This is a genomic window from Streptomyces luteolifulvus (assembly GCF_008806595.1).
Classification (GTDB): domain Bacteria; phylum Actinomycetota; class Actinomycetes; order Streptomycetales; family Streptomycetaceae; genus Streptomyces; species Streptomyces luteolifulvus.
Window position 1 is genome coordinate 114624 of the sequence record NZ_VZRB01000017.1, and the last position, 56746, is coordinate 171369.

The following is a 56746-nucleotide window of genomic DNA, read 5'->3' on the forward strand; positions in this document are numbered from 1 at the left end:
CCGCCTGCTCCTGGTTCAGACCGAAGCGCAGCCGCCACATCCGTCCCAGCAGCGCAAGGCAGCGCTGGAACTCGGGCAGCCCCGTGTTCACGAACTGCGGCGGTACGGGCACACCGCCCGGCCCCGCCTCCACGGGAACCGCCACGATGTTCGCCGTCCCGTACTGCACACAGAGCGTCTTGCCGAAATCGCTGCCCATTACGAGGTACGAGCCCGCGTCCGGCGACGGCTGCACCCCGCGCTCCTGCGCCAGCTCCGCCAGCGTCGGCACCGGCCGCCCCGGCTGCGCCTGCGCCCAGAAGAACGGGCCCATGTCCATCGGCAGCCCCGCCACCACCAGCGAGTGCGCCACGACCGGCGGCACGCCCTGCCGGGACACCGCGGCCTGCTCGAACCGGAAGATCCCCGGCCCGAACGCACCCGCAAGCTCCTGAGCGACACCCTCCGGCGGAATCGGCGGCACCGGCTGCACCGGCTGCACCGGCGCACGCACCGGCGCGGGACGCGCGGGACCGTCGGCCACCTGGTGCAACTCGCCCTGGTGCGCCAGCAACTGCTGCATGCCCTGCTGACGGCTCGCGTGATCCGTTCCGTACGGCGCGATGCTCGCGAGCCGCGCCTGCGGCCACTGCTCCCGGATCATCCGCGCACAGTACGCACCCGGCAGCTCGCACGACTCCAGCTCCGTGTGCAGTTCGAGCACCTGGTCCGGCGGCACGTTCATCGCCCGCAGCTCGTGGAAGATCTGCCACTCCGGATGCGGGGTGCCCGGCGCGGAACGCCGGATCAGCTGCTGCTCGGAACCGTCCTGCGCGCGGTAGCGCAGAACGGCCTGGTAACCCGGACCGACGGTCGGCTGACCCTGCTGCGGATACCCGTACGCGGGGGCCTGCGCGCCGGGCCCGGGGGGACCCGGGACGTACTGGGCCGGGCCCCGGTGGTGCTGGCCCGGGGGTGGCATGGTGCCGGGGGGTGGCATGGCGCCGGGCGGGGGCATCGTGCCGGGGGGCGGCATTGTGCCGGGGGGTACGGCGCCGGGGGCCATGCCGGGTGCTCCGGGTGCTCTGGGAACACCGTGGCCGGCGGGCGTGCCCGGGGCGCCCGGAACTCCGGGAGCCTGCGGTGGCGGGGGTACGCCAGGGCCGCTCACCGGGGGTGCGGCCAGCACGGTCTCCGCGTGGTGAACGGCACCACGCCCGGCCCCGGATGAATCCTGCGCACCGGGTGCTCCCGGAGGCTGCGGGGCACCCGGGGCACCGGGCGCCCTGGGAGGCTGCGGCGCACCAGGCATGCCCGGGGCACCGGGAACGCCAGGGGGACCGGGCGGATTCGGGAGGCCTGGTGCGCCAGGGGCACCCGGGGCACCCGGCGGATTCGGAGCACCCGGCGGATTCGGAGCACCAGGGGCGCCCGGAGGCTGCGGCGCGCCACCGCCCGGGCCGGCCGGTCCGGGCGCGGCGAGCACCGTTGCGGCGTGGTCGACACCGCCCGCAGGCGTACCGCCGGGCGCGCTCGGCGCACCAGGGGGCTGCGGCGCACCCGAAGGCTGCGCGGCGCCAAGCGCGTTCGGCGCCCCGGGTACGTTCGGAACTCCGGGCGGGTTCGGAGCGCCCGGAGGCTGCGGCGCACCCGGAGGCTGAGGCGTGCCAGGAGCCGGGGGAGCCCCGGGTCCGGCAGGTGTCCCGGGGCCGTCGGGGCCCAGCGCCGACACGAGCTGGGTCGGCACATAGCCGCCCGCCGGCGTACCCGGCGCCCCGGGTCCGGACGGGGGAGGCGTCGCCCCAGGCCGCTCTCCCGGGGCCCCCGGGACACCCGGCGGAGGCGGCGGGTTGGAGGCTCCGCCCCGCGACCGGCGCGGCGGAGGCGCCGCCTTGCTGGTCGCCGCATCGGCGATGTCCCCGGCATTCGGCGCGAGAGGCCGCCCCGGCGCACCGGGCCCGCCCGAAGTCTGCGGCAGGTCGCTCGCCCCCTGCGGATACCCGTAGCCCGGTGCCGGCGTGCCCTGCGGACCGCCGACGGGCGGCGCCCCCGGAACGGAACCCGCCCCGGCGGCACCCTGCGGATACCCGTACGAAGCACCACCCGGCGCAGGCGCACCCTGCGGGCCACCCGTAGGCGGCGACGCCGGAGCAGAACCCGCTCCCGCACCCTGCGGAAAACCATAGGCCGACGCCCCAGGCACAGGCGCACCCTGCGGACCACCCGCGGACGCCGCCCCCGGAACAGAACCCGCACCCGCCCCCGCACCCTGCGAACCGCCCCGCACAGCCTGCACGTTCGTGTCGTCCAGCACCGTCGGCGGGAGCTGGCTGCCGCCCTCGATCAGCGCCGTCTCTGCGTCCGGCAGCACCGCTGGCGGCGGAGTGTCGTCGTCGTCCGCACCGCTCAGCGGCGGCGCGAACACCGTCGCGGGCAGAGGTACCGAACGGTCCTCACCCGCATCGCCGTTGGTGTCGGTCCCGGCCCACGGCGTCGCCCCCACAGGCACGCCCGGCCCGCCATCGGCACCCCGCGCCGCCGGCACCCCCGCCTGCGTCTCGGGCAGCGCCCCCGCGCCCCCGGATCCGGCCGCCCCGGCACCAGAACCCGAACCCGAACCGGCGTCACCCCCACCGGCACCCGCGTCCGCCCCGGCCCCCCGACGATCCGGAATCCCCAGCCTGTCCGCCGCCTCCTGCAACCACTCCGGCGGACTCAACAAGAACGACGTCTGATTCAGATCCACCCGGGCCGAAGGCGCCGGCGCCGGCTCGTCCACGGCGTCCGGACGGCCGTACTCCTCCTCGTACCGGCGGATCACCTCGCCCACCGGCAGCGCGGGCCACAGCGTCGCCTCGCCGCTGTCCCGGGCGATCACCAGCCGCTGCGCACCCCCGTCCGAACGAGGCCCGTCCGCCCGGTCCTCGGCCCACACCACGAACCCGAGCCCGAACTCCCGCACCCGCACCTCACGATGCTGGTACGCGGGCACATCCCCGTTCACCCACTCCTCGGCGCGCTCCTGCGCCTGCGCGAACGTCACCACCGGTCAGCTCACTCCCCCACCGAAGAGACGGGAACGGCCTGCGCGAAACCGCCGTCCACCATCAGGTTCGCCACGGTCTCCAACTCCGGCGGAGAACCCGCCAACCGCGACAGGAACACATCGAAGTCCTCACCGCACGGCAGCAACAGCCGCTCCACCCGCTCCGCGGGCGCCCACGAAGGATCGACGTCCCGGGCATCGTCGTACGCGCAGAACCACACCGAACCGACCCGCTCGCCCTTCACCTTCACCGCGAGCAGCCCGCCCTGCACGAACCCGACACCCAGGTAGTCCTTGGTCAGATGGTCACGCAGGCACTTGTTGACGTACACCAGGTCATTGACCGCCGCCTCGTCCCGCACCGTGAAGAACGGCTGGTCGATCAGCAGGCCCAACTCCGCGTCCAGCGCCGTACCCACCGGAGCACACCCGCCCGCCGCCTTCAAGAAGGACCGATACGCCCCCGGCAGCCGGTAGCCGAGGTCCTCCTCGACCCCCTGCACCTGCGACTCCGTCACCGCCACACCCGACTTCGGCAGCCCGAAGTGCGCCGGCCGCGTCTCCTGCAACGGCCGCGTACCCCGCTTGTTCTGGTCGACGTTCGACGTCGCCACCCCGCCGTGATGCCGCAGCAGCGCCTTCACCTCGACCGGAACCAGCTCCAGCCGTCTGCCGCCCGCCACGTGATGCCACGTCCAGCCGTGCGGCGTCGCCACCGACGACACCGTGTCCCACAACTCGTGCCCCGTCGCCGCCAACGCCGCGTTCGCCGACACATAGTCCGTCAGCCGCAACTCGTCGACCCCGAAACCCTCCGGCGGCTCCGCGATCTCCGCCGCCGCCCGCGCATAGGGCGAGAAGTCGGGGTAGCCGTGCTCGTCCACCGGCACCCCCCTCGGGTGACGGGCCGCCCGGACCGGATCCGGGAAATGCACGACCTGCCCGGCATAGGCCGCGTTCGGCGGCGCGGCTTGCTGCCCGAGCCGACCTGTCGTCATGGCGGTTGCCCCCTGCGGCACTCTGTACGACCCGTAGCCACCGACTCCGGCAACTACGCCCCGTAACCCCTGTCTCGTCCGTCTCGACTTCCGTTTCGACCGTCTCCACCGTCTCCGCGCGTCAACCCCGCCGACCGCATGGAGCGCGGTGCGGACAGCCTATGCGGTACGACGACGCCGGTCACCGGGCCCCGGTAACCGTCGCTCCGCTTCCGTGACCAGCCGTCACCCCGCCGTGACAGCCCGCCCAAACCCTGGCGTGTCGCGCCGCCCCAGCTTCCGTACCAGCCACGGCATTTGGCACTCTGTGACGTCCGGCGCATGCTCGGGAGGGGATGACGATCATGAACGCGACGCAGACGGGACCACAGACAGGGCCGCACCCAGGCACCTCCGGCGACCCCCGGGTCGGCTGGAGCAACACCCATGCCCCGGACGCCCCCACGCTCCGTCACCGCCGCGACGGCATACTGCCCACCGTCGCCGCCGCCCTCTCCGTACGCGGCGCCACCCTCACCGGCACCGCCGCCCGCGGCGACCAGACCCCCGCCCTGCACCCCCTCGTCCAGGACTTCCTCGACACCCTCACCAGCGCCCAGCGCGACCGCTTCACCGGCCGCTGCGCCGAAACCATCCTCATCTCCCGCCACATCGCCGCCGCCGACGCCGCCCGCAGCAAGCGCGCCGCCCGCAAGCCCATGACCAACGGCGAGGCCCGCAAAGCCCTCAAGCAGGCCAAACTCACCGCCCGCCGCATCCGCGAGGACGGCGACCCCCTCCACGGCAGCTTCGCCACCCCCTGCCGCGCCTGCACAGCCCTCAGCGCCCACTTCGGTGTCCGCGTCGTCGACCCCACCACGACACAGGACTGACCCGCCCCCCACACAGCCCTCACAAACCACGCCCCACACCGCGCACCGCCCCACACCGCACCGCACCGCAGCACGACGGCCACCACAGCGCCGACCCCTGCCCCGGCTCCGGCCCCGACGCCCCGACGCCCCGACGCCCCGACGCCCCGACGAACGAAGAGCAGATGCAACCCGACCGTTCCTCCACCACCCGCTTCCCCGTACCCGTCGACGCCGCCCTGCGCGCCGCCGGCTGGCAACCCGGACGCTGGGACATAAGACAAGCCGAGATCTGGGCCGACACCCTGCGCGAACACACCTCACCCGCCGGACACCGGCACACCGTCTTCCCCGCCGCCGTCGAAGCCTGGGCCGAATTCGGCGGACTCCGCATCACCCCCACCGGCCCCGGCCGCCAGGTCGCCCCCGCCGCCCTCCACCTCGACCCCCTGCACGGCCTCCACCTCGCCCGCACCCTCGGCGACCTCGGCCGCGCCCTCGACACCGAGGTCTGCCCCCTCGGCACCGAAACCGACACCGAGGCCCTCCTCGCCATCGACACCGAAGGCCGCGTCTACGCCCTCGACCACACCGGCGACTGGTACCTCGGCCCCGACATCGACCAAGCCCTCGCCGGACTCGTCGCCGGCACCGAACCTGTACGCCTCACAGCCGACTGAACCAACCGGCAGCGCACAGACACCACAGGGCGGCTACGACGCCGGAATCACCGCCGACACCCGGAAACCACCTGCATCCGTCGGCCCCGACACGAACACCCCGCCGAGCGCCACGACCCGCTCCTTCATCCCCAGCAGACCGTTGCCCCCCGACGGCAACCGCGCCGACGAAGCCGATGACACCTCCGGCGGCGGCTCGTTCTCCACCTGCATCGCGATCTCCGACACCCGATGCGCCAACCGCACATACGTCTTCGCCCCCGCCGCATGCTTGTGCACGTTCGTCAGCGCCTCCTGCACCACCCGATACGCGGTCTGCTCGATCTCCGCCGCATACGCCCGCGCATCCCCCTCCACCGACAGATCCACGACCATCCCCGCGGCCGCCGACTGCCCGATCAACTCGTCCATGTCCGACAGACTCGGCCCCTCCGCCTCATCCGCGACCCGCGAAGCAGAAGCCGCGGCCGCCGCCGCAACCCCCACCGCCGCCAACGGCACCGCCGACCGCTCACGCCGCTCCCGGCCGTCCCCGCTGCGCAGCACCCCCAGCATCTCCCGCAACTCGGTCAACGCCTGCCGCCCCATGTCACCCACCAGCGCGGCGTTCTTCACCGCCTTCTCCGGATCCTTCCGGGCCACCGCCTGAAGCGCCGCCGCATGCACCACCATCAGGCTCACCCGATGCGCCACCACGTCATGCATCTCCCGCGCGATCCGGGTCCGCTCCTCGTTCCGCGCCCACTCCGCCCGCTCCTCCGCGCGCTCGGCCAGCAGCATCAACTCCCGCTCAAGACTGTCCGCCCGCTCCCGCAAGCTCTCCATCAGCCTCCGCCGGGCCCCCACATACAGCCCCAGCAACAGAGGCGGCGCGGTCATCCCCACCGCGGTCGTGATCGCCGCGAACGGAACGAACCAGTCCCCCAGATCCAGCTCCCCCCGCGCCATGTCCTGCCGCACCCGCACGAACATCACGATCAGCATCCCGACCAGCGACATCCCCGCCAGCGACCCGATGATCCGACGCGGCAGCTCCGACGCCGCCAGCGTGTACAGACCGACGATGCCCATCAGGTAGCCCATCTGGGCCGGCGTGATGGCGATCGACACCAGCACGACCGCTATCGGCCACTTCCGCCGGACGACCAGCACCGAGCCCGCCAGCACACCGAAGACGATCCCCGCGGCGACCGGAATCCCCGCGTCCTCCGCGAACCGGATCCCCTCGGCCGCGCACTCCAGTGCGGACACCACCGCCAGGCCGACATCGAGCGCGGCACTGCGCCACCTGTCCCACCACCACGGCCCTCCTGGGGCCGTGGCGCGCTCTTCCCCCGTCGTGGTCATGCCTCCAGCCTACGGGCGGCGGGCGCCCCTTTTCCGGTGAGTTTCCACGACTGGCCTACACCACAGTGAGTGACCGAACGACGACGATACCGACCGATATCCCTCGAACTGCTGAATCGCTCACCGTTCGACACCGGAAGCGATGATTCCGCCCGGACGGTATGCCCATGGCACATCCACACAGCAAGTACGCGGACTTCGAGGCGCTACGGGAGCGGGCGGTGGCCCTGCGGCGTGGCGGCTACAGCCTGCGGCAGATCCGCGACGAACTGAAGATCTTCAACAACGACATCCTCAACCAGCTGGTGAAGGGCGAACCGCCGCCGGAATGGACGAAACGCCCCAACGCGAAGGACGACCTACGAGCGAAGGCGCGGGAGCTACGCCTCCAGGGCTGGACGTACGACCAGATCGAGGCGGAGCTGGGGTGCTCGCGGAGCTCTGTCTCGCTCTGGGTTCGGGATCTGCCGAAGCCGGAGCGCACGCGAAGCCGGGAGGAGGCTGCGGCGATCGCCAGGCGCGGCTGGGAAGCGAAACTCCGTATCCGTGACGAGGAGCGGCGGCGCACGAAAGAGACGGCGAAGGAGGCGATCGGCGGCTTGTCGCCTCGCGAGCTGTTCCTGGTAGGCGTAGGCCTCTACTGGGCCGAGGGCAGCAAGGACAAGCCGTACGACCGCCGCGAGAGCGTCACGTTCGTCAACAGCGATCCAGGCGTGATCAAGGTCTTCCTCGCCTGGCTCGAGCTGCTCGAAGTCGAGCGAGAACGCCTCCGCTTCAGCGTCATGATCCACGAGAACGCCGACGTAGCAGGCGCCGAACGGTACTGGGCCGACCTCGTTCGCGCCGACCACGCCTCGTTCAACAAGACGACTCTCAAGAAGCACAACCCCAAGACCGTTCGCAAGAACGTCGGTGACACCTACCGAGGCTGCCTAGTGATCAAAGTCCTGAAGGGCGCCGACTTGTACCGTCGCATCGAGGGCTCCTGGTACGGCATAGTGTTGGGTGCTGACTCGGCGATCTAACCGAATGTCCGGTTTAGTCGAGTTTCATCCCCCATGGTGTAATCAGGCAGCACTGAGGGTTTTGGTCCCTTAAGTTCAGGTTCAAATCCTGATGGGGGAGCTGCTTGCATCTGGGCCCTGACACCGTCGTCAGGGCCCACTCTCATGTCCCCCCCCGAAACGCCCCGGTATCCTGCGGATGTCCACCCCCACCCCTCCACAGCCGAAGGGCAAACCCCGTGAGCGCCATTCGCCCGGCAGCCGTCGTCGTTCTTGCAGCGGGTGAGGGCACCCGTATGAAGTCGGCCACACCGAAGGTCCTGCATGAGATCTGTGGCCGTTCCCTGGTGGGTCACGTGCTGGCCGCCGCGCGTGAGTTGGAGCCGGAGCATCTCGTCGTCGTGGTGGGTCACGCCCGTGAGAAGGTCACCGCGCATCTGACGGAGATCGACCCGCAGGTCCGTACCGCCGTGCAGGCGCAGCAGAACGGGACGGGGCATGCCGTACGGATGGCCCTGGAGGAGCTGGGCGGGTCGGTCGACGGGACGGTCGTGGTGGTGTGCGGTGACACCCCGCTGCTGAGCGGTGGGACGCTGCGTGCGCTCGCTGCGACGCATTCCGCCGACGGCAACGCGGTGACGGTGCTGGCTGCGGAGGTGCCGGATGCGACGGGGTACGGCCGTATCGTGCGGGACGGTTTGTCGGGGGCGGTGACCGCGATCGTGGAGCACAAGGACGCCTCCGAGTCGCAGCGCGCGATCCGTGAGATCAATTCCGGGGTCTTCGCGTTCGACGGTCAGTTGCTCGCCGATGCGCTGGGCAAGGTGCGGACGGACAACAGTCAGGGCGAGGAGTACCTGACGGACGTGCTCGGGATTCTGCGGGAGGCCGGTCACCGTGTCGGTGCGTCGGTGGCGGCGGATCATCGTGAGATCGCGGGGATCAACAACCGTGTGCAGTTGTCGGAGGCTCGTCGGATTCTCAATGACCGTCTGCTGACCGCGGCGATGCTCGCCGGGGTGACGGTGGTGGACCCGGCGACGACGTGGGTGGATGTGACGGTGACGTTCGAGCAGGACGTGGTCGTTCACCCGGGGACGCAGTTGCATGGTTCGACGCATCTCGCCGAGGGGTGCGAGGTGGGTCCGAACAGCCGGCTGAGGGACACGAGCGTGGGTGCGGGGGCGCGGGTCGACAACACGGTGTCGAACGGGGCGGTGGTCGGTCCGCAGGCGAGCGTGGGGCCGTATGCCTATCTGCGGCCGGGTACGCGGCTGGGGCTGAAGTCGAAGGTCGGTACGTATGTGGAGACGAAGAACTCGTCGATCGGTGAAGGGACGAAGGTTCCGCATCTGTCGTACGTCGGGGACGCGACGATCGGTGAGTACACGAACATCGGTGCCGCGAGTGTGTTTGTGAACTACGACGGGGAGAGCAAGCACCACACCACCGTCGGTTCGCACTGCAAGACGGGTTCGGACAACATGTTTGTGGCTCCGGTCACGGTGGGGGACGGCGCGTACACCGCCGCGGGGTCCGTGATCACGAAGGATGTGCCGCCCGGTTCGCTGGCTGTGGCCCGTGGTCAGCAGCGGAATATCGAGGGCTGGGTGGCTCGTAAGCGTCCGGGGAGTGCTTCGGCGAAGGCGGCCGAGGCGGCTTCTCGGAGGTCGGAAGGCGAAGGCTGACCGGAAACAGGTGCGTCCGGGACGGCGTACCGTGATAAGTGCACATCGCATCGCACCCCCCAGCTGAGACGGCATGTCGCGCCGCGTGGTGACGACGTCCGTCTCGGCATCCAGCTGAGACACCTCTGAGGAGACAGTGCTGTGACCGGGATCAAGACGACCGGCGAGAAGAAGTTGATGTTCTTCTCCGGCCGCGCCCACCCCGAGCTTGCCGAGGAGGTCGCCCACCAGCTGGGTGTCGGGGTCGTCCCGACGAAGGCCTTCGACTTCGCGAATGGCGAGATCTATGTTCGGTACCAGGAGTCGGCGCGTGGTGCGGACTGCTTCCTGATCCAGAGCCACACGGCTCCGATCAATAAGTGGATCATGGAGCAGTTGATCATGATCGACGCGTTGAAGCGTGCGTCGGCCCGTTCCATCACGGTCATCGTGCCGTTCTACGGTTACGCGCGGCAGGACAAGAAGCACCGCGGTCGTGAACCGATTTCGGCGCGTCTGATCGCGGACCTGATGAAGACGGCGGGTGCGGACCGGATCCTGACGGTGGATCTGCACACGGACCAGATCCAGGGTTTCTTCGACGGTCCGGTGGATCACCTCTTCGCGCTGCCGCTGCTGGCGGACTATGTGGGCAGCAAGGTGGACAGCTCGAAGCTGACGGTGGTGTCTCCGGACGCCGGCCGGGTGCGGGTCGCGGACCGCTGGTGCGACCGGCTGGGTGCGCCGCTGGCGATCGTGCACAAGCGGCGTGACAAGGACGTGGCGAACCAGGTGACGGTCCACGAGGTCGTGGGTGAGGTCCGGGGCCGGGTGTGTGTCCTGGTGGACGACATGATCGACACGGGTGGGACGATCTGTGCGGCGGCGGACGCGCTGTTCTCGCACGGTGCGGAGGACGTCATCGTGACGGCGACGCACGGTGTGCTGTCGGGTCCCGCGGCGGATCGTCTGAAGAACTCGAAGGTCAGTGAGTTCGTGTTCACGAACACGCTGCCGACTCCGGGTGAGCTGGAGCTGGACAAGATCACGGTGCTGTCGATCGCGCCGACGATCGCGAGCGCGGTGCGTGAGGTGTTCGAGGACGGTTCGGTGACGAGCCTGTTCGACGAGCAGTAACGGTCACGCAAGATCGATTTCGGTTACGGCCTCCCTTCCGAGTACGCTGGTGCGGTTGCTCGGCGAGGGAGGCCGTACCGCTTCGCAGGAAGCTTGTACGGCGGTCCGTAATCGACGCGCTCTTCGTAGCAGGCCGTTCGTGTGGCCGGGTGACCACGTTCCCCTACGTCTACGAGGAGTGAAGAGCATGTCCGAGGTGAAGATCGCCGCCGAGACCCGTAGCGAGTTCGGCAAGGGTGCGGCCCGTCGTATCCGCCGTGACAGCAAGGTTCCCGGTGTGCTGTACGGCCACGGTTCGGACCCGATCCACCTGACGCTGCCGGGCCACGACCTGCTGCTGGCGCTGCGTACGCCGAACGTCCTGATCTCCCTGGACATCGACGGCAAGACCAGCGAGCTGGCGATCCCGAAGTCGGTGCAGCGTGACCCGATCAAGGGCTTCCTGGCGCATGTGGACCTGCTGCTGGTCAAGCGCGGCGAGAAGGTCACGGTCGAGATCCCGGTCAACGCCGAGGGCGAGCTGGCCCCGGGCGGCAACCTGCTGGAGCACGTGCTGAACGCGCTGCCGGTCGACGCCGAGGCCACGCACATCCCCGAGGGTGTCACGGTGTCGGTGGAGGGCCTGGAGGCCGGTGCCTCGGTTCTGGCCAAGGACATCACACTGCCGAACGGTGTGACGCTCGCCGTGGACGAGGACGCCGTCGTTCTTCAGGTGCTGGCTGCGCAGGCGGAGGAGGCTCCGGAGGCCGAGGAGGCCGCCGAGGGCGAAGAGGCCGCCGTCGCCGAGGCCTGATCCTCACCGTCGTCGTTTTTGTCAGCCGCTGTTCCCGTGGGGGGCAGCGGCTGGCGCGTATCAAGGAGACATGGACGTGACGACCGATGCCAACGCGCCCTGGCTGATCGTGGGGCTGGGCAATCCGGGGCCCGAGTACGCGGGCAACCGGCACAATGTCGGCTTCATGGTGGCCGATCTGCTGGCGGAGCGGATCGGGGGCAGGTTCAAGCGGGCCGGGAAGGCGCAGGCGCAGGTCGTGGAGGGGCGGATCGGTCCGCCCGGACCGGGGAACCGGCGGGTGGTGCTGGCGAAGCCGATGTCGTACATGAACCTGTCGGGCGGGCCGGTGAACGCGCTGCGGGACTTTTACAAGGTGCCGGTGGCGAACATCGTGGCGGTGCATGACGAGCTGGACATCGACTACGGGGTGCTGCGTCTGAAGCTGGGGGGCGGGGACAACGGGCACAACGGTCTGAAGTCGATGACGAAGGCGATGGGGTCGGACTATCACCGGGTGCGGTTCGGGATCGGGCGGCCGCCGGGTCGTATGCCGGTCGCGGATTTCGTGCTGAAGGACTTCTCGTCGGCGGAGCGCAAGGAGCTGGACTACTTCGTGGACCGGGCGGCCGACGCGGTGGAGTGTCTGGTGATCGACGGGCTGGAGCGGGCGCAGGGCACGTACAACTCCTGACTTGTCCGGCCATGGGGCTTCCCGGAGTTGACCGGGTGCAGCGGCGTGGCCAAGGATCGCCGCCATGCCTACTGCGGTGTCTTCCAGTCAGGGCGCGCACGCCGTGCTGCGGTTCGGGCGGGTGGCGGCGATGGGTACGGTCGCCGTGCTGATCCTGATCGCGGGGGTGTGGGGGTCCTGGGGGACGGCGCAGCACGTGATGCTGACCAAGGGCCGGGAGAGCGGGACGATCGCGGTGACGCGGTGCGGCGAGGACACGTGTTCCGGTCCGTTCACTCCGGTGTCCTCGGGTGCTCAGCCCCGGGATCGGGTCGTGATCGAGAAGACGGTCGCGGTGAAGAAGGGGCAGACGTACACGGTCGTGGTGAAGCCGGGCAGCGACGATGTGGTCCGCTCGGGTCCGGCCGGGGTGCTGTATGCGTGGGTGCCGATGGGCGGTGCCCTGTTGCTGGCTTCGGTGGTCGTCGCGGGCGGGTTGCGGCGGACGCGGGTCGCGTGGGTGATGGCGGGGTCCGGGGCCCTGTTGCTCACGACTGCTTTTGCGGTGCTGTGACCCTGGTTGGCCGGATTCCCCGGCTCTGCGGAGTCTGTTTGTTCCCTGTTCGTGATTGACGGGGGGCCAACCAGGGCTGGAGGCTGTGCCTCACCCTCCACAGCTTCCCTTTTCGCATCTCGAAGATGGACTGCCCCATGCGTACCCTCAATCGGGCCGGCGTGCTGACCGCCGTCGCCGCGGCGACTCTGCTCGCCGTTCCCTCCGCACACGCCACCCCTTCCGGGGACAACGGCACCGTCAAGATCCATGACGCCGAGACCGGCGAGGAACTGCGGCGCAACGAGCCGCACGTGTGCACGTTCTACCTCGATGCGTTCGGCTTCGACGGCGTCCAGGAAGTCGACTGGCATATCGAGGCCTGGGCTCCGACGGCCGACGAGAAGGGCGAGACCGTGAAGTCCGGCGAGATCACGCTGGACGACGAAGGTCACGGCCGTACGGAGGACATGTCGCTGCCCGACGGGCACTACAAGCTCTTCTGGAACTTCGAGGGCGAGAAGGGGTCCGCGAAGCACAAGGTGTTCTGGACGGACTGCGAGGACGACGACGAGGGTCCCGGCCCCGGTTCCACGCCGAGTTCCTCGGCCTCGCCGAGCACCTCCGCCTCGCCCTCCACGTCCCCGTCGCCGGGCTCCGGGCCGTCGGGGTCCTCCACTCCGTCGTCCTCCGCGTCGTCGTCTCCGTCGGCTCCGGGCGGCGGTCTCGCCGAGACCGGCAACGGCGCCCCGGTCGGGCTGCTTTCGGGCCTGGCGGCCGCGCTGGTGGCCGCGGGCGGCTACCTGGTGGTCCGGCGGCGCCGGGCCTGACATACGCAGACCTCAGTGACAGCGGTGCCCCCGAGCTCGTACGAAGCTCGGGGGCACCGTCGTGTGTGCGGGCGCCGTCAGCCCGTGTTGCGCAGGCCCGCCGCCACGCCGTTGACCGTCAGCAGCAGGGCGCGGGAGAGCAGCGGGTCGGGTTCGGCGCCCGCGGCGGCCGCGTCGCGCTGGCGCTTGAGCAGCGTGACCTGGAGGTAGGAGATGGGGTCCAGATAGGCGTCGCGGATGGCGAAGGTCTGCTTCAGCACCGGGGTGGCGTCGAGGAGTTCCTTCTCCCCGGTCACCTTCAGCACTTCGCGGACGGTGAGTTCGTGTTCGGCGCGGATGGTGTCGAAGACGTGCTTGAGCTCGTCGGGGACGAGGGTGTCGACGTAGTGGGCGGCGATCCGCAGGTCCGTCTTGGCGAGGGTCATCTCGACGTTGGAGACGAAGTTGCGGAAGAAGTGCCACTGTTCGTTCATCTCGTCGAGGACGGTGTCCAGGCCCGCCTCGCGCAGTGCCTTGAGTCCGGAGCCGACGCCGAACCAGCCGGGGACGATCTGCCGGGACTGGGTCCAGCCGAACACCCAGGGGATGGCACGCAGTCCGTCGAGGCCGGCTCCGGAGTCGGGCCGGCGGGAGGGCCGGGAGCCGAGGTGGAGGTCGGCGAGCTGGTCGACGGGGGTGGCGGCGAAGAAGTACGCGGGGAGGTCGGGGTCCTCGACGAGCCTGCGGTAGGCGTCGTGGGCGGCGTCGGAGACGACGTCCATCGCGGCGTCCCAGCGGGCCAGGGCCTCCACGGACTGGCGGGGGGAGGTGTGCAGGGCGGAGGCCTGGAGGGTGGCGGCGACGGTGAGTTCGAGGTTCTCCCGGGCCAGCGAGGGCACGAGGTACTTGTCGGAGATGACCTCGCCCTGCTCGGTGACCTTGATCTCGCCTTCGAGGGTGCCCCAGGGCTGGGAGAGGATCGCGTCGTGGGAGGGGCCGCCGCCGCGGCCGACGGTCCCGCCGCGGCCGTGGAAGAGCCGCAGCCGTACGCCGTAACGGTGGGCGACGTCGCGCAGGCGCCGCTGGGCGCGGTGGATCTCCCACTGCGAGGTGGTGATGCCGCCGAACTTGGAGGAGTCGGAGTAGCCGAGCATGACCTCCTGGACGTCTCCGCGCAGGGCGACGAGCCGCCGGTAGGAGGGGTCGGCGAGCATGTCCTCCAGGATGGTGTCGGCGGCCTTGAGCTCGTCGGTGGTCTCCAGCAGCGGCACGATGCCGATCTTCGCCCAGCCGGCGTGCAGGTCGATCAGTCCGGCCTCGCGGGCGAGGACGGCGGCGGCGAACACGTCGTCCGCGCCCTGGCACATCGAGATGATGTACGACTCGATGACCTCGGGGCCGAAGACCGCCAGGGCCCGCTTGACGGTCTGGAAGACGCCGAGGGTCTTCTCGCCGGCCGCGTCCACGGGAGCGGGGGTCGGCGCGAGGGGACGGCGGGAGCGCAGTTCCTTGGCGAGGAGCTTGCCGCGGTACTCGCGGGGCATGTCGGCGTAGCGCCAGGACTCCTCGCCGAGCCGGTCGAAGAGCTGGCCGAGGGCGTGGTGGTGGGCGTCGGCGTGTTCGCGGACGTCCATGGTGGCGAGCTGGAGGCCGAAGGCGGCCAGGGTGCGGATGGTGCGGTCCATGCGGCCGTCCGCGAACAGCCCGCCCCGGTGCTCCCTGAGGGAGCTCTGGATGAGGGTCAGGTCCTGGAGGAGCTCGGAGGTGCCGAGGTAGTCGCGGCCCGGCGCGTGGGGGATGCCCTTGGCGAGGCGCTGCTTGGTGTTCTCCAGCTTCTGCCGGATGCAGGTGGCCTTGAGGCGGTAGGGCTCCTCGGCGTTCAGCCGCTTGTAGCGGGGGCTGATCTCCGGCAGGCGTTCCAGGTCGGTGCGCAGGGAGTCGAGGAGTTCTTCGGTGGCGCCCGTGTATCTGATCGAGTTCGACAGGAAGCCGCGCAGTTCGTCGACCATCTCCAGGGCGTCGTTGATGCCGTGCTCGTGCTGGAGGATGAGGACGTCCCAGGTGACCTGGGGGGTGACGTTGGGGTTGCCGTCGCGGTCACCGCCGATCCAGGTGCCGAAGGTGAGCGGGCGGGTGTGGTCGGGCAGCCGGACGCCGACGCGCTCGAGTTCCGCGGTCAGGTCCTCCAGGACGTCGCCGACGGCGCCGGCGTGCAGTTCGTCGAGGTAGTAGATCGCGTTGCGGGCCTCGTCGGCCGGTTCCGGGCGTACGACGCGCAGCTCGTCCGTCTGCCATACGAGGTCGATGTTCTCCGCCAGACGGGTGTCGTGCCGGCGGCGGTCGGACTCGATGACCGGGGTCTCCAGAAGCGCGGCGATGCGCCGGAGCTTGTTGAGGACGGACCGGCGCGCGGCCTCGGTGGGGTGCGCCGTGAACACTGGGCGAACGTTGAGGTGGCGGACCGTCTCGCGCAGATGCTCGGGGTCGGCGTCCTTGAGCCGGTCGGCGGTGCGGGCGAGGAGGCCGCCCTCGGCGGCACGCCGGGCGCGCAGTTCGCGGCCGCGGTGGACCTGTTCGGTCACGTTGGCGAGGTGGAAGTAGGTGGAGAAGGCGCGGACCAGCTTGGCCGCGGTCTCCAGTTCGGTGCCGCGCAGCAGCTCGGCGGCGGCTTCACCGTCCTCGCGGGTCAGGCGGCGGACCTTCTCGACAAGTTCGAGCAGCTCGGGGCCTTCTTGGCGGACGAGGGTCTCGCCGAGGAGGTCACCCAGCCGACGGATGTCGGCGCGCAGCTCACTGCTGGTCGTCGTGGTCTGGTCGTCGGCACTGCTCACAGGTGCGGCTCCTTGCAGTGTTGAAGCTCGTCTGGAGGGAACCCGGACGGCCCCGGTGGCGGCGGGTGCCGCATAGGGGACGGACATCCGGGAAGAAATCAGAGCGGACCGCGCTGTCCGACCGACTCCAAGGATAGGTGTCCATGCGGACGCGCAGACTCACGGGCTCTTGCCGCCGGGCGAGGCACTGCCATACTTACGACGCCGTAGGTTACGGAACCGTAGGAAGCTGGGCACGGTTTCCGCTGCCCGGCACCCCTCCCGACCCTCGACCCCACAGGGGACGCCCATGACCACGAGCTCCGATGTGATCGACGACGCCCCGAAGGCGACCGACGGCACCGCGCTGCCCTCCGCGACGCTCGGCGGGGAGCAGAAGCGCTCTCTCGAACAGATCACGCTTCTCCTCTTCATCACCGTCCCGTTCCTCGCGCTGATCGCGGCGGTGCCGCTGGCGTGGGGATGGGGGGTGAGCTGGCTGGATCTCGGCCTGCTGGTCTTCTTCTACTACTTGGGCTGCCACGGCATCACGATCGGCTTCCACCGCTATTTCACCCACGGTTCCTTCAAAGCCAAGCGGCCCCTGCGGATCGCGCTCGCGATCATGGGGTCGATGGCGGTCGAGGGCCCCCTGGTCCGCTGGGTCGCGGACCATCGCAAGCATCACAAGTTCTCGGACGCGGAGGGTGACCCGCACTCTCCGTGGCGTTACGGCGAGACCGTCCCGGCGCTGATGAAGGGCCTGTGGTGGGCTCATATCGGCTGGATGTTCGACGAGGAGCAGACGCCGCAGGACAAGTACGCGCCGGATCTGATCAAGGACCCGGCGATCCGGACGATCTCCCGCCAGTTCATCTACTGGACGATGCTCTCCCTGGCCCTGCCCCCGCTGATCGGCGGCCTGGTCACGATGTCCTGGTGGGGCGCGTTCACCGGCTTCTTCTGGGGCTCGCTGGTACGGGTGGCGCTGCTGCACCACGTCACCTGGTCGATCAACTCGATCTGCCACGCGGTCGGCAAGCGGCCGTTCAAGTCCCGGGACCGCTCGGGCAACGTCTGGTGGCTGGCGGTCCTGTCCTGCGGTGAGTCCTGGCACAACCTGCACCACGCCGACCCGACCTCGGCGCGGCACGGTGTGGAGCGGGGCCAGGTGGACTCCTCCGCCCGCATCATCCGGTGGTGTGAGCTGCTCGGCTGGGCGTACGACGTGCGCTGGCCGTCACGCTCGCGTATCGATTCCCGCCGGAACACGGGCGGGGACGGCTCCCGGCGCAAGAGGGAGACCGCCGAGGCGGCATGATGGACGCCGTGGCGACCGACTCCAGCAGCACTCCGAGCAATGAGAAACAGCGGCGAGCGCGTCGCACCCGAATGACCGGTGCCGAGCGCCGCCAGCAGCTGCTGGAGATCGGTCGCACCCTCTTCGCCGCCAAGGGGTTCGAGGGCACGTCGGTGGAGGAGATCGCGGCGAAGGCCGGGGTGTCCAAGCCGGTGGTGTACGAGCACTTCGGCGGCAAGGAGGGGCTGTACGCGGTCGTCGTGGACCGTGAGATGCGCCGTCTGCTGGACATGGTGACCAGCTCCCTGACGGCCGGCCATCCCCGGGAACTGTGCGAACAGGCGGCGTTCGCGCTGCTCGACTACATCGAGGAATACACGGACGGTTTCCGCATCCTGGTCCGTGACTCCCCCATCCCGCAGTCGACGGGTTCCTTCGCGTCGCTGATCTCGGACATCGCGACGCAGGTGGAGGACATCCTGGGCCGCGAGTTCAAGAACCGCGGCTTCGACCCGAAACTGGCCCCGCTGTACGCCCAGGCCCTGGTCGGCATGGTCGCCCTGACCGGCCAGTGGTGGCTGGACGTACGCCGCCCGAAGAAGTCGGAGGTGGCGGCACACCTGGTCAACCTGGCCTGGCACGGACTGGACGGTCTGGAGCCGAAGCCGCGGTTGATCGGGCACCGGAAAGCGTGAATCAGCCGGAACGAAGAGGCCACGCGGAGGGTCTCGTGGAACCGTGTCGGCCATGACCAGGATCCCGATCAGCGCGGCACGTTCCCAGCTCGGCGCATTGGTCCGCCGCGCGGCCCACGGGCGTGAGACCATCGCCCTCACCGATCACGGCCACGTGGCCGCACTCCTGGTCTCTCCCCAGGTGATTGAGGATCTCGAAGACGCCGTAGCCGACTATCAGCGGCGCAAGGCAGAGGGAACACGTGAGCCCTGTGACCACGGCTCCAGGAACTCCAGTCGGTTGCCGACCGGGTCCTCGGAGTAGAAGCGCAGGTGCCCCGGCAGGTTGTCGTCCCAGGTCACCGGTGCTCCGTGCGCTTCGAGGCGGGCGGCGTACGCCTCGATGTCCGTGACCCGGAGCCCGGGGTGGGCCTTCTTCGCGGGGCGGAAGTCCTGCTCGATTCCCAGGTGCAGCTGTACCGCGCCCGCGCGAAACCAGCAGCCCCCGCGGGCGGCGAGGACCGGAGGCTTCGGTGTCTCGGTCATGCCGAGAACATCGGCGTAGTACGCCCGCAGCCGGTCCTCGGAGCCGGGTGGGGCGGCCAGTTGGACGTGGTCGATGGCGGAGAGCATGCTCAGCCTCCCTTCCTCGCCACGGCGAACAGGCGGCGGAAGGGCAGGACGGTGCCGTACTCCGCGCTCGGGTAGGCCGCACGGAGCCGGTCCCGGTACTCGGTGACGAAGGCGTCGCGGGCCTCGGGGTCGTCGGCGAGGACCGTGAGGACCGGCCGCAGTCCCGTGCCCTTGACCCAGTCGAGGACGGGGTCCTCGCCCTGGAGGATGTGGAAATACGTCGTCTGCCACACGTCGGCGGCGCAGCCGAGGCGGGCGAGCCGGTCGAGGTAGACGGCAGGTGCGTGCACGGAGTCCTCGTGGCGCAGTACGTCGCCGAGCCGCGCCTTCCAGCGGGGCGTGGCGACGAGTTCGCGCATGAGGGTGTGCAGGGGCGCGTCGATGTTGTCCGGAACCTGGAAGGCGAAGGTGCCGCCGGGCGCGAGGGCGTCGAGCCACCCGGCGAAGGCGTCGAGGTGGCCGTCGACCCAGTGGAGCGCCGCGTTGGAGACGATCAGGTCGTACGTCCCGGTGGGCGCCCAGTCGCGCAGGTCGGCGCGGGAGAAGTCCAGGCGGCCGCCGCCCGGGGTGGCGCCCTCGTGTTCCGCGTGCGCCTTGTCGAGCATCGCGCGCGAGTTGTCGTACCCGGTGATGTACGCGGTGGGCCAGCGGTCGGCGAGGACGGCGGTGACGTTGCCGGGGCCGCAGCCGAGGTCGGCGATGCGGGGCGGGTCGCCGGGCAGGTCCGGGACGCGGGCCAGGAGGTCGGCGAAGGGGCGGGCGCGGTGGCCGGCGTGACGGAGGTATTGGGCGGGGTCCCAGGTCGGAGTCGTCATGCCTTCCACCTTCCCTCTCCATCAATCTCGACATCAAGAGACTTCACATCAAGAGACTTCACATCGACACAACCACTACACTGATCGCCATGGAGGACGAGGTCGATCGGCTGGTCTCTGCGTGGCGCCGGGAGCGCCCTGACCTCGACGTGGAACCGCTCGAGGTGCTCAGCCGGGTCAGCAGACTGGCCCGGCACCTGGACCGCGCCCGTCGGCTGGCCTTCGCCGAGCACGGGCTGGAACCCTGGGAGTTCGACGTCCTGACCGCGCTCCGGCGTGCGGGCACCCCGTATCAGCTCTCGCCGGGACAGCTGCTGACGCAGACCCTGGTCACCTCGGGCACGATGACGAACCGCATCGACCGCCTGACGAAGAAGGGCCTGGTGGAGCGGCTGCCCGACCCCAGCGACCGGCGCGGTGTGCTGGTCCGCCTCACGGCGGAGGGCCAGGACCGCGCGGACCAGGCCCTGGCAGGCCTCCTCGACCAGGAGCGGGCGATCCTCGCGGAACTCACCCGCGCCCAGCGCGGCGAACTGGCAGGCCTCCTACGCCAGCTGACCGCCCCGTTCGACAACATCCCGGGCTAGATCGACCGGCCCCACCCCGGCCCGGCGCGCCAGCGCCACCGCCGCGAGGGTGGAGTGGACGCCCAGTTTGCCGAGGACGTTCTGCATATGGGTGCGGACGGTGTGCGGGGAGAGGAAGAGGCGTTCCGCGACGGCCTTTCTGCCCAGGCCGGCGACCATGCAGCGCAGCACCTCCCGCTCCCGCGGGGTGAGCGACTCCACCAGCCGTTCGCTCTCGGTGCGGTGCTTGCGGGCGGCCGTCAGCTCGCGCAGGACGCCCGTGAGCAGGGCGGGCGGCAGATGGGTCTCCTCGCGCAGCACCCCTCGGATGACGGTGAGCAGCCGGGACAGCGAGCAGTCCTTGGCCACCCAGCCGGAGGCCCCTGCCTGCAGGGCGAGCGCGGCCCGCCGCGGATCGTCCTTCTCGGCGAGCACGACGATCCGTACCCCCGGCTGTGCGGTGCGGACGCCGGCGACGAGGGATATCCCGTCGACGAGTCCGTCCTCGTTGCCCTCCTGGACCGGCACGGCGGGCCGGACACCGGGCAGGTTGCCGCCCAGATCGGCGTCGACGAGCAGCACGTCGTACCGGCGCCCCTCGGCGGCCGCCCGTTCCAGACTGCGCAGCGCGGCGGAGCCGCTGCCGGCCGCGGAGACGTCCACGTCGGGCTCGGCCGCCAGCGCCGCGGCAAGCGACTCGGCGAAGATGCGATGGTCGTCGACGACCAGGACTCGGATGCGAACCACGAAACCCCCTTCCCCAGGCTCCTGAAGAGCAGGGGATACCCCAAGGTTCGGAGAACGATGATGTCGGTGCGGGCACGGCGCCCGGAGGCTCGCACCACCGCACGGCCGCCGCCGTGCAGAGACTGCTACCCCCACCGCGGGCGCCGTACCCGACTGTCTCGCCCCCTGATCAGCACCGGCCCCCACCGGTGCTGTTCATCAGAGTAAGGCCGGGTGGCAGGAGCGGAAGGACATTTGCAGAACTGGCCGTCCGGCACGTTTATGGTGAGCCGCATGTTTCGTATCGAGACAGAAGTCGACAGGGAACGGCGCGATCTTCTCCGGACGCGGCTGCGGGACACCAACACGGCGGCCTCCCCGGTCCTGCGGGCCCTGCGCGGCACCCCCCACGAACGCGAGGACGCGCTCCACATCTGGGCCCTGGACGAGGCGGGCGCCCTCGCGGGCGGACTCGTCGGCCACACCTGGACGACCTGGCTGCATGTGGCGTATCTGTGGGTCGACGAGCCCCACCGGGGCTCGGGCCTCGGCTCCCGGCTCCTGTCGGAGGCGGAACGCATCGCGTCCACGCAACGGGGCTGCGCCGCCGTACGCCTGGAGACCTGGGACTTCCAGGCGCCGAGGTTCTACGAGAAGCAGGGGTACGAGGTGGTGTGTGTGATCCCCGACTATCCGCCGGGGATCACGGAGTACACGCTGACCAAGCGCCTCAGCCGACCGAGCCTCGGCTGAGCCTGCGCGCCCCCGCCGACGGCACCGCCTCGAACACCCGGGGCGCGGTGAAGCCGGCCGCGGCGAAGGCCTCTTCGACCGCCTTGGTGATCGCGTCCGCGTCGGCCGCCTCCGCGAGCACGATCGCCGAGCCGCCGAAGCCGCCGCCCGTCATCCGGGCACCGAGGGCGCCGGCGGCGAGCGCCGTGTCGACGACGAGGTCCAACTCCGGGCAGGAGACACGGAAGTCGTCGCGCAGCGAGGCATGGCCCTCGACCAGGACCGGGCCGATCGCCCGGGTCCGGCCCGCCTCCAGCAGGGCCACCACCCGCTCCACCCGCTCGTTCTCCGAGACGACGTGGCGGACCAGACGGCGGACCTCCTCGTCGTCGCCCAGGCGCCCGAGCGCCTCGTCCAGGCCGGCGTAGGGGATGTCGCGCAGCGCGTCAACGCCCAGCAGGGCCGCGCCCTTCTCGCAGCCCGCGCGGCGCTTGCCGTACTCGCCTCCGCTGTGGGCGTGCTTGACTTGGGTGTCGACGACCAGCAGACGCATGCCCTCGGCCGCCAGGTCGAAGGGGATCGGCTTCTGGGACAGGTCACGGGTGTCGAGGAACAGGGCGTGGCCGTCCTGGCAGCAGGCCGAGGCCGTCTGGTCCATGATCCCGGTGGGGGCGCCGACGTAGACGTTCTCGGCGCGCTGGCACAGCCGGGCCAGCTGCCAGCCCCTCAGGCCCAGGCCGAACAGGTCGCCCAGAGCCAGGGCGACCACGACCTCCAGGGCCGCGGACGAGGAAAGGCCCGCGCCCGCCGGGAGCGTCGACGTCACATGGATGTCCGCGCCGGTCACCGGGTGACCGGCCTCGCGCAGCGCCCACACCACACCCGCCGGGTACGCCGTCCACCTCCGGTCCGACTCGGGCGCGAGGTCGTCGAGGCGCAGCTGTACGACGTCGGACCCGATGTCCGCCGAGTGCAGCCGCAGGATGCCGTCCTCGCGCCGTGCGACCGCGGCGACGGTGATGTGCGGCAGGGCGAACGGCATGACGAAGCCGTCGTTGTAGTCGGTGTGCTCGCCGATCAGGTTGACCCGGCCGGGCGCCGCCCACACCCCGTCCGGACCGGCCCCGTACAGCTCCCTGAACCGCTCGGCGACAGCCCCCGCGACAGCCTCGCTCATGCCCTGGTCCCGACCTTTCCCTGCGCTCTTGGTTGCCCCGGTTCCCGTTGCCGCGCTGCTGCGGGTTCTAGTGCCCCAACAGGCGCACTAGTTGCCGCGCTGCCGCGCGAATTCCCACGCGTCCGCGACGATCGCGGCGAGGTCCGTGCGGGACGGGGTCCAGCCCAGCGTCTCGCGGGCGGTCGCGGCCGACGCGACGAGCGTCGCCGGGTCGCCGCCGCGGCGGGGGGCGAGTACCTCGGGGACCGGGTGGCCGGTGACCCGGCGGACCGTCTCGATGACCTCGCGGACGGAGAAGCCGTTGCCGTTGCCGAGGTTGCAGATCAGGTGCTCGCCCGGCCGGGCCGCCCGCAGGGCCAGCAGATGGGCCTCCGCGAGGTCCGCGACGTGGATGTAGTCGCGGACGCAGGTGCCGTCCGGCGTCGGGTAGTCGTCGCCGTAGACCGAGATCGCGTCCCGCCTGCCCTGTGCGACCTGGAGCACCAGCGGGATCAGATGCGACTCGGGGTCGTGGCGTTCGCCGTACGGTCCGTACGCGCCGGCCACGTTGAAATAGCGCAGGGAGACCGCGCCGAGGCCGTGGGCGGCCGCCTCGCCCGTGATCATGTGGTCGACGGCGAGCTTGGAGGCGCCGTAGGGGTTGGTGGGAGAGGTCTCGGCGGACTCGACGATCGGGACCTGCTTCGGCTCGCCGTAGGTGGCTGCCGTGGAGGAGAACACCAGCTTGCGGACGCGCGCCTCGCGCATGGCGCCGAGCAGCGCCGTCGTGCCGCCGACGTTGTTCTCCCAGTACTTCTCGGGCTTCACGACCGACTCGCCGACCTGGGAGGAGGCGGCGAAGTGGAGGACGCCGTCGTACGCGGAATCCAGCCATTTGGCGGCGTCGCGGATGTCGCCCTCGATGAACACGGCCCCGGCGGGCACACTCTCGCGGAAGCCGGTCGTGAGGTTGTCGAGGACGGTGACCTCGTGGCCGGCCTCCAGCAGATGCTGGGCCACCACGCTGCCGATGTACCCCGCGCCGCCTGTGACCAGATACTTCCCGCTCATGTACTCGCTACCTCTCGCAGTCGCTCGGCCGCGCGTTCCGGCGGCACGTCGTTGATGAACACGCTCATGCCGGACTCTGAACCCGCGAGGAACTTCAGCTTGCCGGACGTGCGGCGGACGGTGAAAAGCTCGAGGTGGAGCGCGAAGTCGTCGCGGCTCGCACCCTCGCAGTCCGCCGGCGCACCGAACGGGGCCTGGTGCCAGGCCGCGATGTAGGGCGTGGGCGGTTCACTCGTGCCGAAGATCCGGTCGAAGCGCCTCAAGAGTTCCAGATACACCTTGGGAAACTCTGTGCGTGCCGCCTCGTCGAGGCCGAGCAGATCGGGCACGCGGCGCTTCGGGTACAGGTGCACCTCGTACGGCCAGTGCGCGGCGTACGGCACGAAAGCGGCCCAGTGCTCACCTTCGAGGACGAGCCGGTCCTCGGTGAGTTCACGCTCCAGGACGGCGTCGAAGAGGTTCTCGCCGCCGGTGGCCTCCTTGTGGGCGGCGAGCGACCGCAGCATCAGCGCGGTGCGAGGGGTGATGAAGGGGTAGGCGTAGATCTGGCCGTGCGGGTGGCCCAGTGTCACACCGATCTCGGCGCCCCGGTTCTCGAAACAGAACACCTGCTCCACGGAGGGGAGGTGCGAGAGCTCGGAGGTACGGTCCGTCCACGCGTCGAGGACCAGGCGTGCCTGCTCCTCGGTCAGATCGGCGAAGGACGCGTCGTGGTCGGGGGTGAAGCAGACGACCTCGCAGCGGCCCGAGTCGCCGGCCAGCGAGGGGAAACGATTCTCGAAGACGACCACGTCGTACGACGAGTCCGGGATCTCGCTCAGCCGGCCGCCCCGCGACGGGCACAGCGGGCACTCGTCGGCCGGGGGATGGTACGTGCGGCCCTGACGGTGCGAGGCGACGGCGACCGAGTCGCCGAGCAGCACGTCCCGGCGCACCCGGGCCGTGGTGACCGTACGCTCCAGCGGCCGCCGGTCCACGGCCTCGCGCACCGCGTCGTCCCGCAGGTCGTAGTAAATGAGCTCACGACCGTCGGCCAGCCGGGTCGAGGTCTTCTTCACCGCGACGCTCCATCCGTACACCACACAAGCCTTCAAACAGAACCGAACACATCGAACCACAATTCCCCAACGGATGTCACCATCACAATTCAACAAAGCACACCGGCCGGCCGTCGGACAGGGCGACGACCGGCTACTCAAACACCTGCAAAAGGGGTGCCCGCGGTGGGGCGTGCTACGACTCCGGGCCGGCCTCCGGCCGGGGTGACCGGGGGACCGGGCCCGCTCGGTCCAGCAGGCCCGTTCGGGCCGCCAGGGCCGCTGCTTCCAGGCGGGAGCCCACGCCCAGTTTCATCAGGACCCGTTGGACGTGGGTGCGGGCGGTGGACGGGGCTATGTTCATGCCGGCCGCGATCAGTCTGGTGTCCTCGCCGTCGGCGACCCGGACCAGGACCTCGACCTCCCTCGGGGTGAGCATCTGGAGCAGGCGCTGGCCCTCGTCGTCCGGTGGGGCCGCCGGGTTGAGCAGCTCGCTGAAGGCGCCCTGGAGGAGCTGCGGGCCCACTGCCGCCTCACCCGCCCGCGCCTTCATGATCGCGCGTTCGACTCCCTCGATGCGCTCGTCGTGCCGTACATAGCCGGAGGCCCCCGCGGCGAAGGCCGCGGCTATGCCCCGGGGGCTCGGCACGGGACCGAGAACCAGGACCGCGACCTGCGGCCGCTCCCGTTTGATCCGCACCACCGGGTCGAACATGCCCGGCTCGGCCGGTGTCGCCGTCCCCAGCAGACACACCTCCGGTGCCCTGCTGATCACCAGTTCCGCCGCGCCCGCGGCGGGCGCCGCCGCGGCGAGCACCCGGTGCCCCCGCAGCTTCAGCGCCGAGGCCAGCGCCTCGGCGAGCAGTCGGTGGTCGTCGACCACCATGAGCCGCACTCCCATCGAGCAACCCCCCAGTCCCCCCAATGGATGCCCCTCTGGGTGCCCACTGGTCCGCACGGACAGAAGCCCCCTCCCGGCTCCCCCGCCCTTCATGCCCCCGGAAGCTACACGCTTGTTCGACGTTGCGCTCCCCCTACCGGTGAGAAGTGCCCCGGATCGACGGAAATTCTGGGTTTCCCCTCATTACGAGGGTGATGAGCGGTACGCGCACGGCCCCGTCCCTGAGCAGGGACGGGGCCGTGCCGGTGAGCCTCCGCGGTCAGCTGGCGCCGAACGCGATGGCCAGGTACTCCTTGTCGTTCGTGCTGGTCAGGGAGCTGGCGAACACATCGGACATATAGAGGTGCCCCTGGGAGTAGAGGATCTCCGAGTAGTCCGGGGTCATCCGGCTCTCCGCGTCGCGCACCGACTCCGTCGAGGGGTTCTCCAGCAGCTTGGTCATCTTGAAGGAGCCGCCGTCGATGCTCACGATCTGGCCGCCCTTGTCGTAGGGCGGGCGCTTGTAGGCGATGAGGTTGGTGCCGTCCATGCGCAGCGGGGAGATGGTGTAGTCGTCGCCCGCGTCGGCGCGCTGGCCGGTCAGCTTGCCGGTGGCCAGGTCGAAGGCGACGATCTCGTTGGTCTGGCTGTAGTCGCCGCCGCCGTCGTGCTCCTCGGTCGCGACATAGAGCCGGTCGTTGCCGACCGCGAGCTGGTGGCACTCCTCGATCTTGGTGATGCCGTCGCACCTGGCCGCGTACTTGTCGCTGGGCGCGGGGATGCGGATGCGCAGCTTCCCGGTCTTGTTGTCGATGGAGAAGAAGTCGGAGATGCCGCTGCCGTCCTTCGCGGACTCACCGACGTCGGCGGCCACGACCAGCGGATCGGTCGACACCACGCTGGCGTACTTGATACCGGTCGCCATCTTGTAGTCGGAGATCACCTTCCCGGACTGCGGGTCGATGGTCTGGATGTGCAGCTCCCGGGCGTCGTACGCCCCGCACTTGCGCACCGCGACCAGCTTCGGGCCGCCGCCGAACCCGGCGTCGTAGCAGGTGTCGGACGGCTTCGGGGCCCACAGTTGCTTGCCGGAGGTGATGTCGAAGGCGCCGCCGCCGCTGGAGCTGCCGACGGCGACCGTGTTCGCGCTGACGGTCACATTGTCGAGGCTGATCGGCTGGTCGCCCCTGTCGACGGTCTTGGTCCACAGCTTCTTGCCCGCGTCGAGGTCGATCGCCGCGACCTGGCTGCAGCCGTGCGAGGGCTCGGCCTTGGTCGGCATGGCGGGCTGATAGGTGATGGCCGTCAGATGGTCCTCGGTCATGTGGTTGCTGCCCTGGCAGACCGGACCGGGCAGCTTGATCGTCCACAGCTTGGTGCCCTCGTCGGGGTCGAAGCCGACGATCTCGGCGACGCCGCTCTTGGCGTACACCTTGTCGGTGAGCCAGGAGCCGGTCACCGAGATGGTGGAGCTCTTGCCGACCTCGGGCGCGGGGACCTGGAAGAGGACCCTGGAGGCGGGGTTGGCGGGCACCTTCTCCACGGGCTTGGTGGAGGTGGTGCCGCCGGTGCCGCCGCCGGTTCCCTTCTTGTCGTCGGTGCCGCCGGTGCCGCCGCTGGAGCTCGCGGTGTCGTCCTTCTTGCCGTCGCCGCCGGAGGAGGAGGCGTACCAGACTCCGCCGCCGATGATCAGCGCGATCGCCGCGACGGCCGCCACGATGATCGTCAGCTGTGCATTGAACTTCCGCCCGCCGCCGGGCAGCTGGCCCGGCTGCGGGTGCATCGGCATGGTCTGCTGCGGATAGCCGTAACCGGGCTGCGGCGGCTGGCCGTACGGGCCCGGCTGCTGGCCGGGGTAGCCGTAACCGGACGGCTGCTGCGGATAGCCGTACCCCGGCTGCGGCTGGGGCGGCTGCTGCGGGTAGCCGTAACCGGGCTGCGGAGGCTGAGGTGCCTGCGGGTAGCCGTACCCGGGCTGCGGTGGCTGCTGGCCCGGCGGTGCGGGCGGCGGGGGTGTCTGCGGGGACTGCTGGCCCGGCGGGGGTGTCTGCGGGGCCTCGGGTGCGCCGAAACCGCCCTGCTGCTGCGGGGGCTGGTCCTGCGGCGGGCCGAAGCCGCCCTGCTGCGGGGGCTGGTTGGGCGGCGGAGGCGGCGGCTGCGTCATGACGTGGGTACCTCGGAGGCGGGGACTGCGGGGACGAAAGGAGTGAAGGGGGGCGCGAAGGGAGGGACGCGCAGGGTCACTTGCCGAAGGCGAGCATCAGCTTCTCCCTCGATTCGTCATTGCCGGTCAGCCGGGTGGTGGAGAGGTAGAAGCGGCCGTCGACCCAGTCGAAGTCCTTGGAGAAGAAGCTGTTCTCGATGTCCGCGGTGCCCGCCGGGTTCTGGAGCAGCTTCGTCGGCGTGTGGGCGCCGCCGGTGGTCGGGATGGACACGATCTGCCCGCCCGTGTCGTAGGAGGGCCCCACATAGGCGATGAGCTTGCCGTCCTCGACCCTGATCGGCAGCATCGACTCCTCCGCCGGGGACTTGACGCGCCACTTCTCCTTGCCGCTCGCGAGGTTGACGGCGACGATCTCGTTGGCGCCGCCGGTCGCCTCGGTGGGCAGGTAGAGGGTGTCCGCGTCGGCGGCCACGCCCAGGCAGCCCTGGAGGTCGCGCTCCAGGACCGCCCAGCCGCACTGGGGGGCGAAGTCCTCGTCGAAGCCGACCTGGGAACGGAACGTGCCGTTCGCGGTGAACGCCGAGATGTTCCAGGCGTTCTTGTCCTTGTTGGTGCCGTAGACGACGAGCGGGTCCAGCGAGTAGACCCGGCTGACCGTCCAGCCCTTGTCGAACTTCTGGGTCCACTTGACCTTGCCGGTCGTGGGGTCGAGCTCCTGCATCTCGTCGTGCTCGCCCGCGCCGGTGGCGTCGCAGGACGCGACGGAGATCAGCCGGGTGCCGCCCGCGAACGCGGTCGGGAAGCAGGCGTCGCCGTACTTCTTCTTGTCGAACAGCTTCTTGCCGGTGGTGATGTCGTACGCCGTCCCGGACTGCGAGCGGCCCACCATCAGCGTCTTGCCGGCGACCGTCAGCTCGATGCTGATCACGCTGTCGAACAGCGCGCCGTCGGCGACCTGGGCGCTCCAGCCCTTCTTGCCGGTGTTCAGATCGATCTGCTGGAGCCGGTTGCACTTGGCGCGGTCGCTGGAGCCGCTCATGTACGCCACGACGATCTTGTCGTCGGACGTCTGCTGCGGGGTGACCGCGCAGATCTTCTGGTCGAAGGCGACGGGTTCCCAGGCCGGGTTGCCGTCGCCGACGCGGTAGGCGAACAGCTGCTTGTAGGCGGCCTTCACCGCGGTCCTGTCGGTGATCCACATGCCGGGGGCGTCAGCGCCGGAACCGGGCGCGTCGGGCGCCTCCTTGTACCAGAGCACCTTCGCCTCGCCGGGCTTGCGGCCTTCGTTGAGGTCCTCGGGGTCGGAGCCGCCGTCGCCGCTGCCGTCACCGGGGTCGGCCGGGTCGGTGGAGGCCTTCGCGTCGTCGCTCTTCCCGGCGACGGGCTTCTTGTCCTTGTCGTCGTCGCCGCTGCTGACGGCGAACACGGTCCCGCCGATGACGAGCAGCGCCGCCACCGCGGCCCCGATGACGAGCGCGGGCCTGCCCTTGAAGGGATTGCTGCCGGGCGGCGGGGTGCCGGGCGCGCCGGGGTACTGCGGCTGCGGCGGGTAGCCGTAGCCGGGCTGCTGTCCGTAGGGGCCGGGCTGCTGGGGCGGGCCGTACGGTCCCGGCTGGGCGTAGGGACCGGGCTGGGCATACGGTCCCGGCTGCTGCGGATAGCCGTAACCGGGCTGCGACGGCGGGGTCTGCGCTGGCGGCGGCGTCTGACCCGGCGGAGTCTGCGGAGGCGGTGTCTGCGGGGCGCCGAACGCGCCGCCCGTCGGCGGCTGGTCCTGCGGCGCGCCGAAACCGCCCTGCGGCGGCTGACTTGGCGGCTGGCTCATCAGCGGTTCCCCCCTTGTGACCGATGTGGCGCCGCGCTCGGTGGCGCTGCGTTTCCGCCACACACGTTGTTCTCAGACGGTTCTCAGACGGCTCTTTCTATCACCCGGCACCGACAGCACACCGGGCCGTGTCCGCCCCTGTACCCAAGGGAGGACCGGCCCGTGACGCCCTCGTTATGCTCCTTCACGCACCCTTCACCGGACTACACGTCCTCGGCGAGTTCCAGCCAGCGCAGCTCCAGTTCCTCCCGCTGACCGGCCAAGTCACGCAGTTCGGTGTCGAGTTCGGCGACCTTTGCGAAGTCCGTCGCATGCTGGGCGATCCGGTCGTGCAGCGTGGTCTCCCGCTCGGCGACCTTGTCCAACTGCCGCTCGATCTTCTGGAGTTCCTTCTTTGCGGCGCGCTGGTCGGCGGCGCTCTTCTCGGGCGCGGCCTTCTGGACCGCGGGAGCCGCGGCGGCCGCCGCCGCCTCCATCGTGTGGCGCCGCTCGATGTACTCGTCGATACCGCGCGGCAGCATCCGCAGCGTGGCGTCGCCGAGCAGGGCGAAGACCTTGTCGGTGGTGCGCTCGACGAAGAACCGGTCGTGGGAGATGACGATCATCGACCCCGGCCAGCCGTCGAGTACGTCCTCCAGCTGCGTCAGGGTCTCGATGTCGAGGTCGTTGGTGGGCTCGTCGAGGAAGAGGACGTTGGGCTCGTCCATGAGGAGCCGCAGCAGCTGGAGGCGGCGCCGCTCACCGCCGGACAGGTCCCCCACCGGAGTCCACTGCTTCTCCTTGTTGAACCCGAAGGTCTCGCAGAGCTGACCGGCCGTCATCTCGCGTCCCTTGCCGAGGTCGACGCGCTCGCGCACCCGTTGTACGGCCTCCAGCACACGCAGGTTCGGGTCGAGTTCGCCGACCTCCTGGGAGAGGTAGGCGAGCTTGACGGTCCTGCCGACCGCGACCCGTCCACCGGCCGGCTGGGTCTCGCCCTCGGTGCGTGCCGCGTCGGCCATGGCGCGCAGCAGGGAGGTCTTGCCGGCACCGTTGATGCCGACCAGGCCGATCCGGTCGCCGGGTCCGAGCTGCCAGGTCACATGCTTGAGCAGCACCTTGGGGCCGGCCTGGACGGTGACATCCTCGAGGTCGAAGACGGTCTTGCCGAGCCGGGAGGAGGCGAACCTCATCAGCTCACTGGTGTCCCGGGGCGGCGGTACGTCCTTGATGAGCTCGTTGGCGGCCTCGACACGGAAGCGGGGCTTGGAGGTACGGGCCGGGGCGCCGCGGCGCAGCCAGGCGAGCTCCTTGCGGACGAGGTTCTGCCGCTTGGTCTCCTCGGTGGCCGCGATGCGCTCGCGTTCGGCGCGGGCGAAGACGTAGTCGGAGTAGCCGCCGTCGTATTCGTGGACGTCGCCGCGCTGCACGTCCCACATGCGGGTGCAGACCTGGTCGAGGAACCAGCGGTCGTGTGTCACACAGACGAGCGCGGACCGCCGCTCGCGCAGGTGCTGCGCCAGCCAGGAGATGCCCTCGACGTCGAGGTGGTTGGTGGGCTCGTCGAGGACGAGCAGGTCCTGTTCGTCGATGAGCAGCTTGGCGAGGGCGATACGGCGGCGCTCGCCGCCGGACAGCGGCCCGATGACGGTGTCGAGGCCCTGCGGGAACCCGGGCAGGTCGAGTCCGCCGAAGAGACCGGTGAGTACGTCGCGGATCTTGGCGTTGCCGGCCCACTCGTGGTCGGCGAGGTCCCGGATGACCTCGTGCCGGACGGTGGCCTCCGGGTCGAGGGAGTCGTGCTGGGTCAGCACGCCGAGCCGCAGGCCGCCGGAGTGGGTGACGCGTCCGGTGTCGGCCTCCTCCTGCTTGGCGAGCATCCGGATCAGGGTGGTCTTGCCGTCGCCGTTGCGGCCGACGACGCCGATGCGGTCCCCTTCGGAGACGCCGAGGGAGACACCGTCGAGGAGGGTACGGGTGCCGTACACCTTGCTGACGTTCTCGACATTGACCAGGTTGACGGCCATTTCTCTCCTGCCAGGGGGGATCGGTCAGCCTCCCAGCGTAATGTGCGCCGGTCGGTGGCCGGTCCCCCGCTGGTCAGGGGCGGTCGCGCAGGTCGGCGGACGGCCGCGCGGACCTCGTCGAGCAGGTCGTGCAGGGTGCGGCCGGGGCACGCGGTCTGCGGCCGGTCCCGGTGTCCGCCGAGAGTCCGGGCCCCCTCAACCGCCGTCAACCGCCCAGCACCGTCGCACCCGGTGCCGGTCCCGCCGCCGTGCGGACCGTCCGGCAGGTGCCGGAGGAGCGCAGGGCCTCCGCCACCTTCGCGGCCGACTCGGGGTCGCGGGCGAGGAACGCCGTGGTCGGGCCCGAGCCCGAGACGAGTGCGGCGAGGGCGCCCGCGGCGCGGCCCGCGGCGAGGGTGTCGGCGAGTTCGGGGAAGAGGGACAGGGCCGCGGGCTGGAGGTCGTTGGAGACGGCGGCGCCGAGCGCGTCCGGGTCGCCCTTGGCCAGGGCGTCGATCAGTTCCTGGGAGGCGACGGGATCCGGGATGTCCCGGCCCTCGCCGAGCCGGTCGAACTCGCGGAAGACGGCCGGCGTCGACAGTCCGCGCCCGGCCATCGCGAACACCCAGTGGAAGGTGCCGCCCACCTCGAGCGTCCTGAGCTTCTCGCCCCGGCCGGTGCCGAGGGCCGCGCCGCCCACCAGGCTGAAGGGCACATCGCTGCCCAACTCGGCGCAGATGTCGAGGAGTTCGTCACGGGAGGCGCCCGTACCCCACAGGGCGTCGCACGCCGCCAGCGCGCCCGCGCCGTCCGCGCTGCCGCCCGCCATGCCGCCGGCGACCGGGATGTCCTTGGCGATGTGGATGTGGACGTCGGGGGAAAGGCCGTACCGCGCGGCGAGCGCTTCGGCCGCGCGGGCGGCCAGGTTGCTGCGGTCGAGGGGGACCTCCGCCGCGTCCGGCCCCTCGCAGGTGATGCGAAGTTCCCCGGCCGGGGTCACGGTGACCTCGTCGTAGAGGCCGACCGCGAGGAAGACGTTGGCCAGGTCGTGGAAGCCGTCGGGGCGTGCGGCACCCACCGCGAGCTGGACGTTGACCTTGGCGGGGACGCGTACGGTGACGCTCACTGGTGACCGGGCTCCTTGTTCTGGGCGTTCTCGGCGATGCGCGCGAACTCCTCGACCGTCAGGGACTCCCCGCGAGCCTGGGGCGAGACTCCGGCCGCGACGAGGGCCGTCTCGGCCGCGGCGGCCGATCCCGCCCACCCCGCGAGCGCCGCCCGCAGGGTTTTGCGCCGCTGCGCGAACGCCGCGTCGATCACCGCGAAGACCTCGGCCTTGCTCGCGGTCGTCTTGACCGGCTCGGCCCTGCGGACGAGGGAGACCAGCCCGCTGTCGACGTTCGGCGCCGGCCAGAAGACGGTGCGCCCGATCGCGCCGGACCGCTTGACCTCGGCGTACCAGTTGGCCTTCACCGAGGGGACGCCGTACACCTTCGAGCCGGGCGCGGCGGCGAGCCGGTCGGCGACCTCGGACTGGACCATCACGAGGGTGCGCTCGATGCTCGGGAAGGTGTCGAGCATGTGCAGCAGCACCGGCACCGCCACGTTGTACGGCAGGTTGGCGACCAGCGCGGTCGGGGCGGGGCCCGGCAGTTCCGTGACATGCATCGCGTCGCAGTGCACGAGCGCGAACCGGTCGGCGCGGGCGGGCATCCGGGCCGCGACGGTCGCGGGCAGCGCGGCGGCGAGTACGTCGTCGATCTCGACGGCGGTGACCCGGTCGGCCGCCTCCAGCAGCGCCAGGGTGAGCGAGCCGAGTCCCGGGCCGACCTCGACGACCACGTCGTCGGGCCGTACCTCCGCGGTGCGGACGATACGGCGGACCGTGTTCGCGTCGATCACGAAGTTCTGGCCGCGCTGCTTGGTGGGGCGGACCCCTAGGGCGGCCGCGAGCTCACGGATGTCGGCGGGGCCCAGAAGGGCGTCGGGGGCGGGGCTGCTGCTCACGGCACAAGGGTACGGGGCGGCGGCGGGCCTCCCTCACGCGTGCAGCCGCTCCCCGGCGTACGGCAGGGCTCGCCCCCGCGCCGCACGGACAGCCTCATCGCCCGCACCGTCTGCCCGGCCGCCGGACTCGCATGCCGCGAGGGCCCCGGTTCGACCGGCCGCGCCGCGCGCCCGCACGCGTGCGCAGGGGGATACGTGATCTCGCCCACGGTCGCCGCGCTCGCGCGGACCATCCGCGCCGGGCCGTCAACCGTGATCGTCACCGCGCGCTCGGTGCGCACCGCGAGCCCGCGCGGCCTCAGTAGCCGAACGCGCGGGCGGTGTTCGCGGCGAGGGCCGTGGCCAGTGTGTCCTCGTCGGTGCCGCGTACCGCGGCCATGGCGCGCACGGTGACCGGGACGAGATACGGGGCGTTGGGCCGCCCTCGGTACGGCGCCGGCGTCAGGAACGGCGCGTCGGTCTCCACCAGGACCAGCTCCAGCGGGGCCACGGCGAGGGCGTCCCGCAGGTTCTGGGCGTTCTTGAAGGTGACGTTTCCGGCGAAGGACATGAAGTACCCGGCGCGGGCGCAGATCTCCGCCATCTCGGCGTCCCCGGAGTAGCAGTGGAACACCGTCCGCTCGGGGGCGCCCTCCTCCTTCAGGACCCGCAGTACGTCGGCGTGGGCGTCACGGTCGTGGATGACCAGGGCCTTGCCGTGCCGCTTGGCGATCTCGATATGGGCGCGGAAGGACTTCTCCTGTGCCTCCTTGCCCTCGGGCCCCGTGCGGAAGTAGTCCAGTCCCGTCTCGCCGACGCCCTTGACGTGGGGCAGCGCGGCCAGCCGGTCGATCTCGGCGAGCGCCGCGTCGAGGCCGGCGTCCCCGCCCGGCTCGCGCGCGCCCTGCCGGGACCAGCCATCGGGGTCGCCGTGGACGATGCGCGGGGCCTCGTTGGGGTGCAGGGCGACGGTCGCGTGGACGGCGTCGTACCGGGCCGCCGTCTCGGCCGCCCACCGGGAGCCGCGCACGTCGCAGCCCACCTGGACGACCGTCGTCACACCGGCCGACGCGGCTTTATCGAGCGCCTCCTCGACCGTGCCGGACTGCATGTCCAGGTGGGTGTGGGAGTCGGCGACCGGCACCCGCAGGGGCTCCGGGAGCGGCGGTGCCGCGTTCTTGTGCGAGGCGTCGGAGGCGTTCGAAGGCATGCCCCGATCCTACGAAAGGGGCATGCCTTCGCGGACTCCCGAGCGGTCAGCCCGCCTTGCGGTGGAAGGCGTGCAGGAGATCGGACAGATGCCAGTGGTGGGTTTCCTTCGGCTCCCCCGGCTCCCCCGGCGTCACAGGCTCCGCCCGCTCCTCCGGCTTCCTCGGCGCCGGCGGGTGCACCGCGTGGAGCACCGTCGACACCTGGCCCGCGCGCATGATCCGTACGACATGGCCGTCACAGTTGTGGCAGGCCGGCCGGCTCAGCGGGGACGGGACGACCCGGCCGTTCGCCACGTAGATGACGAACTCGTGGCCCTCGGCGTCCGTGTGGTGCTCTATCTCGTACGACTGCTCCCAGCCGTGCCCGCAGCGCATGCAGGCGAAGGAATACGACTCGTGAACGACTGCGGTGGCCGCATCGCGGATCTGCCCTGCGATCTCGCTCATGCCAGCTCCTCCGGTCCGCTGGACTCGGGGACGGTGTGCCCCCCTTCGCCCAGTGGACGCTTCCGCCGACGTGAATGCACCTGGCCTGTCGAGTGTTGGAGCCGATTTGGACTCTGCTTGCCAAAGCGGCTCGCTCAGCGGGTCCGGGCTTTGCTTTCGACGACAGCCCTTTGCCGGCCCGTGGGGCGCATGCTCAGCGGAGATGCGCCCTGCTCAGAGGTGTGTGCGCTCCCTCACAGGCTGGTCCGCCCGGCGGCGTTCTTCGCGGCGACCACCGCGTCGAACACCTCCCGCTTGGGCAGGCCCGCCTCGGCGGCCACCGCGGCGATCGCCTCCTTGCGCCGCTCCCCCGCCTCCTCGCGCACCCGCACCCGGCGCACCAGCTCGTCCGCGCCGAGCTCTTCTCCGCTCTTCTCGGGGGCGCCCTCCACGACGACGGTGATCTCCCCGCGTACGCCCTCAGCGGCCCATGCGGCCAGCTCGCCCAGCCCGCCGCGCCTGACCTCCTCGTACGTCTTGGTCAGCTCCCGGCAGACGGCGGCCCGCCGGTCCGTGCCGAACACCTCGGCCATGGCGGCGAGGGTGTCGTCGAGCCGGTGCGGCGCCTCGAAGTAGACGAGGGTCCGGCGCTCCTCCGCGACCTCGCGCAACCGGGACAGCCGCTCGCCCGCCCTGCGCGGCAGGAACCCCTCGAAGCAGAAGCGGTCGACGGGCAGCCCGGACAGCGCGAGCGCGGTGAGCACGGCGGACGGGCCGGGGACGGCGGTGACCCGGACGTCCTTCTCGACGGCGGCAGCCACCAGCCGGTACCCGGGGTCGGAGACGGACGGCATGCCCGCGTCCGTCACGAGCAGCACCCGCGCGCCGCCCACGAGTTCCTCGACCAGCTCGGGCGTACGGGCGGACTCGTTGCCCTCGAAGTACGACACGACGCGCCCCTTCGGCGTGACGCCGAGCGCCTGCGTCAGGCGCCGCAGCCGCCGGGTGTCCTCGGCGGCGACGACATCGGCGCCGGCCAGCTCCTCGGCGAGCCGGGGCGGGGCGTCGGAGATGTCACCGATCGGAGTGCCTGCGAGGACGAGGGTTCCAGTCACGCCCCCATCCTCCCAGGGGCCGGGGAATGCCCCGCACCGGATGGGGCACGAACCGGACGCACGGGCGCCCGTCGGCCCCATGCACGGGACTCACACAGAACGGTTCCCTACGATGGCGCGGTGACCAGTACCGCGTCCTCCACGGACACCCGGCAGGGCCAGGCACCGCACGACCAGCGGCCGTCGTGGCAGCAGCGGCTGCGCCGTTTCGGATACACGGCCCCGCGCAGAAGCGACGTCCGCGACCGTCTGGTGCCGCCGTACGTCCAGCCCAGCCCCCGGGTGTGGCAGGTCCTCGGCGTGCCGCACACCCTCGCCGAGCGCCTCGGCCGCTGGTCCGGCTGGGGCGGTCCGCTGCTGGTGACGCTGCTGGCGGGCGTGCTGCGGTTCTGGAACCTGGGCAGCCCGAAGGCGGTGATATTCGACGAGACGTACTACGCCAAGGACGCCTGGGCGCTGGTCCACCGCGGCTTCGAGGTCAACTGGGACAAGAACGCCAACGACCTCGTCCTGTCGTCGGGCGGCCATGTCACGATCCCGACGGACGCGGCGTATGTGGTGCATCCTCCGGTCGGCAAGTACGTCATCGGCCTGGGCGAGCTGATCTTCGGCTTCGACCCGTTCGGCTGGCGCTTCATGACGGCCCTGCTCGGCACGCTGTCCGTGCTGATGCTGTGCCGCATCGGGCGCAGGATCTTCCGCTCCACCTTCCTGGGCTGCCTCGCGGGCGCGCTGATGGCGGTGGACGGTCTGCACTTCGTGATGAGCCGCACGTCGCTGCTCGACGGGGTGCTGATGTTCTTCGTGCTGGCCGCGTTCGGCTGCCTGGTGATCGACCGCGACAAGGCGCGCGAGAAACTCGCGGCCGCGCTCCCCGCCGACGCCGACGGGCAGGTCCGCCCCGACGCGCACGTGGCGGAGACGACCCGGCTGGGCCGGCGCCCCTGGCGCTGGCTGGCCGGCCTGATGCTGGGCCTGGCGATCGGGACCAAGTGGAACGGCCTCTACATCCTGGCCGCGTTCTGTGTGATGGCGGTGCTGTGGGACGTGGGCTCCCGCAAGGTCGCGGGCGCCGGCCGCCCGTACGTCGCGGTCCTCCGGCACGACCTGGGCTTCGCGTTCCTGGCCACGGTGCCGGTGGCGATCGTCACGTACATCGTCTCGTGGACGGGCTGGATCCTCTCCCCCGCGGACGGCAGCGGCGGCTACTACCGCAACTGGGCCGCGAACGACGGCAAGGGCGGCAGCTGGACCTGGCTCTTCCCCGACTGGTGGCGCAGCCTGTGGCACTACGAGCACGAGGTGTACCAGTTCCACGTCGGCCTGTCCTCGCCGCACACCTACCAGTCCAACCCGTGGAGCTGGCTCGTCCTCGGCCGTCCCGTCTCGTACTTCTACGAGTCCCCCGCCCCCGGCAAGGACGGCTGCCCCGCCGACGCGGGCGAGAAGTGCGCCCGGGAGGTCCTGGCGATCGGCACCCCGCTGCTGTGGTGGGTGGCCTGCTTCGCGGTCCTGTACGTGCTGTGGCGCTGGTTCTTCCGCCGCGACTGGCGCGCGGGCGCCATCGCCTGCGGCATCGTGGCCGGCTACCTCCCCTGGTTCATGTACCAGGAGCGCACGATCTTCCTCTTCTACGCCGTCGTCTTCCTGCCCTTCCTCTGCCTGGCCGTGGCGATGCTCCTGGGCGCGATCATCGGCCCCCCGGGATCCACCGACACCCGCAGAGTCGTGGGCGCAACAGCCGCGGGCGTCGTGGTCCTCCTGATCAGCTGGAACTTCATCTACTTCTGGCCCCTGTTCACCGGCCAGGCCATCCCGATCGACGACTGGCGGTCGCGGATGTGGCTGGACACCTGGGTGTAGCAGCGAAACTCGTGTCCCGCGTACAACCTGCGCACCACTTGCGTGGTCTGGGATACGCCGGTGCCGCAGGCGCGGTGGCCGGCGCTCCCAATGGCCTGGGGCGCCCCGCCAGGTGTCCCCGCATGCACTGGAGAACGCCCGCATGCACGCACGTGTACGCACTGCCCTCGCCGCGGTCGCCGTGGCCGGACTCGCCGGTGGTCTGGTGACGGTCGCCGGTGGCGCCGCCTCCGCCGCAGGATCGGGTCTGCAGGGTGACTTCAACGGGGACGGCTACCGCGATGTCGCCGTCTCCGCCCCGACCGCCACCGTCGGCGGCAAGGCCTACGCCGGCCAGATCGCGGTGATGTACGGATCGGCGAGCGGCCTCAAGGCCACGAGCCGGACCGTGATCAGCCAGAACTCCGCCGGGATTCCGGGCAGCGCCGAGAAGGACGATCTGTTCGGCTCCGCCACCGCCGCCGGCGACTTCAACGGCGACGGCTACGCCGACCTCGCCGTGGGCGCCCCGGGCGAGGACGTGGGCAGCGACACCGACGGCGGCGCCGTCACCCTCGTCTGGGGCTCCGCCTCCGGTCTTACGGGCGGCACCACCGTCGCCGACCCGGACCCCTCCGGGCAGGACGAGTTCGGGCAGTCGCTGGCCTCCGGCGACTTCGACCCCGACGGCAAGGCCGACCTGGCCGTCGGCGGCACCTCCGCCAAGGTGTGGATCTTCCGGGGCGGCTTCACCAAGACCGGCGGCAACGGCGGCAAGTACTACGCCGCACCGCGCATCATCAAGGGAAGCGACGCCGGGGCCATGCACCTGTCCACGGGGGACTTCAACGGAGGCGGCGGCGACGATCTGATCGTAGGCGGCTACGACTCCGACACGCGCTACAGCACCAACGTCCTGATCTACGCCTCGCCCACCGGCACCAAGCTGGACAGCGGCTCCCAGGAGGATCTGGCGGCCGGCATGCTCAGCGCCATGGGGGACCTCAACGGTGACGGCAAGGACGACGTCGTCATCGGCGAGACCTGGGACAGCGACATACCCGGCGCCATGAAGGGCGGCAAGCTCAACGTCATCTACGGCAACGACTACAGCTCCTACAAGGTCAACTCCATCAGCCAGGACACCGCGGGCGTCCCCAGCGCCGCGGAGACCGCCGACCGCTTCGGCTGGGAGGTCTCCCTCGGCGACATCGACGGTGACGGCTACGCCGACATCGCCGTCGGCGCGACCGGCGAGAACCTCACGACCGACGGCACCGCCGTGGCCGACGCCGGCGCGGTCACCGTTCTGTACGGCTCGGCCTCCGGGGTCACCGCCGCCGGCAGCCAGTACTTCCACCAGGACACCCCCGGCGTCCCGAGCGCCAACGAGAAGTCCGACTTCTTCGGCGGCGAGGTGTTCCTCTCCGACGTCAACGGCGACAACAAGGCCGACCTGACCATCGGCACCAACGGGGAGAACGACTGGAACGGCAACGTCACCGGCCTCCTCTCCGACGGTACCGCGATCGACACCGCCGGCGTCGTCTCCTTCGGTCCGTCCGCCGTGGGCATCTCCACGAGCGGATACCCCGAGTTCGGCAGCATCATGGCCGGCTGACAAACACGCCACGCCGCCCCACAACTATCCGAAAACTCACCTCACAGGCTCCCCTCACGCCACATACAGTGCGAAGGACTGAAAACGGGGAGGGAGCGCGTCATGCGCAAGGGGGTCAAGGCCGCCGTCGTCGGCGGTGTGTTCGCCGCGATGGTGGGCGGGGCGGGGTACGGGGCGTTCAACTTCGTGTCCGCGCTGAACGGGGACGGGGATTCGGGGGCGAGCGGCCCGGCACCGGTGAAGTCGGGGCCGCCGAGCGGTGCCGAGGTCAAGGAGACGACGGCCAAGTTCTTCGCGGCCTGGGAGAAGGGGCAGGCGTCGGCCGCCGCGTCGTACACGAACAACGACGCGGCGGCCGAGACCGTGCTGACGTCCTACGGCCAGGACGCGCGCATCACGAAGGTGCGGATCACACCCGGTACGGCGGCCGGTGACACGGTGCCGTTCTCGGTGAAGGCGACGGTCACGTACCAGGGGAAGTCGAAGCCCCTGGCGTACAGGAGCGAACTGACCGTCGTGCGCGGGGTGACGACCGGGCGGGCGTTGGTCGACTGGCAGCCGTCCGTCGTCCACCCCGAGCTGAAGAAGGGCGACACGCTCATCACGGGCGAGTCGGCGACCGCGCCGATCGAGGCGGTGGACCGCGACGGGACCGTACTGACGAAGGACAAGTACCCTTCTCTCGGCCCGATTCTGGACGAACTGCGCGCCAAGTACGGGGACAAGGCGGGCGGAACGCCCGGCGTCGAGCTGTCGATCCGGCACGAGGCGGAGGACGCGGCCGACACCTCGCTGCTGACCCTCGCCAAGGGCAGGCCCGGCAAGCTGCGCACCACGCTCGGAGCGAGCGCCCAGGCGGCGGCCGAGAAGGCGGTCAAGCGGTACGCCCAGTCGTCGGTAGTGGCGGTGAAGCCGAGCACCGGTGAGGTGCTGGCCGTGGCGAACAACCGGACGGACGGGTGGAACGCGGCCTTCCTCGGCGAGGTCGCCCCCGGCTCCACGATGAAGATCGTCAGCGCGGCGACCCTCATCGACCTCGGGCTCACCACCGCGAGCGGTCCGGCGACCTGTCCGCCCGAGGCGACCTGGCAGAGCCAGACCTTCCACAACCTCAAGGGCCTCGCCCCGAACGAGAACGCCACCCTCTCGGAGAGCTTCGCCCGTTCCTGCAACACGGCCTTCGTGAAGTTCGCCGACGACGTCGAGGTGGACTCGCTGACCAAGGAGGCCCAGGACCGCTTCGGGCTCGGCCGCGACAACTGGAAGGTCGGCATCCCGTCCTTCGACGGCTCGGTCCCCGCCTCCGGCGGTCCGGACACGGCGGCGAACCTGATCGGCCAGGGGCAGGTCCAGATGAGCCCGCTCGACATGGCGTCGGTGACGGCGACCGCGATCACGGGCCGGTTCCGGCAGCCGGTCATCGTGCCGCTGAGCCTCGACGACCGTGAACCGGCCACGGCGCAGGGCCTGTCGGCGAACACGGTGAGCCAGCTGCGCGCCATGATGAACCGCACCGCGACCAGCGGCACCGCGGCCGGTGTGATGGCGCAGCTGAGCGGCAGCATCGGCGCGAAGACCGGCTCCGCCGAGGTCGACGGGAAGGCCGTGGCCAACTCCTGGTTCACGGGATACCGCGACGACATCGCGGCAGCGGCCATGACGGAGGGCGGCGGCCACGGCAGCGACGCGGCGGGCCCGGTCGTACGGGACGTCCTGGCCGCGGGCGGCTGAGAGCCTGTGCCTCCGGCCGGATCAGGCCGGGCATGATGGGGGCTCCCGCGCGAGCGCAGCCGACAGGCGGGAGCGTGCTGAATGGGCGCCGCCCCGCGCGGGCAGCCGAGCGTGGGGCAGTGCTGCGCGGCGGCGGGCGCCCGGCCCGCGGAGGTGGCACAGGCGCTGACGTCGCGGACGTCGCGGACGTCACAGCAGGCTGACGTCACCCGCTCCGGACGGGACTCTAGGGTGGTTGCTGTCGTTGGGGTGCATGGGGGCAACGAGGGCAACGAGGACAGCGAGGGCTGCGGGGGCCCGGGGATTCGCGGAGGATCGAAGGCTGTGGGCAAGAGAAGGCGCGTCGACCAGCGGCGGAAGCCGAAGCCCGCCGTGCTCGGCGGGATGATCGCCGTGGTCGTGGTCGGCGCCGGCTTCGGCGTCTACGCGCTGTACGGCGGCGGGGCCGCGGCCGAGGACGGCTCCTCCTCGGCCGCCGAGAAGGCGAAGTCCGTCAAGACCAGTCCGCTGTCGGCGGCCGAGGTGAAGTCCACCGCCGAGCGTTTCCTCGCCGCCTGGCAGCAGGGCAGGCTCACCCGGGCAGCGGCGACGACCACCGACGCGAAGGCGGCCACCGCGCTGCTCACCGGCTACACCAAGGACGCCCGCATCAAGGACGTCACCATCACCCCCGGCACCCGCACCGGCGCCAAGGTCCCCTTCTCCGTGAAGGCGACGGTGACGTACAAGGGCACCAGCAAGCCGTTCACGTACGACAGTGCGCTCATGGTCGTCCGGCGGGTCAAGGACGGCAAGCCGCTGGTCGACTGGCACTCCGCCGTCCTCCACCCCGACCTCGGCGACGGCGACAGCCTGGTGACCGGCGCGTCCGGAACACCGCCGATCAAGGCCTTCGACCGGGACGGCGGTGAGATCACCGAGGCCAAGTACCCCTCGCTGGGCACGGTGCTGGACGGGCTGCGCGAGAAGTTCGGCAAGACGGCGGGCGGCAAGGCGGGCATCGAGCTGCGCGTGGTGCGGGGCAAGTCCTCGAAGTCGTCCGACAAGACGCTCGTGGAGCTGAGCAAGGGCACTCCGGGGCCGGTGAAGACGACGCTCAGCCCGGCCCTGCAGACGGCTGCCGAGCGGCAGGTGATGAAGCAGGAGCGAGCGTCGGTGGTGGTGCTGCGCCCCTCGACGGGCGAGATCCTCGCGGTGGCCAACACCAGCCACGGCTTCAACACCGCGCTCCAGGGCTCGCTGGCCCCCGGTTCGACGATGAAGGTCATCACGTCGTCGCTGCTGATCGAGAAGGGCCTGGCGTCGGCGGACGAGGCGCACCCCTGCCCGAAGTACTTCACCTACGGCGGCTGGAAGTTCCAGAACGACGACAAGTTCTCGATCAAGGGCGGCACCTTCAAGGCGAGCTTCGCCCGCTCCTGCAACACGGCGTTCATCAGCCAGGCGCCCGAGCTGGAGAACGACGACCTGACGAAGCAGGCGCAGCAGGTCTTCGGGCTGGGCCTGAACAACTGGGCCATCGGAGTCCCGTCGTTCGACGGAGCGGTGCCGGTGCAGTCGGCTGCCCAGAAGGCGGCGGAGCTCATCGGTCAGGGCGGGGTCAGGATGAACCCGCTGAACATGGCGTCGGTCGCGGCCACGGTCGAGGGCGGCACCTTCCGCCAGCCGTACCTGGTGTCCGCGAAGGCGGACAACCGCACCATGGCCACCGCCTCGCGCACGATGTCCGCGGGCACGCTGTCGCAGCTGCGGGACCTGATGCGGTACACGGCGGCGTACGGTACGGCGGCGGAGGCGATGTCCGGTCTCGGGCCCGACTACGGCGCCAAGACGGGCTCCGCGGAGGTCGACGGCCAGAAGAAGGCGAACGGCTGGTTCACCGCCTACCGGGGCGACCTCGCGGCCGCGGGCGTGGTCCAGGCGGGCGGCCACGGCGGCGACACGGCGGGCCCGATCGTGGCGTCACTGCTGAAGTCGGGCGGCTGATCCGCGGCGACCGATCAGTGCGCCACCGGCTGCGCGGCGGCCAGGTACGTCCGCCGCAGGAACCGCAGCAGCGCCTTGCTCTCGAACTGCACCACCGAGACGCCCTGCGCGGAGTGGAACTCGACGACAGCCTGCACGCGACCGCACGGCCACACACGTACCTCGCCCGTGCCGGCCGGGGCGCGCAGGCCCTGTTCCAGGAGTGCCCGCGCGAAGGTCCATTCATGGGTTCCGGGCAGGTCGACCCGTACCGAGCGCGGGTCCGCCTCCGGGTCATAGCGCAGGACCACGGGGACGGCCTCGTCCTCGGGGAAGTCCGCGTCCGTGACGATGTGGGCTCGAGCGTACTGTTCGACTACAGACATCCGACGGCCCCTTACACTGCGCGACCTGTGCGAAAGCTGTGCATCCGCTTCCTCTCCAATGTCGCATATTTTCCGTATCGCGCTCCCTGGGGTCGTAGATCTCACATGCACGATGCACGAGTACCTCGCTCTTGCAAGTAGTTCGCAACAAGCCACTATCATCGAACGGTGCATGTGCCTGACGGATTCATCAACGCCCCGGCCTCCGCCGCGACCGGTGTCGTCGCCGCGGCCGCCATCGCCGTGAGCCTGCGCGGCGCGCGCCGCGAACTCGACGAACGCACCGCGCCGCTGGCCGGACTGGTGGCGGCGTTCATCTTCGCCGTACAGATGCTGAACTTCCCCGTCGCCGCCGGCACCAGCGGACATCTGCTGGGCGGCGCGCTCGCGGCGATACTCGTCGGCCCCTTCACCGGGGTCCTCTGTGTCTCCGTGGTGCTGCTGATGCAGGGCATCCTGTTCGCGGACGGCGGTCTGACCGCGCTCGGCGTGAACATCACGGACATGGCGATCGTCACGACGGTCGTGGCGTATGCCGTCTTCCGTGGCCTGGTGATGGTGCTGCCGCGCGGGCGGCGCTCGGTCACCGTGGCCTCCTTCGTCGCCGCCCTTCTCTCCGTCCCGGCCGCGGCCGTCGCGTTCACGCTGCTCTACGCGGTCGGCGGGACCGCGGACGTCTCCCTCGGCAAGGTCGCGACCGCCATGATCGGTGTGCACGTCCTCATCGGCATCGGCGAGGCCGCGATCACCGCGCTGACCGTCGGCGCCGTGATCGCCGTACGCCCGGACCTCGTGCACGGGGCGCGCGGCCTGCGGCAGAGGCTCAAGCTGCGGGTGAACGGCGAGCTCGTCGACGTGCCGGACGCCGAGCCCGTCCCCGTCGCCGCCCGGTCGCACCGCACCATGTGGGCGGTGGGCCTGGTCACCTCCCTCGTGCTCGCCGGATTCGTCAGCTTCTACGCCTCCACGAGCCCGGACGGCCTGGAGAAGGTCGCCGCCGACCACGGCATCGACAAGAAGACCGAGCAGCACGCGTCCTCCGGCTCCCCGCTCGCCGACTACGGCGTCAAGGACGTCGACGACTCCCGGCTCTCCGGCGGTCTCGCAGGCGTGATCGGCGTCGGCGTCACCGTCGTCGCCGGCAGCGGGGTGTTCTGGGCGGTGCGCAGGCGTCGTACGAGCGACGCCTCTCCCGTGAGCACGGGCGTCTGACATGGGCGCCGGGCACACGCACAGGCTCTACCGGCACGGGCACTCGCCCGTGCACGGCCTGCCGCCGCACACCAAGCTCGCCGCGACGTTCGCGTTCGTGGTGGTCGTGGTGTCGACGCCGCGCGAGGCGATGTGGGCGTTCGGGCTGTACGCCGTGCTGCTGGGCGCCGTCGCACACGTCGCCCGCGTGCCCGCCGGCTTCCTGCTCAAACGGCTGCTGATCGAGGTCCCGTTCGTCGCGTTCGCCGTGCTGATGCCGTTCGTGGCGGAGGGCGAGCGGGTCGAGGTGCTCGGGATGTCGCTGAGCGTCGGCGGGCTGTGGGGCGCCTGGAACGTGCTCGCCAAGGGCACTCTCGGCGTCGCCGCCTCCGTGCTCCTCGCCGCCACCACCGAGCTGCGCGAACTCCTGCTCGGCCTGCAACGGCTCAAGCTGCCGCCGCTGCTGGTGCAGATCGCGTCCTTCATGATCCGCTACGGCGACGTCATCACCGACGAGATGCGGCGGATGCGGATCGCCCGGGAGTCGCGGGGCTTCGAGGCCCGGGGCGTGCGGCACTGGGGAGTGCTCGCGAAGTCCGCGGGCGCGCTGTTCATCCGCTCCTACGAGCGCGGCGAGCGGGTGCACCTGGCCATGGTCAGCCGTGGTTATGCCGGTTCGATGCCGGTCATCGACGAGGTGACCGCGTCCCGGGCGCAGTGGTCGTACGCCCTCGCCCTTCCCTGCGCCGCCCTCGTCGTCTGTCTGCTGGGATGGGCCCTGTGACACCTTCACTGGAAGTGGCCGGACTGGCCTTCGCGTACCCCGACGGGCATCAGGCCCTGTTCGGCGTGGACTTCTCGATCGGGCGCGGCGAGCGGGTCGCGCTGCTCGGGCCGAACGGCGCCGGCAAGACGACCCTCGTCCTGCACCTCAACGGCATCCTGAGCGGGGGCACGGGCACGGTGCACGTGGCCGGACTGCCCGTCGGCCGGCAGCACATGGCGGAGATCCGGCGGAAGGTCGGCATCGTCTTCCAGGACCCGGACGACCAGCTCTTCATGCCGAGCGTCCGGGAGGACGTGGCGTTCGGGCCCGCGTCAGCCGGGCTGAAGGGGCCGGAGCTGGAGGAGCGCGTGGACCGGGCGCTCGCGCGGGTCGGCATGGCGGAGTTCAAGGACCGGCCCCCGCACCATCTCTCGTTCGGGCAGCGGCGGCGGGTGGCCGTGGCGACCGTGCTCGCCATGGAGCCGGAGATCCTCGTCCTGGACGAGCCGTCCTCCAACCTCGACCCGGCCTCCCGCCGCGAACTGGCGGACATCCTACGGTCGTTGGACGTGACGGTGCTGATGGTCACCCATGATCTGCCGTACGCGCTGGAGTTGTGCCCGCGTTCGCTGATCCTGAGCGACGGCACGATCGCGGCGGACGGAAAGACGGCGGAGCTGCTCGCCGACGACGAGCTGATGCGCGCCCACCGGCTGGAGCTGCCGTTCGGCTTCGATCCGCGTTCCGTGCCGGCGGCCGGCGGCCGTCCGTGACAATGGGCGCGTGACGAACGAGGAGAGAACCGACCCGTGCGCCTCGCTGCTGCTGGACGAGCAGCTGTGCTTCGCGCTGTACGCGGCCCAGCGCGCGATGACGGCGGCGTACCGTCCGCTCCTCGACGAGCTCGGGCTCACCTACCCGCAGTACCTGGTCCTGCTGGTGCTGTGGGAGCGCGGCGAGACCACGGTCAAGGAGCTGGCGGCGGCGCTGCGGCTCGACTACGGCACGGTGTCGCCGCTGCTGAAGCGGCTGGGAAGCGCGGGGCTCGTACGCCGGGAGCGGGCGGCGCACGACGAGCGGACGGTGCTCGTCTCGTGCACGGGGCGCGGGGAGGAGCTGCGGGAGCGCGCGGCCCGTGTGCCCGGTGCGCTGCTCGCGGCGGCGGAGCTCGACGGGTCGGAGGTCGCGCGCCTGCGCGAGGAGTTGCTGGGGCTTGCGCGACGGGCCGGGGCGGCAGCCGAGCGCACACCGTGATCCGGCGTTACCCGCGGTTGCGGCCCCCTGGTCACGAGAACTGACCTACCAGCCAGTACCTTGTGCACGATGCACTTGTGCGCACCTGTCCTGGGGAGGCCGGCCATGACCGACGCCACCGCGGTCGAGACCGCAGTCGACACGCGTCCGTCGAAGATCGTCTACGTCGCGGAAGCCACCGCGCACGGTGGCCGGGACGGCTATGTCACCAGCCAGGACGGCCAGATCGAGCTGAGGGTGGCGATGCCGCCGGAGCTTGGCGGCGACGGCAGCGGAACCAACCCCGAGCAGCTGTTCGCGGCCGGCTACAGCTCCTGTTTCCACAACGCGCTGGTCCTGGTCGGCCGCCGGTCCGGATTCGACCTGACCGGGTCCACGGTCGCCGCGAAGGTCGGCATCGGCCCGAACAAGCAGCGCGGCTACGGCCTCGCGGTCGCCCTCAGTGTCTCGCTGCCGGTCCTCGACCCGAACACCGCGGAGAAGCTGGTGGACGCGGCGCACGAGGTCTGCCCGTACTCCAACGCGACCCGCGGGAACATCGACGTAACGATCCTGCTTGGATGACGGCAGCTAGGAATCGAAGCGTCCGCGTGCGTGTTGCACCCACGGCCGAAGGTGGAGGACGAAGGAGTGCGGACGTGGACGTGAACGGCACAGTGGCCGAGGGCTTCGAGCCGGTCAGGACGGCGTTCGCGCGGAACTTCGAGGTGTTCGGGGACCGGGGCGCGGCCGTCGTGGTCTACCGGGACGGACACAAGGTCGCCGACCTGTGGGGCGGCACACAGGACGTCGACGGGACGCGGCCCTGGGAGCGGGGCACGGCCCAGATCGTGCGCTCGGCGACGAAGGGTGTCGCCGCCGCCGTACTCCTCCTGCTGCACCAGCGCGGGGAGCTGGACCTGGACGCGCCCGTCGGCGACTACTGGCCGGAGTTCAAGGCGGCGGGCAAGGAGCGGACGCTGGTGTGGCATCTGCTCGCGCACCGCGCGGGCGTGCCGGTGCTGGACCGGCCGTTGACGCCCGCGCAGGCCGCCGACCCGGTGCTCGGCGCCGAGGCGGTCGCGGCGCAGACGCCGGCGTGGGAGCCGGGAACGGACCACGGGTACCACGCGCAGACGTACAGCTGGCTGACGGGCGAGCTGGTCCGACGGGTCTCGGGCCGTTCGATCGGCGAGTGGATCGCGGACGAGATCACCGGGCCGGTGGGGGCGGACCTGTGGCTGGGCCTGCCGGAGAGCGAACGTTCGCGCGTGGGTCGGGTGGCGCAGATCGAGGCACCTGGGACCGCCGCGGGCGGATTGCGCACACGACCCAAGCGGGCGGTCGCCGAGGCCTACACCGATCCGGAGTCGCTCACCCGCCGCGCGTTCGCGGCGATCACCCCGATGCCGGACGAGAACGACCCCGCGTACCGGGCGGCCGTCCTGCCCGCCTCCAACGGCATCGCCACGGCGGACGGACTGGCCCGCTTCTACGCGTCACTCATCGGCGAAGTGGACGGCGGGGTACGCCTGTTCGCACCGGAGACGGTGGACCTGGCCCGGGGCGAACGCTCCGCGGGCCCCGACCGCGTCCTGGTCGTGGGCACGCGCTTCGGCCTCGGCCACATGCTGCACGGCGGCGCGTGCCCGCTGCTGTCCCCCGCCTCGTTCGGCCACCCGGGCCGCGGCGGCGCCCTCGGCTTCGCCGACCCGCCCTCGGGCATCGCCTTCGCCTATGTGACGAACGGCTTCCACAAGAGCGTGACCGCGGATCCGAGGGCCCAGGCCCTGATACGAGCGGTACACAAGTCGCTACCGGCCTCGGGCTGAGAGCGAGCCCTGTCGCGACCGCGGCCCGGTCGGCGTCAAGGGCCCGCCTCCCGGCGCGCATCCACCCCCTCACACCGGTGACTCGGCCAATGCCTCGCGGTACCACGGTGCGTAGCGGGCGAAGTCTGTTGTGAAGGACCGGACCGGGGGCGTCGAGAGCTGGGACCACAGGCGGTCGGTGGCGTACCAGCGGTCCAGGGCGATCAGGGAGAGGTGGCGCCTGTAGAGGAGGTCGTCGGCCGTGTCGAGGTGGGACAGGGCCTCCTCGCGGGTCAGGGTGCCCTCCGGGAGCGGGAGGTCCAGGGACCGGCAGACCGTGCTGACCAGGTCGCGCGCGGACACCGGCTCGGGGTGGGCCGCGTGCAGGACGCGGCCGGCGGGCGGGTGCGGGGACAGGGCCAGTTCGGTCAGGACCGCGGCCAGGGAGGACGCGGAGATCAGGGACAGTCGGGCCGCGCCGTCGTCCACCCAGTGCGGCAGGCGGCGCAACAGCCGGAGGAGCGCGGGCACGAACCAGGTGTCGCCCTCGCCGTAGACGAGGTAGGGACGCAGCACGGTCCCGCCGGCCGCCAGGACGAGCCGCTCCCCCGCGAGCCGGGTGACGCTGGTCGCGGAGACCGGCGTCTCGGGCAGCCGTCCCTCGGGCTCGCCCCTGTGCGGCCCGTCGCCGTACACGGCGGCCGTGCCCAGCTGGACGAAGCGGCGCACGCCGGCCCGCCGGGCCTCGGCGAGGAGGGCGCGGGTGCCCTCGTGGTTGACGGCCCGGCAGTCCGCCTCGCTGCCGCCGATCCGGGCCGCCAGGTGCAGGACGGTGGTGACGCCTTCGCACACTCCGTGCAGCGTGCCGGGATCGGCGAGGTCGCCGTGCACGGTCTCCAGGTCACCCGGGCCGCGGCCGGGGGCCGGCCGGCGGTGCGTGAGCAGTCGTATCGCCGGCCCCTGCGGCGTGAGGGCCGCGGCCGTCCGCAGCAGGGGCACGACATGGGAACCGACGAAGCCGGTCCCGCCCGCCACCAGGATCCGTTCGGGTCTTAATGACAGTCTCAACGACAGCCTTCCGTCGGCGCGGTCGGTGAATGCGGCACCACTGTCCTCAAACACGCCTTCGAGAGCAATAGGATTCGGACATTCCGCTCACGCCGCGGCGGTCCCGCCCCCTTGTGCCACCGTCGAACGCCGCATCAAATCAGCCAGTACGGCGGCCAGTTCGCTGACCGAGTTCTCGCGCAGCAGCGCGCTCGCCGGTACCGGAATCCGCAGCGCCCTTTCGAGCCTGCGCTGCAGGGCGAGCGCGGTGAGGGAGTCGACTCCCTGGCTGTAGAGGGGTCGGTCCCGGTGGATGCGGTGGGCGGGCGGGATGTCCAGATAGGTCGCCAGGTTGCGGCAGAGGAAGCTCTCCATGGCCTGGGGTGTGGTGGGTATTCCTGACACGGTCTCTCCCTTCATTGATGGACCCGGATGCCGTCAAGTGCGCGGCCTGGGCTGCGAGTTGCGCAGTGCACGCGGCTCCGGTCCCGGCCGGGGCCCCGCCCCCGCCGACCAGACGAGGTGGAACCTCCAGCGCCGCAGCCGCCAGCCGTCGGGGGTGCGCACGGCCTCGCCCTCGCTGTAACCGCCGATGTCGAAGCGACCTGACGGGTCCGGCCCGTCCTCGTGGTGGATGTGCGAGGCGACCAGGTGGATACGGATGCGGGCCGTGTCGCCGTCGACGTGGATGCCGTAGGTGGAGGCGAGGTGGTGCGTGCGGGCGAACCGGGACTTCTTCTCCAGGTGGAAGGCGGCGAGCCCGTCCAGCCCGGACGCCCTGCCGACCGGGAACTCCAGCCGGCAGTCGTCGGTGAAGACGCCGCGCGTCCAGGTGTCGTCGAAGCCGTGCTCGTCCTGGGTGTCGAGCAGGGTGATGTACCGGTCGATCAGCTCGGTGAGCTCGGCCCGGTCGGTCAGGGTCCGCACCTGTGCGCGCAGGGCGGCGAGTTCGGCCTCGGGAACGGTGACGGTGGCGGGCTGTTCGAGGGGCGGGGCGGTCATGAATCCAGGGCTCCGTTTCTGGGAGTCGGTACGGCTGCGCACGTCAACTGCCAAAGGGCGGCGCGCTCCGGCTGCCGGAGACGCGCCAGCCGCGCGGGTCCCGGTGCGTGGCGGCGCGCTCCGGGCGCCGCCAGCCGGCCGTGGGAGTACGGTCCTGCGGGCACGGCCCGCCCGCGGCGAGGACGGCGGCACGGGCGAGCAGCACACTGGTCAGCGCGGCGATGTCGGCGGCCGTGGCCCGGCCCTTGACGACCCGGATGACCAGCTCCTCGTGCCCGCCGTCGGCCCCGCTCACTGCGGCGGGTTGCCGTGCTTGCGGCACGGCAGGTCGGCCTGCTTGGTGCGCAGCATCGCCAGCGCCCGGACCAGCTGGAGCCGGGTGTCGCGCGGGTCGATGACGTCGTCCACCAGACCGCGCTCGGCCGCGTAGTACGGGTGCATCAGCTCCGCCTGGTACTCCTTGATCTTCTGCGCCCGGGTGGCGTCCGGATCGTCGGAGGCGGCGATCTCGCGGCGGAAGATGACGTTCGCCGCGCCCTCGGCGCCCATCACGGCGATCTCGTTGGACGGCCAGGCGAGCGCCAGGTCGGTGCCGATGGACCGGGAGTCCATGACGATGTACGCGCCGCCGTACGCCTTGCGCAGCACCAGGGAGATACGCGGCACGGTGGCGTTGCAGTACGCGTACAGCAGCTTCGCGCCGCGCCGGATGATGCCGTTGTGCTCCTGGTCCACGCCCGGCAGGAAGCCGGGCACGTCGATCAGGGTGACCAGGGGGATGTTGAAGGCGTCGCAGAACTGCACGAACCGCGCCGCCTTTTCACTCGCGTCGATGTCGAGGACGCCCGCGAAGGAGGAGGGCTGGTTGGCGACGATGCCGACGACCTCGCCGTCCAGCCGGGACAGGGCGCACACCACGTTGGTCGCCCAGCCCGGCTGCACCTCGAAGTACTCGCCGTCGTCGACGATCTCCTCGATGACCGTGCGGATGTCGTAGACCCGGCTCGGGTCCTCGGGGACGAGTTCCAGGAGCCGGTCGGTGCGCCGGTCCGCCGGGTCGTCCCCCTTCGCGGAGGGCGGCAGATCACGGTTGTTGGAGGGCAGCAGGGACAGCAGGTACCGCACGTCCTCCAGGCAGCTGCGCACGTCGTCGTAGGCGAAGTGGGCGACCCCGGAGGTGGTGGCGTGCACATCGGCGCCGCCGAGGTCGTCCTGGGTGATCTCCTCGCCGGTCACGGCCCGCACCACGTCCGGTCCGGTGATGAACATCTGCGAGATGTCACGGACCATGAAGACGAAGTCGGTGAGCGCCGGCGAGTACGCGGCGCCGCCCGCGCACGGACCGAGCATCACGCTGATCTGCGGGATCACCCCGGAGGCCCGGGTGTTGCGCTGGAAGATGCCTCCGTAGCCGGCCAGCGCGCTGACGCCCTCCTGAATACGGGCGCCCGCGCCGTCGTTCAGCGACACCAGCGGCGCCCCGGCGGCCAGCGCCATGTCCATGATCTTGTGGATCTTCTGCGCGTGCGCCTCGCCGAGCGCGCCGCCGAAGATACGGAAGTCGTGCGCGTACACGAAGACCGTACGGCCCTCCACGGTGCCCCAGCCGGTGACCACACCGTCGGTGTAGGGGCGCTTGCGCTCCAGGCCGAAGCCGGTGGCGCGGTGTCGGCGCAGGGTCTCGACCTCGGTGAACGAGCCCTTGTCCAGCAGCAGTTCGATGCGTTCGCGGGCGGTGAGCTTGCCCTTGGCGTGCTGGCGCTCGGTGGCCAGCGGATCTCCGTGCGCCGCGGCCTGTTTGATCAGGCCGAGCTCCTCCACCCGCTCCAGTGCGCTCCACTGGCCGCGGTGTTCGCGGTCGCGCAGGCTGGGCCGGGCGGCATGCTGTGCCGTTCCGGTCTGGTCGGTCGACATCTCGGTCACGCTCCCCTGTCAGGTTCCTTGCGTGGTCGTGGCGGGCGCGCTCGCGGCAGGCGTGGTGGGCGCCGCGGGCATGGCCGCCGCGGTCCCCAGGTCCACCGTGCCGCCGGCGAACAGCGCCTCCACGGGCAGCCAGCGCACCCCGACCTTCGGCGCCTCGGTGCCGAGTACGGCGACGGCGGCGTTGTGCCGGGGTCCGGCCGGCAGGTCGAGGAGCGTCCAGCCGTCCGGCCTGCGCCGGACGTCGGCACCCAGGTAGTCCTGGCCCGGGTCGCGGGACAGGCCGGTGCCGAGCGCCTTGAGGAAGGCCTCCTTGCGGGTCCACATCTGCCCGAACGCCTCGCGCCTGTTGTCCCCGGCGAGGTCCTCCAGCTCCTGCCGCTCCCCGGGGTGCAGGGCCGGGGTGCACACCTCGACGGTCTCGTCGCGGGGCAGCCGCTCCACATCGATGCCGATCACGGTGGTGGAGACGGCGATGGCGGCCATGCCGTGGCTGTGCGCCAGGGAGAAGTGCAGGGGCGGGTCGGGGTGGGCGACGGCGGGCCGGCCGTGCGGCTCGGCGCAGCCGGGGCAGGGCTCCCGTACGAACGGCACGTCCTGCGGGGGCCGCCCCAGATAGGCGCCGAGCAGCCGGCGCAGCGCGACATGCGCGGAGGCGTAGGTGATCCCGTCCGTGGGGCGCACGAAGGAGGCGGTGCGCCGGCGTTCGGCGTCGCTGAGCTCGGTCAGCTCCAGGCGCTCGGCCGCGGAGTCGAGGCGGGGCCGGCGCACCAGCCACACATCGAGCTCACCCGGCCGGGGCAGCCGCGCCGCCTTGGTCGCGGGCGCCGCGCGGACGAGCACATCCCCGCTCACGCCGTCCCCGGAAGGTCGTGCGAGACCACATGGCCGCGGGCGTGCTTGTGGGGGCTGTCCTCGGGGCCGAGCTGCCCGGCCAGGCAGTCGACCAGTTCGGCGGCGCTGTTGGCGCGCAGCAGCATGTTGAGGTTGACGTCCACGTGGAGGACGGCCTCCATCCGGCGCTGGAGTTCGAGGCCGGAGATGGAGCCGATGCCGAGGCTGTTCATCGGGCGGCCCACGGTGTCGATGCTGTGCGGATCCACCCGCAGCACCCGGGCGAGTTCGGCGCGGACGTACTCGTCGATGAGCCGGGTGCGCTCGGCCAGGTCGCTGGCGGCGAGCCGCGACAGGCTCGGCGGCACCACCTCCACCTCATGGTCCTGCTCGAACTCGTAGTCGATGTCGTCGAGATCATCAAGGTCGTCGAAGATCCAGGTCTTCGTCGTCTGGTCCATGATCGTGCCCCGTCGTGGAGTGGGTGGGTGGTACGGGAACGGGAGGGCGGCGCGGCCCGGCGCGTGCCGTGAGACCGCTCAGGCCCACGAGCAGTCCCAGTCCGCCGATCGCGGCCACCAGGGCGAGCGCGGGCCGGCAGGCCGCGACGGCCTCGGCCGCCGTGGCGTTGGGCGGCATGGAGGCGGCGAGCAGCGCGGCGACGAGCGCCGGTGTCGCGACCGCGCCGGTCTGCACGGCCGTCTGGTACAGCCCGCTGCCCGCACCGCGTTCGGCGGGCGGCAGCTTCGAGGTCGCCTGCATGTTCAGCGCGGCGAAGGACAGCACGAAGCCGGCGCCCACCAGGAGCAGCGTGGGCAGCAGCCGCCCGGGGTAGTCGAGCGGCCAGGACGCGCGCAGCTGCAGCAGATAACCCGCGAAGGGGAAGACGGCTCCGGCGGCGATGAGCCGGGGGGCGCCGTAGCGGGCGACGAGCCGGCCGGACGACAGCGCGGTGACCGCCAGCGGGGCGGCGGCAGGCAGCAAGGCCAGCGCGCAGCGCAGCGGCGACCAGCCGGCGACCGTCTGGAGCTGGTACGTGAGGACGAACAGCAGCCCCAGGTAGGACCCGTTGAGGCAGGCCGCGCCGAGGGCCGAGCGGAGCATGGGGCCGCCGCGCAGCGCACCGAACCTCACCAGCGGTGCGGGGGTGCCGCGTTCGACGGCCATGAAAAGGACCAGCAGCACCACGGCGCCCACCAGCGCTCCGCCGGAACGCCAGTCGGCGAGGCCGTGCGCCGGGAGGGCGGTGATGCCCTGGACGAGGGCGAGCAGCGCGCCGGTGAAGGCGGCGGCGCCCGGCACGTCGTAGCGCCGGGGCGTGCCCGGCGCGGTGTCGTTGCCGGGGATCAGGCGCAGGCCGAGGGCGAACAGCACCAGCACCACCGGCGCCGGGAAGGCGAAGGTCAGGCGCCAGCTGTAGGTGGTGAGCCAGCCCGACAGCAGCAGTCCCGCGGTGAAGCCGACGGCGCCGAAGAGGGTGTAGACGGACAACGCCCGGTTGCGGGGCGGGCCTTCGGGAAAGGCGGTGGAGATGATGGCAAGGCCGGTGGGCGCGGTGAGCGCCGCGCAGAACCCCTTGACCAGGCGGGTGGCCACCAGCAGCCAGGGTTCCTGGGCGAGCGCGCTCAGCAGCGAGGCGGCCGCGAAGCCGAGGAGCACCGCCAGATAGACCCGGCGGCGCCCCAGCAGGCTCACCACCCGGGCGCCGAACAGCATCAGCCCGCCGAAGCCGACGGCGAACCCGGTCATCGTCCACTGCACGGACGTCAGCGGCAGCCCGAGGTCCGTGCCGATCGAGGGCAGCGCCACGACCGCCACGGACACTTCGAGCGCGTCGATGAGCATGTTGCCGGCCAGGACGAACAGCAGCGCCCACAGCCGTGCGCCCCACCGCCCGGCCGCCGTCCCGGTGACTGCATCGGACGGAGAAGCAGACGGATACGACCTGGTCACGGCGTCACCCGAGGAGGGTGCCGCCACTCGCGTCGACGAAGGAGCCGGTGACCCAGCGGGCGTCGTCGGAGACGAGGAAGGCGATGACGTCGGCGACGTCCTGCGGTTCGCCGACCCGGTTGAAGGTGGACAGGGCCGCCATGGCCTCCACGGCCTCGGGGATGTCGAACAGCGGATTGCCGTTGCGGGTGATGCCCGGGGCAACGCTGTTGACGGTGATCCCGCGGGGCCCGAGCGCCTTGGCGAAGTGCAGCGCGAGCTGCTCGACGGCGCCCTTGCTCATGGCGTACGCGATCTCGTCGGGGTTGGCGAACCGGGTCAGCCCGGAGGAGATGTTCACGATCCGGGCGCCGTCGGGCATGTTGGCGAGCGCGCGCTGGATGACGAAGAACGGTGCCTTGGCGTTCACCGCGAAGATCCGGTCGAACTGCTCCGGGGTGGTGTCCTCGGGCTTGACCCCGCCCATCACCCCGGCGTTGTTGACCAGGATGTCGAGCACGGTGGAGCCGGTGCGCTCCTTGAGGCCCTCCTCCAGACCGAGGAACAGCTCGTGGACACCGCCGGGCGCCCCGAGTTCGGCCTGTACGGCGAACGCCCGCCCGCCGTCCTTCTCGATCCCGGCGACGACCTCGGCGGCCGCGTCCTCATTGGTGGCGTAGTGCACGGCGACGAGCGCGCCGTCCCGGGCCAGGCGTTCGGCGGTGGCCCGGCCCATACCGCGGCTCGCGCCGGTGACGAGCGCCGTCTTGCCGGTGAGGTCACCCATGTTCCTTCTCCTGCCGTTGACGTGTGCGTGGGGGTGGGTGCGCGGGGGTG

The 56746-nt window shown here is 71.1% G+C and carries 53 protein-coding genes (2 of these 53 only partly in view); 24 read left to right on the forward strand and 29 right to left on the reverse strand.

Going from position 1 to position 56746, the window contains the following annotated elements:
- Both F7R91_RS23820 and F7R91_RS23825 read right to left on the reverse strand, forming a co-directional pair.
- Window positions 1-3025 carry the 5' portion of an SUKH-4 family immunity protein gene (locus tag F7R91_RS23820; protein WP_150951139.1) on the reverse strand. It extends 116 nt beyond the left edge of the window, so 3025 of the gene's 3141 nt are visible here — the first part of the coding sequence; it begins with the start codon at window positions 3023-3025; its stop codon lies off the left edge, out of view.
- A gap of 8 nt (window positions 3026-3033) precedes the next feature.
- The gene (locus tag F7R91_RS23825) at window positions 3034-4023 is read right to left on the reverse strand and encodes an SMI1/KNR4 family protein (protein WP_150951140.1); all 990 of its coding nucleotides are present in this window, start codon (window positions 4021-4023) and stop codon (window positions 3034-3036) included.
- 335 nt (window positions 4024-4358) lie between these two features.
- Here F7R91_RS23825 and F7R91_RS23830 point away from each other — a divergent pair, with 335 nt between their 5' ends.
- Window positions 4359-4895 carry a YwqJ-related putative deaminase gene (locus F7R91_RS23830; RefSeq protein ID WP_150951141.1) on the forward strand — a complete coding sequence of 179 codons (537 nt, stop codon included), beginning with the start codon at window positions 4359-4361 and terminating at the stop codon, window positions 4893-4895.
- Between the two features lie 164 nt (window positions 4896-5059).
- On the forward strand, window positions 5060-5554 hold the full coding sequence (locus F7R91_RS23835; protein WP_150951142.1) for an SUKH-3 domain-containing protein: 495 nt from the start codon (window positions 5060-5062) through the stop codon (window positions 5552-5554).
- 33 nt (window positions 5555-5587) lie between these two features.
- Here the strand turns inward: F7R91_RS23835 and F7R91_RS23840 are convergent, their stop codons facing one another.
- Entirely contained in the window at window positions 5588-6901 is a 1314-nt protein-coding gene (locus F7R91_RS23840) for a sensor histidine kinase (RefSeq protein ID WP_150951143.1), read from the reverse strand.
- 167 nt (window positions 6902-7068) lie between these two features.
- On the opposite strand from F7R91_RS23840, the gene F7R91_RS23845 reads away from it, so the two are divergent.
- The 7 genes from F7R91_RS23845 to F7R91_RS23875 all read left to right on the forward strand — a co-directional run bounded on the left by F7R91_RS23845 (window position 7069) and on the right by F7R91_RS23875 (window position 13537).
- Window positions 7069-7926, forward strand: a complete 858-nt coding sequence (locus F7R91_RS23845) for a helix-turn-helix domain-containing protein (protein ID WP_150951144.1) — start codon at window positions 7069-7071, stop codon at window positions 7924-7926.
- A gap of 218 nt (window positions 7927-8144) precedes the next feature.
- On the forward strand, window positions 8145-9593 hold the full coding sequence (glmU, locus tag F7R91_RS23850) for a bifunctional UDP-N-acetylglucosamine diphosphorylase/glucosamine-1-phosphate N-acetyltransferase GlmU (protein WP_150951145.1): 1449 nt from the start codon (window positions 8145-8147) through the stop codon (window positions 9591-9593).
- A gap of 141 nt (window positions 9594-9734) precedes the next feature.
- Entirely contained in the window at window positions 9735-10709 is a 975-nt protein-coding gene (locus F7R91_RS23855) for a ribose-phosphate diphosphokinase (RefSeq protein ID WP_150951146.1), read from the forward strand.
- Between the two features lie 187 nt (window positions 10710-10896).
- Window positions 10897-11502, forward strand: coding sequence for a 50S ribosomal protein L25/general stress protein Ctc (locus F7R91_RS23860; protein WP_150951147.1), 606 nt, complete (start codon window positions 10897-10899; stop codon window positions 11500-11502).
- A gap of 70 nt (window positions 11503-11572) precedes the next feature.
- Entirely contained in the window at window positions 11573-12175 is a 603-nt protein-coding gene (pth, locus tag F7R91_RS23865; protein ID WP_150951148.1) for an aminoacyl-tRNA hydrolase, read from the forward strand.
- Window positions 12176-12239: 64 nt separating this feature from the next.
- Window positions 12240-12728, forward strand: coding sequence for a hypothetical protein (locus F7R91_RS23870; protein ID WP_150951149.1), 489 nt, complete (start codon window positions 12240-12242; stop codon window positions 12726-12728).
- A 137-nt stretch (window positions 12729-12865) separates the two neighbouring features.
- Complete coding sequence (locus tag F7R91_RS23875) at window positions 12866-13537, forward strand: LPXTG cell wall anchor domain-containing protein (protein ID WP_150951150.1); 672 nt, start codon at window positions 12866-12868, stop codon at window positions 13535-13537.
- Between the two features lie 77 nt (window positions 13538-13614).
- Here F7R91_RS23875 and ppc read toward each other — a convergent pair whose 3' ends face one another.
- Window positions 13615-16347: a phosphoenolpyruvate carboxylase gene (gene ppc / locus F7R91_RS23880; RefSeq protein ID WP_150951151.1), complete on the reverse strand. Its 2733-nt coding sequence runs from the start codon at window positions 16345-16347 to the stop codon at window positions 13615-13617.
- 289 nt (window positions 16348-16636) lie between these two features.
- Here ppc and F7R91_RS23885 point away from each other — a divergent pair, with 289 nt between their 5' ends.
- From F7R91_RS23885 to F7R91_RS23895, 3 genes are read left to right on the forward strand one after another with little or no spacing between them, the layout of a single operon-like run.
- Entirely contained in the window at window positions 16637-17647 is a 1011-nt protein-coding gene (locus F7R91_RS23885) for an acyl-CoA desaturase (RefSeq protein WP_150951152.1), read from the forward strand.
- Window positions 17644-18321 carry a TetR/AcrR family transcriptional regulator gene (locus F7R91_RS23890; protein ID WP_150951153.1) on the forward strand — a complete coding sequence of 226 codons (678 nt, stop codon included), beginning with the start codon at window positions 17644-17646 and terminating at the stop codon, window positions 18319-18321. The genes F7R91_RS23885 and F7R91_RS23890 overlap by 4 nt, the downstream gene beginning before the upstream one ends.
- Before the next feature lie 52 nt (window positions 18322-18373).
- A complete protein-coding gene (locus F7R91_RS23895; protein WP_150951154.1) occupies window positions 18374-18625 on the forward strand; it encodes a type II toxin-antitoxin system Phd/YefM family antitoxin in 252 nt (83 codons plus the stop codon).
- On the opposite strand, the gene F7R91_RS23900 is transcribed toward F7R91_RS23895, so the two are convergent.
- Both F7R91_RS23900 and F7R91_RS23905 read right to left on the reverse strand, forming a co-directional pair.
- Complete coding sequence (locus tag F7R91_RS23900) at window positions 18538-18933, reverse strand: VOC family protein (RefSeq protein ID WP_150951155.1); 396 nt, start codon at window positions 18931-18933, stop codon at window positions 18538-18540. The two genes, F7R91_RS23895 and F7R91_RS23900, sit on opposite strands and share 88 nt — an antisense overlap.
- A gap of 2 nt (window positions 18934-18935) precedes the next feature.
- Window positions 18936-19748 (reverse strand): trans-aconitate 2-methyltransferase, encoded by an 813-nt coding sequence (locus F7R91_RS23905; RefSeq protein ID WP_150951156.1) that lies wholly within the window; start codon window positions 19746-19748, stop codon window positions 18936-18938.
- Window positions 19749-19837: 89 nt separating this feature from the next.
- On the opposite strand from F7R91_RS23905, the gene F7R91_RS23910 reads away from it, so the two are divergent.
- On the forward strand, window positions 19838-20335 hold the full coding sequence (locus F7R91_RS23910; RefSeq protein WP_150951157.1) for a MarR family winged helix-turn-helix transcriptional regulator: 498 nt from the start codon (window positions 19838-19840) through the stop codon (window positions 20333-20335).
- Here F7R91_RS23910 and F7R91_RS23915 read toward each other — a convergent pair.
- The gene (locus F7R91_RS23915; RefSeq protein ID WP_150951158.1) at window positions 20294-21061 is read right to left on the reverse strand and encodes a LuxR C-terminal-related transcriptional regulator; all 768 of its coding nucleotides are present in this window, start codon (window positions 21059-21061) and stop codon (window positions 20294-20296) included. The two genes, F7R91_RS23910 and F7R91_RS23915, sit on opposite strands and share 42 nt — an antisense overlap.
- Window positions 21062-21322: 261 nt before the next feature.
- Here F7R91_RS23915 and F7R91_RS23920 point away from each other — a divergent pair, with 261 nt between their 5' ends.
- Window positions 21323-21793 carry a GNAT family N-acetyltransferase gene (locus F7R91_RS23920; RefSeq protein WP_150951201.1) on the forward strand — a complete coding sequence of 157 codons (471 nt, stop codon included), beginning with the start codon at window positions 21323-21325 and terminating at the stop codon, window positions 21791-21793.
- Here F7R91_RS23920 and galK read toward each other — a convergent pair.
- From galK to rsmI, 12 genes are all read right to left on the reverse strand, one after another.
- Window positions 21771-22949, reverse strand: a complete 1179-nt coding sequence (gene galK / locus F7R91_RS23925; protein ID WP_150951159.1) for a galactokinase — start codon at window positions 22947-22949, stop codon at window positions 21771-21773. The two genes, F7R91_RS23920 and galK, sit on opposite strands and share 23 nt — an antisense overlap.
- Before the next feature lie 87 nt (window positions 22950-23036).
- Window positions 23037-23999 (reverse strand): UDP-glucose 4-epimerase GalE, encoded by a 963-nt coding sequence (gene galE / locus F7R91_RS23930; protein WP_150951160.1) that lies wholly within the window; start codon window positions 23997-23999, stop codon window positions 23037-23039.
- Complete coding sequence (galT, locus tag F7R91_RS23935) at window positions 23996-25057, reverse strand: galactose-1-phosphate uridylyltransferase (RefSeq protein ID WP_150951161.1); 1062 nt, start codon at window positions 25055-25057, stop codon at window positions 23996-23998. The genes galE and galT overlap by 4 nt, the downstream gene beginning before the upstream one ends.
- 175 nt (window positions 25058-25232) lie before the next feature.
- Window positions 25233-25937: a helix-turn-helix transcriptional regulator gene (locus F7R91_RS23940; protein ID WP_150951162.1), complete on the reverse strand. Its 705-nt coding sequence runs from the start codon at window positions 25935-25937 to the stop codon at window positions 25233-25235.
- 259 nt (window positions 25938-26196) lie between these two features.
- Entirely contained in the window at window positions 26197-28080 is a 1884-nt protein-coding gene (locus F7R91_RS23945) for an outer membrane protein assembly factor BamB family protein (RefSeq protein ID WP_150951163.1), read from the reverse strand.
- 76 nt (window positions 28081-28156) lie between these two features.
- Window positions 28157-29905 (reverse strand): outer membrane protein assembly factor BamB family protein, encoded by a 1749-nt coding sequence (locus F7R91_RS23950; protein WP_150951164.1) that lies wholly within the window; start codon window positions 29903-29905, stop codon window positions 28157-28159.
- Between the two features lie 203 nt (window positions 29906-30108).
- Window positions 30109-31911 carry an ABC-F family ATP-binding cassette domain-containing protein gene (locus F7R91_RS23955; RefSeq protein ID WP_150951165.1) on the reverse strand — a complete coding sequence of 601 codons (1803 nt, stop codon included), beginning with the start codon at window positions 31909-31911 and terminating at the stop codon, window positions 30109-30111.
- 205 nt (window positions 31912-32116) lie between these two features.
- The gene (locus F7R91_RS23960; RefSeq protein WP_150951166.1) at window positions 32117-33016 is read right to left on the reverse strand and encodes a 4-(cytidine 5'-diphospho)-2-C-methyl-D-erythritol kinase; all 900 of its coding nucleotides are present in this window, start codon (window positions 33014-33016) and stop codon (window positions 32117-32119) included.
- Window positions 33013-33897: a 16S rRNA (adenine(1518)-N(6)/adenine(1519)-N(6))-dimethyltransferase RsmA gene (gene rsmA / locus F7R91_RS23965; protein ID WP_150951167.1), complete on the reverse strand. Its 885-nt coding sequence runs from the start codon at window positions 33895-33897 to the stop codon at window positions 33013-33015. Before rsmA ends, F7R91_RS23960 begins: the two co-directional genes overlap by 4 nt.
- Before the next feature lie 298 nt (window positions 33898-34195).
- Complete coding sequence (locus F7R91_RS23970; protein WP_150951168.1) at window positions 34196-35086, reverse strand: TatD family hydrolase; 891 nt, start codon at window positions 35084-35086, stop codon at window positions 34196-34198.
- A gap of 46 nt (window positions 35087-35132) precedes the next feature.
- The gene (locus F7R91_RS23975; RefSeq protein ID WP_150951169.1) at window positions 35133-35534 is read right to left on the reverse strand and encodes a hypothetical protein; all 402 of its coding nucleotides are present in this window, start codon (window positions 35532-35534) and stop codon (window positions 35133-35135) included.
- 233 nt (window positions 35535-35767) lie between these two features.
- Complete coding sequence (gene rsmI / locus F7R91_RS23980) at window positions 35768-36628, reverse strand: 16S rRNA (cytidine(1402)-2'-O)-methyltransferase (protein WP_150951170.1); 861 nt, start codon at window positions 36626-36628, stop codon at window positions 35768-35770.
- 120 nt (window positions 36629-36748) lie between these two features.
- Here rsmI and F7R91_RS23985 point away from each other — a divergent pair, with 120 nt between their 5' ends.
- The 4 genes from F7R91_RS23985 (at window position 36749) to F7R91_RS24000 (ending at window position 43808) form a co-directional block, all read left to right on the forward strand.
- On the forward strand, window positions 36749-38491 hold the full coding sequence (locus F7R91_RS23985; RefSeq protein ID WP_150951171.1) for a dolichyl-phosphate-mannose--protein mannosyltransferase: 1743 nt from the start codon (window positions 36749-36751) through the stop codon (window positions 38489-38491).
- A gap of 142 nt (window positions 38492-38633) precedes the next feature.
- Window positions 38634-40091 (forward strand): FG-GAP-like repeat-containing protein, encoded by a 1458-nt coding sequence (locus F7R91_RS23990; protein WP_150951172.1) that lies wholly within the window; start codon window positions 38634-38636, stop codon window positions 40089-40091.
- A gap of 102 nt (window positions 40092-40193) precedes the next feature.
- Window positions 40194-41822: a penicillin-binding transpeptidase domain-containing protein gene (locus F7R91_RS23995; protein ID WP_150951173.1), complete on the forward strand. Its 1629-nt coding sequence runs from the start codon at window positions 40194-40196 to the stop codon at window positions 41820-41822.
- Between the two features lie 324 nt (window positions 41823-42146).
- Window positions 42147-43808 (forward strand): penicillin-binding transpeptidase domain-containing protein, encoded by a 1662-nt coding sequence (locus tag F7R91_RS24000; RefSeq protein WP_150951174.1) that lies wholly within the window; start codon window positions 42147-42149, stop codon window positions 43806-43808.
- A gap of 14 nt (window positions 43809-43822) precedes the next feature.
- On the opposite strand, the gene F7R91_RS24005 is transcribed toward F7R91_RS24000, so the two are convergent.
- Window positions 43823-44173 carry an SsgA family sporulation/cell division regulator gene (locus F7R91_RS24005; protein WP_150951175.1) on the reverse strand — a complete coding sequence of 117 codons (351 nt, stop codon included), beginning with the start codon at window positions 44171-44173 and terminating at the stop codon, window positions 43823-43825.
- Window positions 44174-44341: 168 nt separating this feature from the next.
- Here F7R91_RS24005 and F7R91_RS24010 point away from each other — a divergent pair, with 168 nt between their 5' ends.
- The 6 genes from F7R91_RS24010 to F7R91_RS24035 all read left to right on the forward strand — a co-directional run bounded on the left by F7R91_RS24010 (window position 44342) and on the right by F7R91_RS24035 (window position 49195).
- Complete coding sequence (locus F7R91_RS24010) at window positions 44342-45385, forward strand: energy-coupling factor ABC transporter permease (RefSeq protein WP_150951176.1); 1044 nt, start codon at window positions 44342-44344, stop codon at window positions 45383-45385.
- Between the two features lies 1 nt (window position 45386).
- On the forward strand, window positions 45387-46148 hold the full coding sequence (gene cbiQ / locus F7R91_RS24015; protein ID WP_150951177.1) for a cobalt ECF transporter T component CbiQ: 762 nt from the start codon (window positions 45387-45389) through the stop codon (window positions 46146-46148).
- A complete protein-coding gene (locus tag F7R91_RS24020) occupies window positions 46136-46903 on the forward strand; it encodes an energy-coupling factor ABC transporter ATP-binding protein (protein WP_150951178.1) in 768 nt (255 codons plus the stop codon). Before cbiQ ends, F7R91_RS24020 begins: the two co-directional genes overlap by 13 nt.
- A gap of 10 nt (window positions 46904-46913) precedes the next feature.
- Complete coding sequence (locus F7R91_RS24025; protein WP_150951179.1) at window positions 46914-47384, forward strand: MarR family winged helix-turn-helix transcriptional regulator; 471 nt, start codon at window positions 46914-46916, stop codon at window positions 47382-47384.
- 105 nt (window positions 47385-47489) lie between these two features.
- The gene (locus F7R91_RS24030; RefSeq protein ID WP_150951180.1) at window positions 47490-47948 is read left to right on the forward strand and encodes an organic hydroperoxide resistance protein; all 459 of its coding nucleotides are present in this window, start codon (window positions 47490-47492) and stop codon (window positions 47946-47948) included.
- A gap of 74 nt (window positions 47949-48022) precedes the next feature.
- Window positions 48023-49195, forward strand: a complete 1173-nt coding sequence (locus F7R91_RS24035) for a serine hydrolase domain-containing protein (RefSeq protein ID WP_150951181.1) — start codon at window positions 48023-48025, stop codon at window positions 49193-49195.
- Between the two features lie 69 nt (window positions 49196-49264).
- Here F7R91_RS24035 and F7R91_RS24040 read toward each other — a convergent pair whose 3' ends face one another.
- The 9 genes in view from F7R91_RS24040 to F7R91_RS24080 are tightly spaced (at most 43 nt apart) and all read right to left on the reverse strand, a layout consistent with a single transcriptional unit that may run on beyond the window.
- Window positions 49265-50296, reverse strand: a complete 1032-nt coding sequence (locus F7R91_RS24040) for an NAD-dependent epimerase/dehydratase family protein (protein WP_191971602.1) — start codon at window positions 50294-50296, stop codon at window positions 49265-49267.
- A gap of 33 nt (window positions 50297-50329) precedes the next feature.
- Window positions 50330-50626: an acyl carrier protein gene (locus F7R91_RS24045; protein WP_191971603.1), complete on the reverse strand. Its 297-nt coding sequence runs from the start codon at window positions 50624-50626 to the stop codon at window positions 50330-50332.
- A 33-nt stretch (window positions 50627-50659) separates the two neighbouring features.
- On the reverse strand, window positions 50660-51223 hold the full coding sequence (locus F7R91_RS24050; protein ID WP_150951184.1) for a nuclear transport factor 2 family protein: 564 nt from the start codon (window positions 51221-51223) through the stop codon (window positions 50660-50662).
- Window positions 51224-51266: 43 nt separating this feature from the next.
- Window positions 51267-51518: an acyl-CoA carboxylase epsilon subunit gene (locus tag F7R91_RS24055; RefSeq protein ID WP_225320754.1), complete on the reverse strand. Its 252-nt coding sequence runs from the start codon at window positions 51516-51518 to the stop codon at window positions 51267-51269.
- Entirely contained in the window at window positions 51515-53137 is a 1623-nt protein-coding gene (locus F7R91_RS24060; RefSeq protein WP_150951202.1) for an acyl-CoA carboxylase subunit beta, read from the reverse strand. The genes F7R91_RS24055 and F7R91_RS24060 overlap by 4 nt, the downstream gene beginning before the upstream one ends.
- Window positions 53138-53155: 18 nt before the next feature.
- Window positions 53156-53998, reverse strand: a complete 843-nt coding sequence (locus F7R91_RS24065; RefSeq protein WP_225320755.1) for a 4'-phosphopantetheinyl transferase family protein — start codon at window positions 53996-53998, stop codon at window positions 53156-53158.
- Window positions 53995-54438 (reverse strand): acyl carrier protein, encoded by a 444-nt coding sequence (locus tag F7R91_RS24070; RefSeq protein ID WP_150951186.1) that lies wholly within the window; start codon window positions 54436-54438, stop codon window positions 53995-53997. The genes F7R91_RS24065 and F7R91_RS24070 overlap by 4 nt, the downstream gene beginning before the upstream one ends.
- On the reverse strand, window positions 54398-55930 hold the full coding sequence (locus F7R91_RS24075; RefSeq protein ID WP_225320756.1) for an MFS transporter: 1533 nt from the start codon (window positions 55928-55930) through the stop codon (window positions 54398-54400). Before F7R91_RS24075 ends, F7R91_RS24070 begins: the two co-directional genes overlap by 41 nt.
- A gap of 4 nt (window positions 55931-55934) precedes the next feature.
- On the reverse strand, window positions 55935-56746 hold the 3' end of the coding sequence (locus F7R91_RS24080; RefSeq protein ID WP_225320757.1) for an SDR family oxidoreductase. Its footprint extends 1600 nt past the window's final position; the window shows 812 of its 2412 coding nt (coding positions 1601-2412); the start codon falls outside the window, past its right edge — the gene reads right to left on this strand; its stop codon occupies window positions 55935-55937.

What these genes read in the sequence shown, in the direction of transcription:
- F7R91_RS23825 (WP_150951140.1), bottom strand. Translation starts at nt 4,023, where the DNA reads ATGACGACAGGTCGGCTCGGGCAGCAAGCCGCGCCGCCGAACGCGGCC.
- F7R91_RS23830 (WP_150951141.1), top strand. Translation starts at nt 4,359, where the DNA reads ATGACGATCATGAACGCGACGCAGACGGGACCACAGACAGGGCCGCAC.
- F7R91_RS23835 (WP_150951142.1), top strand. Translation starts at nt 5,060, where the DNA reads ATGCAACCCGACCGTTCCTCCACCACCCGCTTCCCCGTACCCGTCGAC.
- F7R91_RS23840 (WP_150951143.1), bottom strand. Translation starts at nt 6,901, where the DNA reads ATGACCACGACGGGGGAAGAGCGCGCCACGGCCCCAGGAGGGCCGTGG.
- F7R91_RS23845 (WP_150951144.1), top strand. Translation starts at nt 7,069, where the DNA reads ATGGCACATCCACACAGCAAGTACGCGGACTTCGAGGCGCTACGGGAG.
- F7R91_RS23860 (WP_150951147.1), top strand. Translation starts at nt 10,897, where the DNA reads ATGTCCGAGGTGAAGATCGCCGCCGAGACCCGTAGCGAGTTCGGCAAG.
- pth (WP_150951148.1), top strand. Translation starts at nt 11,573, where the DNA reads ATGGACGTGACGACCGATGCCAACGCGCCCTGGCTGATCGTGGGGCTG.
- F7R91_RS23870 (WP_150951149.1), top strand. Translation starts at nt 12,240, where the DNA reads ATGCCTACTGCGGTGTCTTCCAGTCAGGGCGCGCACGCCGTGCTGCGG.
- F7R91_RS23875 (WP_150951150.1), top strand. Translation starts at nt 12,866, where the DNA reads ATGCGTACCCTCAATCGGGCCGGCGTGCTGACCGCCGTCGCCGCGGCG.
- F7R91_RS23885 (WP_150951152.1), top strand. Translation starts at nt 16,637, where the DNA reads ATGACCACGAGCTCCGATGTGATCGACGACGCCCCGAAGGCGACCGAC.
- F7R91_RS23890 (WP_150951153.1), top strand. Translation starts at nt 17,644, where the DNA reads ATGATGGACGCCGTGGCGACCGACTCCAGCAGCACTCCGAGCAATGAG.
- F7R91_RS23895 (WP_150951154.1), top strand. Translation starts at nt 18,374, where the DNA reads ATGACCAGGATCCCGATCAGCGCGGCACGTTCCCAGCTCGGCGCATTG.
- F7R91_RS23900 (WP_150951155.1), bottom strand. Translation starts at nt 18,933, where the DNA reads ATGCTCTCCGCCATCGACCACGTCCAACTGGCCGCCCCACCCGGCTCC.
- F7R91_RS23905 (WP_150951156.1), bottom strand. Translation starts at nt 19,748, where the DNA reads ATGACGACTCCGACCTGGGACCCCGCCCAATACCTCCGTCACGCCGGC.
- F7R91_RS23910 (WP_150951157.1), top strand. Translation starts at nt 19,838, where the DNA reads ATGGAGGACGAGGTCGATCGGCTGGTCTCTGCGTGGCGCCGGGAGCGC.
- F7R91_RS23920 (WP_150951201.1), top strand. Translation starts at nt 21,323, where the DNA reads ATGGTGAGCCGCATGTTTCGTATCGAGACAGAAGTCGACAGGGAACGG.
- galK (WP_150951159.1), bottom strand. Translation starts at nt 22,949, where the DNA reads ATGAGCGAGGCTGTCGCGGGGGCTGTCGCCGAGCGGTTCAGGGAGCTG.
- galE (WP_150951160.1), bottom strand. Translation starts at nt 23,999, where the DNA reads ATGAGCGGGAAGTATCTGGTCACAGGCGGCGCGGGGTACATCGGCAGC.
- F7R91_RS23940 (WP_150951162.1), bottom strand. Translation starts at nt 25,937, where the DNA reads ATGGGAGTGCGGCTCATGGTGGTCGACGACCACCGACTGCTCGCCGAG.
- F7R91_RS23945 (WP_150951163.1), bottom strand. Translation starts at nt 28,080, where the DNA reads ATGACGCAGCCGCCGCCTCCGCCGCCCAACCAGCCCCCGCAGCAGGGC.
- F7R91_RS23950 (WP_150951164.1), bottom strand. Translation starts at nt 29,905, where the DNA reads ATGAGCCAGCCGCCAAGTCAGCCGCCGCAGGGCGGTTTCGGCGCGCCG.
- F7R91_RS23955 (WP_150951165.1), bottom strand. Translation starts at nt 31,911, where the DNA reads ATGGCCGTCAACCTGGTCAATGTCGAGAACGTCAGCAAGGTGTACGGC.
- F7R91_RS23970 (WP_150951168.1), bottom strand. Translation starts at nt 35,086, where the DNA reads ATGCCTTCGAACGCCTCCGACGCCTCGCACAAGAACGCGGCACCGCCG.
- F7R91_RS23975 (WP_150951169.1), bottom strand. Translation starts at nt 35,534, where the DNA reads ATGAGCGAGATCGCAGGGCAGATCCGCGATGCGGCCACCGCAGTCGTT.
- F7R91_RS23990 (WP_150951172.1), top strand. Translation starts at nt 38,634, where the DNA reads ATGCACGCACGTGTACGCACTGCCCTCGCCGCGGTCGCCGTGGCCGGA.
- F7R91_RS23995 (WP_150951173.1), top strand. Translation starts at nt 40,194, where the DNA reads ATGCGCAAGGGGGTCAAGGCCGCCGTCGTCGGCGGTGTGTTCGCCGCG.
- F7R91_RS24005 (WP_150951175.1), bottom strand. Translation starts at nt 44,173, where the DNA reads ATGTCTGTAGTCGAACAGTACGCTCGAGCCCACATCGTCACGGACGCG.
- cbiQ (WP_150951177.1), top strand. Translation starts at nt 45,387, where the DNA reads ATGGGCGCCGGGCACACGCACAGGCTCTACCGGCACGGGCACTCGCCC.
- F7R91_RS24020 (WP_150951178.1), top strand. Translation starts at nt 46,136, where the DNA reads ATGGGCCCTGTGACACCTTCACTGGAAGTGGCCGGACTGGCCTTCGCG.
- F7R91_RS24030 (WP_150951180.1), top strand. Translation starts at nt 47,490, where the DNA reads ATGACCGACGCCACCGCGGTCGAGACCGCAGTCGACACGCGTCCGTCG.
- F7R91_RS24050 (WP_150951184.1), bottom strand. Translation starts at nt 51,223, where the DNA reads ATGACCGCCCCGCCCCTCGAACAGCCCGCCACCGTCACCGTTCCCGAG.
- F7R91_RS24060 (WP_150951202.1), bottom strand. Translation starts at nt 53,137, where the DNA reads ATGTCGACCGACCAGACCGGAACGGCACAGCATGCCGCCCGGCCCAGC.
- F7R91_RS24070 (WP_150951186.1), bottom strand. Translation starts at nt 54,438, where the DNA reads ATGGACCAGACGACGAAGACCTGGATCTTCGACGACCTTGATGATCTC.